Origin of the sequence: Nakamurella sp., from assembly GCF_048594475.1 — a bacterium.
Lineage (GTDB): Bacteria > Actinomycetota > Actinomycetes > Mycobacteriales > Nakamurellaceae > Nakamurella.
In genome coordinates, this window is sequence record NZ_JBMDXT010000419.1 from 1 (window position 1) to 46,661 (window position 46,661).

The following is a 46,661-nucleotide window of genomic DNA, read 5'->3' on the forward strand; positions in this document are numbered from 1 at the left end:
CCCCCTGAAAGAAGGCGTCAGCGTCTACGGGGCCCTGCACCGCGCCGCGATGACCGCCAACAGCACCGCCGACGACCACCGCAGCAAGGGCCAGGTCATGGCCGACGAACTCATCCGCCGCACCCTCACCCCGGGCGACGGCGACCCCGAACGGCCCGCCATCGAACTGCACCTGATCATGACCGACCGGACCCTGACCGACGACGACCCCGAACCCGCCCACCTCCTCGGTTACGGGCCCGTCCCCGCCCCCATTGCCCGTGACCTGCTCACCACCGACCAGCACACCCGGATCTGGATCCGGCGGCTGTTCACCGACCCCGACACCGGGGACCTACTCACCACCGACGCCCGCCGCCGCGACTTCCCACCCGCCGCCCGCATCTTCCTCGCCGCCCGCGACCAAATCTGCCGAACCCCCGCCGGTCGGCCGAGCTTGCGAGGCCGCCATCCAACACTGAGGGAGGGCCAAGCGGATTCGGCGACGAAGGAGGCGAATCGCGCCGTGCCCTCCCGGTGGCGCTCAAATCCGCCAGGCCGACCACGCCGTCGCATTCAGCAAGGGCGGACCCACCACCCTGCCCAACGGCAACGGCCGGTGCACCGCCTGCAACCTGGTCAAGGACCTCGACGGCTGGACCACCCACCTCACCGACCACACCACCGACACCGGAGCCGGTATCACCACCACCACCCCGACCGGCCACACCCACCACAGCCGTCCACCCCGCCCACCGACATCCCCACCCTGGCCGCCACCCCGAGAACAACCCCGACCCCGGATCGAGATCCATTGGGTCGACGAGAAACTCGCGGCGACAGGAAGCCGACGACGGTGAGCGCGTTACTCCAGCGTGCGTTGCGCGGCGAACTGCACGACGTCCATGAACAGGCCGCGGCGGGCGAACTCGGCCCGCTGCAGGTCGGCCCCGGTGCCGGTGTCCCGCAGCCGGGCCAGCGATTCCTGCACCAGCTCGAGGTCGCCGTTGGTCCGCAGGGCGGCCAGCACGTGCTGCACCAGTGCGTCGATCATCGCCCAGGCCGGCACCGCGGTCCGGGTGCGGTGGTCGAGCAGGTCCCCGCACAGGCCGAACCGCGCCGCCCGCCAGGCGGCGCCGCGCAGCACCTCGATTCGGATCGGATCGACGGGGTGACCGTGCCGCCACTCCGTGGACGCGGTGTCCACCAGCGCCCGGGCCAGGGCGGCGATCAGGGCGGAGTCGCGGACGTCCATGCAGACGTCGGGTACCCGGATCTCCAGCGTCGGGTAGGACGCCGACAGCCGGGCGTCGAAGTAGATCATCCCGTCGTCCATTGCGGCCCCGGTGGCAAGCAGGTCGTTGATCGCCCGGTGGTATCCCTCCACCGATCCGAACGTCTCGGTCGGCCCGGCGGTGGGCCACTGGCCCCAGGCGATCGACCGGTAGCTGGCGTACCCGGTGTCCTGCCCCTGCCAGTACGGCGAGTTCGCCGAGAGGGCGATCAGCAGCGGCAGCCAGCCGCGGATCCGGTCCAGGACGGCGACGCCCTCCTCGGGCGAGGAGATCGCGACGTGGATGTGCTGCCCGCAGGTGAGCTGCTGGGCGGCGATGATCCCGAACATCTTGGCCATCCGGGCGTACCGCTCGTTCTCGGTCAGCGTGGGGTTGACCTCGAACGGGTTCGTCGCCACCGCCACCACGTGCACGCCGGTGCTGCCGGCGGCGGCGGCCACCGTGCGGCGGACGACCCGGAGCTCGTCCCGCAGGGCGGCCACGTCGGTCGTCGGGGTTGATCCGATCTCCGTCTGCTCCATCTTGAACTCACGCTCGACCAGGTGGTCGGCCCCCGCCCCCAGCCGCGCCACCGCCGCCTCGTGCACGGTGTCGCCCGCCGAGGCCGGCGTGCCGGACACCGGATCGACCAGCATCAGCTCTTCCTCGACCCCGACGGTACGCAGCCCGCTGTTCATCCCCACCGGGCCAGTCTCCCCCACCGCCCACCCGGGGTTCGTTGCCGCGCTGTTTCGGGTACAGCGCAGACTGGACCAGTTTTCGATGCCAGCGCATGGGGAGGGGACGGCATGGCCGACGAGAATCGCTCGAAACCATTCGAACGGGACACCCGGTACATCACGACCAGGATCACCCGGGACGGCCGGGACGGCTACCCGGTCGAGCCCGGCCGCTACCGGCTCGTCGTCGCACGCGCCTGCCCGTGGGCCACCCGCACGACGATCGTGCGCCGGCTGCTCGGCCTGGAGGACGTCATCTCGATCGGCGTCTGCGGTCCCACCCACGACGAGCGCAGCTGGACCTTCGACCTGGATCCCGGCGGCGTCGACCCGGTGCTGGGCATCGAGCGGATCCAGCAGGCCTACTTCGCCCGCGACCCGCAGTACCCCAGGGGCATCACCGTCCCGGCGATCGTCGACGTGCCCACCGGCGCCGTCGTCACCAACGACTTCCCGCAGATCACGCTGGACTTCGCCACCGAGTGGACCGAGTTCCACCGGCCCGGTGCCCCCGACCTCTACCCGGCCGCGCACCGGGACGAGATCGACGAGGTCAACCGCCGCGTCTACAGCGAGGTCAACAACGGCGTGTACCGGTGCGGGTTCGCCGGCTCGCAGGACGCCTACGACGCCGCCTACGCCCGCCTGTTCACCGCCCTGGACTGGCTGAGCGACCGCCTGGCCGACCGGCGGTACCTGGTCGGCGACACCATCACCGAGGCCGACGTGCGGCTGTTCACCACGCTCGCCCGGTTCGACCCGGTGTACCACGGCCACTTCAAGTGCAACCGGACCAAGCTGACCGAGATGCCGGTGCTCTGGGCCTACGCGCGAGATCTGTTCCAGACGCCCGGATTCGGTGACACCACCGACTTCGTACAGATCAAGCATCACTACTACAAGGTGCACACGACCATCAATCCGACGCAGATCGTGCCCGACGGGCCCGATCTCGCCGGCTGGTTCAGCCCGCACGGCCGGGAGACGCTGGGCGGCCGGCCGTTCGGGGACGGCACCCCGCCGCCGACCCCACCCGTCGACGAGATGCTCACCGCCGACTGGACGACGGAGCGCGACGGCCCGGCCTGACCCGGCTCAGCGCATCTCGGCCGGCTGGGCGGTCGATTCCAGGACCGACAGCCACAGGTCGCCGTCCGGCGCCACGGTGTTGCCGTGCGAGACGACGGTGTCGATCGGGACGTGCACGAACCGGTTGTGCCGGCGGCCGACGACCATGTCGGTCCGGCCGGCCATCCCGGCGTGCGCGGCGGCCTGGGCCAGCCGCACGCAGTACACCGAGTCGAACGCCTTCGCCGGGACCGCCCGGATCGAGTAGCTGGGCTTGATGTACTTGAGCGTCAGCTCGCGGCCCAGCGACCGGTAGTGGCCCTGCATCCGGGCCTCGAGGTACCGGCCGATGTCGCCGAGCCGCTTGTTGCCCGAGGCGTCGGTGGCCCGCACGTCGGTGAGCAGGTCCTGGCCCGCGCCCTCGGCGACGACCACCACGGCGCTGCCCCGCTCAGCCACCCGCCGCTCCAGCGCGGCCAGGAACCCGGAGTCGCCGTCCAGCCCGAACGGCACCTCGGGGATCAGGACGAAGTCGGCGTGATGGTTGGCCAGGGCGGCGTAGCAGGCGATGAACCCGGCGTGCCGGCCCATCAGCTGCACCAGGCCGATGCCGTTGATCGCCGACTGCGCCTCGACCTGGGCCGCGGCGATCGATTGGGCGGCCACCGTGAACGCCGTCTGGAAGCCGAAGCTCTGGCCGATGAAGGGGATGTCGTTGTCGATGGTCTTCGGGATCCCGATCACCGAGATGGCCAGGCCCCGGTGCCGGGCGACCGCCGCGATCCGGCTGGCGCCGCGCATCGACCCGTCCCCGCCGATCACGAACAGGATGTCGATGCCCAACTCGACCAGGCGGTCGACCATCACCTCGGGATCCTGGGCGCCGCGCGAGGTGCCGAGCACGGTCCCGCCCTGCATGTTGATCTTGGCGACCCGCTCGGGGGTCAACGCGATCGGTTCCAGGCCGCTCTCCGGCACCAGACCGGCGTAGCCGTTGCGGAAACCGACGACGTCGCTGACCTCGTAGTGGATGTTCAGCTCCATCACCAGGCCACGGATCACGTCGTTCAGGCCCGGGCACAGGCCACCGCAGGTCACGATGCCGGCCCGGGTGGCGCCCGGCGGGAAGAAGATCTTCTGCCGCGGGCCGCCGGGCTCCAGCGTCGGCAGCTCGGCCAGCGGCACCCCGTGCGCGGCGACCAGCCGCAGGGTGTCGTCGAAGAGCACCCGGTCGTTCTCGTCGACGTAGTGGTCGTTGGTCTCCCGGGCGGCGACGTACTTCCCCAGCGGCGAGATGTGCCGGCACTCGCCCAGCTGCCGCACCTGCAGATCCGCGAGCGTCACCATGCGGCCGATCGTGCCCCGGCGCTGTGTCCGGTATGTATCCCTGGCGCAAACTCCTGGGCGCCGTCAGGCCGCCGCCACCGCCGGGCCGGGCACCCGGCCGCCAGCGGGATCAGTCGGTCAGCTGGGTGAGCACCCGCACCAGGCTCGGCCGGGGCGGGACCGAGGAGAACCCGAACGCGACCGGCGGGTCGACCGGGCGCAGCTCGCCCAGGTCGACGCCGTCGAAGCGCGCGTCGGCCGAGACGATGTGCCGCAGGTCCTGGGCGCAGTACCACTCGCGCCGGCCGTCGGCCGTCCGGCCACGCGTGCGGATGCCGTGCATCGCCAGCCGGGCGATCGGGCTCACCGCGCCCGCCCACCACCGGGACCGGGCCACCGACCGCGGCACGGCCAGCAGGGCCAGGCCGACCGGCGGACGGCCACCCACCTCGAAGGTCAGGGCCAGGTCGTCGGTCGCGATCATCCAGGTGCGCCCGTCCCGCATCCGCAGCACCGGCTCGACCCGCACCTCGTCGAACGTGTACATCGACCGGATGAAGTCCGCGAACTCCTCGCTGGGGGCGAGCAGGATGCGGTGCCCGTCGGCCCGCTGGATCATCACGTCGGTGACCGCCCCGAACGGCGACGACGGCCACATGCCGACCACGATGCGGGTCCCGGAGGCGGTGCCCAGGCCGGCGATGGCGCCGTCGAATCTCAGCATGCCTCCACGGTAGGCGAGCCCGGGGACCGCCTCCGCGGTCAGCCGCCCGCGGGTTCGGTGAGGTGCGCGACGATGTGCCGGACCGGCACCGCCGGGAACGCCTTGCGCGCCCGTTCCACCACGTCCTGCCGCAGCCAGGCGGAGTGCACCTCCGGATGGGTGCAGATGACGATCCGGTCGGGCTCGAACTCGGCGGCGGCCGCGGTCAGCGCGGCCATCGGCCGGTGGTCCCCCAGCTCGCCATCGGCCTGCAGCCCGTGCTCGCGCATGGTCCGCAGCGTGCCGTCGAGCCGGGCCTGGGCGGCGCGGACCGTCTCCTCCCAGACCCAGACGGCGCCGGTGTGCTCGGCCTGGCCGGTGTCCACCGGGTTGGCCGGCACGCAGACGAAGTACCGGGCGGCGCCCTCGGCGTCGATGGCCTTGAGCTCGTCGAGCAATTCGCCCGCGCCGACGGTCTCGTTGGCCAGGACCAGCACCCGGGTACCACCCGGGGACGGGGCGGCGTCGACGTCCCGGTCGACCGAGCCACCCCGGGCCTTGGTCACCGCGTACAGCAGCAGGACGACGCCGAACGCGAGCAGGCTGAGCCACAACTGCGATTGCGTCGACTCCTCCAGACCCATCATCACCAGCACGGCCACCATCGCCGCGATCGTCAGCACGGTCAGCGCCGGGTACAGCCACATCTTGACCTGCAGCCGCTCCGGCGGCGTCCGCCGGCGCAGGATCAGCTGGGAGATCGCGATCAGCAGGTAGACGAACAGGATGATCGCGCCGGAGGAGTTCAGCAGGAACAGGAACACCGTGTCGGGCGCGATGGCCGCCGCGATGACGCACAGGAAGCCGACGACGGTGGAGAACAGGATCGCCCACACCGGCACCCCGCGGCCGTTCACGGTGATCAGGGCGACCGGCGCCTCCCGCCGCGCGGCCAGCACGAACAGCATCCGGGAGGCCGTGTACAGGCCCGAGTTCAGGCAGGACAGCACCGCGGTCAGTACCACCGCGTTCATCAGGTGGTCGACGAACGGCAGACCCATCACCTTGAACGCGCTGACGTACGGCGATTCACCCAGCTCGGTGGAGTTCCACGGCAGGATGACCGCCAGCAGGAACACCGAACCGACGAAGAAGATCGCGATCCGGACGATGACCGAGTTGGTCGCCCGGGCGATGGCCTTGGCCGGGTCCTTGGACTCGGCCGCGGCGATCGTCGCGATCTCGGCGCCGACCATCGAGAAGATCACCACGACGATCCCGGAGAACACGGCCCCCCACCCGTTGGGCAGGAAGCCGCCCTGCGCCCACAGGTTCGAGAAGTCCATGCTCTTGTTCGGCCACAGGCCGAATACATACAGGGTGCCCAGCGCGATGAACACGATGATCGCCGCGACCTTGATGCCGGCGAACCAGAACTCGAACTCGCCGAACGAGCGCACCGAGAACAGGTTCGTCGCCGTCATCAGCACCATCAGGATCAGCGACATCAGCCACAGCGGGGCGTCGATCCAGTACTGGAGGATCTTGGCGCCGGCGACCGCCTCGAAGCCGACGACGATGACCCAGAAGTACCAGTAGAGCCAGCCGACCGCGAAGCCCGCCCAACCGCCCAGCGCCCGGCGGGCGTAGTCGGCGAACGATCCGGTCGACGGGTTGGCCACCGCCATCTCGCCGAGCATCCGCATCACCATGACGATGAGCACGCCGCACAGCGCGTAACTGAGGAACGCGGCCGGCCCGGCGTCGTTGATGACCGCGCCGGAGCCGACGAACAGGCCCGCGCCGATCACCCCGCCCATCGCGATCATCGTCAGATGCCGCTGGCTCAGTCCCTTGTGCAGCTCCGGAGATCCTGACATCGCCTACCTCACAATCGGTGACCATGTGGCGCCTGGGAGTGAAGAGCGGTCTCACTGTGCGCCCCCGGCCGCGTCGCGGCAAGACGAATCGGGTCACCGTTGTGTTACCGATCGGTCAGGTGGTTCCGGTCGCCAGCGATGAGTCCGGCCCTCGCCCCCGGTCACTGCTCGGTGACCGCCGACGACGACGCGCCGACGCTGCCCGGAGCCGACCGGCCCGGGTTCCGCCGGACGACCGTCCGGATCGAACCGGGTCACTGCCGCCCCTACCGGTCCGCCGACTGGGCCGACTGCCTGGTGCTGATCGAGTCCGGCGAGATCGATCTCGAGGCGATCGGCGGCGCCCGGCAGACCTGCCGCGGCGGCGACGTGCTCTTCCTGGTCGGGCTGCCGCTGCGCGGCCTGGTCAACCGGGGGCCGGCCCCCGTCGTCATCACGACCGTCCGGCGGGCGTGAGCCGGCTGGCACCATGGCGGGCAGCCGACCGCTGGGAGACGACCCGATGACGACACCGCCGACGACACCGCTGGCCAAGGGCGGGAACGTGCCTTGGCGCCATCCGCAGGCCGACGTGCGGATCGACGGGCTGCCGCCGCAGGCCAGCGTGCTCGCCTTCCTCGTGGGACCGGACGGCCGGGTGCGCAACGACGCCGACTTCGTGTTCTTCAACAACCCGTCGGTCCCCGGGGTCGCCGTCGACGGGCACCGGGCCGCGATCGACCTGGCCGCCGTGCCGGACGGGGTGGACAAGGTCGTCGTCGCCGCGGTGCAGGACGACGCCGACCCGGCTCCGCTGGCGGCCAGCCCGCTGGCCGTGACCGTCGGCCCGGACGGCACGTCCCTGCCGGTGACCGGCCTGACCACCGAGCGGGCGGTCGTGGTCGCCGAGATCTACCGCCGGGCCGGCCAGTGGAAGCTGCGCAACGTCTGCGCCGGGTGGACCGAGGGCTTCGCCGCCCTGGTCCGGGCGCACGGAGTGGACGTCGAGGACGAGGGCCCGGGCGAGACGCCCGCCGCCTCCGGCCCGGGCGCGCCGCCCGCCCCGGTTCCTGCCCCGGGGCCCGCTCCGGCCATCAACCTGCGCAAGCCGGGCATCGACGCCGTCGACCTGGGCACCCGTACCGGGACGATCAACCTGCGCAAGGGCGAGCAGGTCACGATCACCCGGACCCCGCTCATCGTCGCCACCTGCACCTGGCCCCGGGCCACCGACTACGACATCTTCGCCCTCGTCCGGTACCGGGACGGGCGCACCGAGACGGTGTCCACCTTCGGCACCGCCGACGCGCCGCACGACGTCCGCCCCGCCACGGCCGACGGGGCGGTCCGGCACGGCGGTGACGTGGGCCGCACGCAGGGCACCAAGCCGCGCGGGTGGCGCCGCAAGGCCACCCCGACCATCGGGTCCGACCTGGGCCGGGAGAGTGTCGAGATCACCCTGAATCCGCAGATCGCGGCGGTCGTGCCGGTCGTCTACTCGGCCCAGTCGAACGGCACCGGGTCCTTCCGCCGGTACCAGGTGTCGATGGCGATCGACAACGGTTCCACCGAGCAGGGCGGCGGTGACACCGTGACCATCGACGCGACCAGCGCATCGGCCGACGACGCCGTCTACACCTGCGTGCCGGGCATCATCATCAACGATCCGGACGGGGTGCGCATCCAGTTCCTGGAGCTGTACTCCGCGCCCGGCAGCGAGCACCGCCCGGTCGTCGGGGACGACTTGATCGTGCGGATGGACGCCGGCCCGCTGAACGCGTTCAAATAGGGCGCCGCCGGCGGGCGCCGGGGATCGACCCGGCCGCTCGGCAAGCCCACAGGAACCCGTCGCACACTGGACGGGTGACACATCAAGTAATGCCGCGGCGGGGACCCCGCCGCCTGATCTGGCCGGCTGCCGCGCTGGCTGCCCTGTCCATGTCCGCCCTGACCCGGACGGTCGGCCGGGCCGCTCGCGGGCTGCCGACCGCCATCGGCGCCGGGGCCGCGCAGATCCGCCCCGTCGCGAGCGGGTCACCCCGCTACGACGGCCGCACGTTCAGCAATCCGGAGCCGTCCGCCGTGCTCACCCTGCGCGACGGGCTGTCCCTGCTGCCGGCCCTGCTGCGGCGTCGGGACGGCGGGCGGCCGTCGACGGCCGTCCCGCTGGTCACCGCGCCGCCGCCGGCGCAGGCCGGGGACCTCGCCGTCACCTGGCTGGGCCACGCCACCACGTTGATCGAGATCGACGGCCGGTTCGTGCTGACCGATCCGGTCTGGTCGCGGCGCGTCTCGCCGTCGCCGACCGTCGGGCCGGCCCGGCTGCATCCGGTGCCGATCGCCGTCGGCCAGCTGCCGGCGCTGACCGCCGTCGTCATCTCGCACGACCACTACGACCACCTCGACCTGGCCACGGTGCGCCAGCTGGTGGCCACGCAGTCGGCGCCGTTCCTGGTGCCACTGGGTATCGGCGCGCACCTGCGCCGGTGGGGTGTCCCCGATGACCGGATCGTCGAGCTGGACTGGGACGACTCCCACACCGTCGACGGTCTCGAACTGGTCTGCGCCCGCAACCGCCACTTCTCGGGTCGGGGCCTGCGCCGCAACACCACCCTGTGGTGCTCCTGGGCCCTGATCGGCCCGCGCCACCGCGTGTACTTCGGCGGCGACACCGGGTACACCGAGGCGTTCGCGCAGACCGGGCGGGACCGGGGTCCGTTCGACGTCACGATCCTGCCGATCGGTGCCTACGACGAGCACTGGCCCGACATCCACCTCAACCCCGAGGAGGCCCTGGACGCGCACCGCGATCTCGGCGGCGGGTTGCTGGTGCCGATCCACTGGGCCACGTTCGACCTGGCCCTGCACTCGTGGGCCGAACCGGTCCGCCGGCTCACCGCGGGCGGTGGCGACGCCCGCATCGCAACCCCCCGGCCCGGTGAGCGGGTGGACGCCACCCGGCCCGGGCCGGCCGACCCATGGTGGGAGGGTCCCGACCCCACCACCTGACGAGCTGTGTCCGGATCGTCACGCCGGGTGGAACAATGGGTCGATCACGTCCCGTCACCGGGGCGTGGCCCGGTCCGGCCGGGCCCGGGGAGCGGCAGGGGCGGGTGGCGAGAAGCGGTGGTCGGGTGACGGCGGTGCGTGAATTCGCCGCCGCGCCGCTCCGGGCGCGGCTCTGGGTCGGCGTGGCCGTCCTGCTGGCCCTGGCCCTGCCGGCGCTGACGACCACCTGGCCGTCCCCGCCGGTCCCGGTCCGCGACCTGCTGACCGCCGCCGCCCTGGTCGCCGGAAGCGTGGTGAGCGTCGAGATCGGCCGGCTGTTCGAGGGCGGCACCGTCGCCCAGCAGCGGCCGCACAAGGCGCTGTCCGCCTGGCCCATGGCGGCCGCCGTGCTGTTGCCCGCGGTCTACCTGATTCCCGTGGTCGCGCTGATCTACGCCCACGCCCGGTGGCGCGGGATGCGGGTCACGCTGTGGAAGTGGTGCGCGTCGGCCTGCTTCCTGATGTGCGCCGGAGCCGTCGCGGGGCTGATCGTGACGGCCCCGACCGGCGCCCCGCCCACGCTCGAGTCGGGCGCCCCCGGCCTGCTGATCATGGTCGCCGGCATCCTGAGCTTCCTGGCCGTCGAGGCGGCGATGCTGGCCGTCGCCGCCTGGCTCAACACCGCCGCGGACGAGGTCTGGCTGCGCCGCACGCTGGCCGACCCGGCGTTCTACCTCACCGAGTCCGGGGTCCTGACCATCGGCGCCCTCACCGGCCTGCTCGGCGCGGACGCCCCGTGGTTCGTGCTGCTGATGGTCCCGGCGTACGGCTTCCTGCAGCAGTCCGTGCTGCACCGGCCACTGCAGGAGCGGGCGACCCGCGATCCCAAGACCGGCCTGCTGGTCTTCACCGCCTGGCAGCAGCTGGCCGCCGAGGAGATCCGCCGGATGAGCGCCCACCGCCGGTCCTGGGCGGTGATCTTCGCCGACATCGACCACTTCCGCCGCTACAACGAGCGGCACGGCCATCTGGGCGGCGACCGGGCGCTGGAGCAGGTCGCCCGCATCATCACCGGCCACGTGCGCCCCCGCGACCTGATCGCCCGGTTCGGCGGCGAGGAGTTCTGCGTGCTGCTGCCCGACACCCTGGCCGCCGACGCCGGCGAGGTCGCGGAGCGTCTCCGGCGGGCGGTCGCCGACGAGTCGACGAGCCTGCCCGAACCGGTGACGGTGAGCATCGGCGTGGCCGTGGTGGCGAGCGGCCAGACGCCGATGGAGCTGGCCGTCGTGCTGGCCCGGGCCGATCAGGCGCTCTACCGGGCCAAGCTGGCCGGCCGCAACACCGTCCGGATCGCCGGGCCGGCGACGGACGCCGACCTGGGTGCCCACCACCCGTAGGGGTCGACTACCAGATGCGCACCCGGTCGGCCGGGTCCAGCCAGAGCGCGTCGGTGGGCTGCACCGCGAACGCCTCGTGGAACCCGTCCAGGTTGCGCACGACCTGGTTGCAGCGGAACTCGGCGGGCGAGTGCGGGTCGATCGCCAGCATCCGGATCTGTTCGGCCTCGCGCATCTTGAGCCGCCAGACCGTCGCCCACGACCGGAAGAACCGCTGCGCACCGGTCAGCCCGTCGATCTCCGGGGCGGGCGCCCCGCCCAGCGACATCCGCCAGGCCTGGAAGGCGATGCCCACACCGCCGACGTCCCCGATGTTCTCGCCGATCGTGAGGGCGCCGTTGACGTGGTGGCCGGGGGTGTTCCGCGGCTCGAGCGCCGAGTACTGCTCGATCAGCCGACCGGTCAGCGCCTCGAACGCCGCCCGGTCCTGCGGGGTCCACCAGTCGTGCAGGGCGCCGCGGCCGTCGTACTTGGACCCCTGGTCGTCGAAACCGTGCCCGATCTCGTGCCCGATCACCGCGCCGATCGCCCCGTAGTTCACCGCGTCGTCGGCGGCTGGATCGAAGAACGGCGGCTGCAGGATCGCGGCCGGGAAGACGATCTCGTTCATCCCGGGGTTGTAGTAGGCGTTGACCGTCTGCGGCGACATGAACCACTCGTCGCGGTCGACCGGGCCGCCGAGCTTGGCCAGCTCCCGCTCGAGCTCGAACGCCGCCGCCCGCTCGGCATTGCCGATCAGGTCATCGGCCGACACGGTCAGCGTCGAGTAGTCGCGCCAGCGGGCCGGGTACCCGATCTTCGGGGTGAAGGAGTCGAGCTTGTCCAGCGCCCGGGACCGGGTGTCCTCGCCCATCCACGACAGCGTGCGGATCTCGGCCCGGTAGGCGGCCAGCAGGTTGTCGACCAGCGCGTCCATCCGGCGCTTGGACTCGGGCGGGAAGTGCCGCTCGACGTAGAGCCGGCCCACCGCCTCGTTCGCCGCGGACTCGACGAAGGCGACGCCCCGCTTCCAGCGCTCGCGCAGCTCGGGCGTGCCGGACAGGGTGCGGCCGTAGAAGTCGAAGTTCTTCTCGACCAGCTCGGCCGGCCCGTACGGGGCCAGCGACCGGACGATCCGCGCGGTCAGCCACGAGCGCCAGGCGGGCAGCCGGTCCGCGGTGAGCAACCCCGCCAGCGCACGGAAGAAGTCCGGCTGCCGGACGACGACCCGGTCCAGGACGGACGGCGCCGCGCCCAGGCCCGCCAGCCAGGCGTCCCAGAACGGCGCCGGCATCAGCTCGTCCAGGCCCGCCCGGTCCATCGGGTTGTAGGTCTTGGTGCTGTCCCGGGAGGCGACGCGGTCCCAGTGCCCGGCGGCCAGCTCGGTCTCCAGGGCCACGACCGCCGCGCCCTGCCCGGCAGCGTCCGGCACGCCGGCCAGATCCAGGAACCCGGGGAGGTGCCCGGTGTAGGCGACCAGCGTGTCGGCGTGCGCCGCGTCGGAGTAGTAGGACTCGTCCGGCAGCCCGAGGCCGCCCTGGGTCAGGTTGACGGTGTACCGCTCCGGGTCGCCCGGATCGGTGTCGACGTAGCTGCCGAAGACGCCGCCGATGCCCCCGCGTTCCAGGCGCCCCAGCGTCTGCAGCAGCGCGACCGGGGAATCGACCCCGGCCACCGCGGCCAGCCGCTCGGCGATGGGCGCCAGGCCCCGCCGTTCCACCGTCTCGACGTCCATGAAGCTGCGGTACAGGTCGCCGATCAGCTGGACCGGGGTGCCGGGCTCGGCGTCCGCCGCGCCGGCCGCGGCGTCCTCGATGATGGCCCGGCTGTCGGCCTCGGCGTCGTCCCGCAACTGATAGAAGGCGCCGTCGGCGGACCGGTCGGCGGGAATCTCGGCGGTGTCCAGCCAGTAGCCGTTCACGTGCCGGAACAGGTCGTCCTGGGGCCGCGGGGCCTGGTACTCCGGCTCGGCGACTGCGGTCATCTGCGTGCTCCTCGTGCGTCCCGGCCCGGCCCACCGGGCCCGATGTCCGGGCCCACGGTACGCGCCGTGGAATCCGGGGCCGGAATGTGCGGCGTCGTTGCGTCGTTCGAACAGATCAGGAGTACCGGAGCACTGGAAGGAGCCCGATGGGCGAGCGCACCGCGAAGTACCGAGTGACCGGAATGACCTGTGACGCCTGCGTGATCGCGGTGACCGAGGAGGTCGGGCGGCTGGCCGGCGTCCGGTCGGTCGACGTGGAGCTGCGCCCCGGCGACGAGTCGGTGGTGACGGTGGTCAGCGAAGTGCCGCTGCTGGAAGGAGCCGTCCGGGACGCGATCGACGAGGCCGGCTACGCGCTGGCGTCCTGATCCGGGCGTTCGGACGGTCTAGAGTTGGCCGAGCCTGCGAGGCCACCATCGAGCACGGGAGGGGTGGCCTGGGTGAATGCGGCGACGGAGGAGCCGGATTCTTCAGGACACCCCTAGATCTGGTCCATGAGCCGCTGCTTGCGCTGCGCGAACTCCTCGTCGCCGATGACCCCGGCGGCGCGGAGCGCGCGCAGCTCGGCCAGCTCCTCCAGCGGATCCTTATACGGCGCCGGCCCGTCGGCAGCGGGATTCATCGCCCGGCGGGCGTTCTCGACGAACGCATCGGCCTGCGTGCCCAGGATCTGGTCGACGAACAACCGGCCGTCGGCGGTGACGACCTCGACGGTGCCCATCCCCCGGTGCTTGCCGGCCTCGACCGAATCGACCTCGTCGAGACCGATGTCGGCGCCGTAGGGCGCGTCACCGGACGGCACGAACAGCAGCCGGCGGGTGGTGAGGGCGAACAGCCCCATCTTCTTGGTCCACCGGCCCTCGACCAGCTGCACCACCATCTCCTGGTCGGTGAGCAGTTCGGCGAGCCGGGGCAGTTCCCGGTCGGTCTGCCGGCCGAACGCCGTCCGTTCGGCCGCCCGGACCAGATCGTCCCGGACCCCCGCCGAGCGCAACCGCTCGCCCAGGGTGGGCATCTTCATCCACTTGGCGATGAATCCGGTCATGCCCCACTATCCCACTGCTTCATCGCGCCGTGCGGCGCTGCTGGTCCCTGGCCTCGAGCAGCTTGAGCCAGATCTCGCTCATCGTCGGGTAGGACGGGACCACGTGCCAGAGCCGGTCGAGGGTGACCCCGCCGACCACCGCGACCGTGGCGGCATGCACCAGCTCGGCGACCTCCGGACCGACGAACGTCGCCCCGACCAGGGTGTCCGTCGAGGCGTCGAGCACCAGCTTGGCCCGGCCGACGTAGCCGTCCCGCAGCAATGAGACGCCGGCGACCCCGGCCAGGTCGTACTCGACGGTCTCCACCGCGATCCCGTCCGCGCGCGCCTGCGCCTCCGTGCGCCCGACCGAGGCGACCTGCGGGTCGGTGAACGTCACCTGCGGCACCCGGCCGTCGTCGGCCACGTCGGTGAACCGGTCGCCGGACAGCTCCCGGCCCTGCGCGCGGGCGGCGATGACGGCCCCGGCGATCCGCCCCTGGTACTTGCCCATGTGGGTGAGCAGCGCCCGGCCGGTGACGTCGCCGACGGCGTAGAGCCAGTCGCCGGGCACCCCGCGGACGGCCAGCCGGTCGTCGGTGACCACGAACCCGTGGTCGCCGCTCACGTTCAGACCGACGGTGTCCAGACCGATGTCGGACGTGGCCGGGGTGCGTCCGGCGGCGACCACGAGCTCGTCGACGGTGATCGTCTCGGCGCCCTCCGGGGTGGTCAGGTGCAGGCTGACCTCGCCCCCGTGGATCCGGCCCTCGCCGGTGTCGGCCGGATCGACCCGCTCCACCCGGTCGACCCCGGTGGTCAGCAGCACCCGGACGCCGGCGTCCCGGAACGTCCGGGCGACCAGCTCGCCGGCGAAGGGCTCGTTGCGTTCGAGCAGGGCGCCGCCGCGGACGACGATCGTCAGCTCGGCCACCCCCAGGCCGCGCAGCCAGGTCGCGGCCTCGCAGGCGACCACGCCGCCACCGATCACCGCGACCCGGCGCGGGATCTCGTGCACGTTGGTGACATCCCGGGAGATCCAGGGCCGGGCGGCCCGCAGCCCCGGCAGGTCCGGCACCGCGGCGGTGGTGCCGGTGGCCAGGACGACGGCGTGCCGGGCGGTGATGGTCCGGGTGCGGCCGTCCGCGGTGGTCACCGCGACCCGCTTCTCGCCGGCCAGCCGGGCGTGCCCGCGGACGACCGCGATCCCGGTGTCGTTGGCCCACTTGACCTGCCACCGATCCTCGTGGTGGCTGGTGAACCCGTCCCGCCGGTCGAGCACCGCGGGCACGTCGATGGTGCGATCGGCGACCAGGGACTGCACGCCGGGCATGTGCCGCGCGGCGTCCAGCAGTTCCACCGGCCGCAGCAGCGCCTTGCTGGGCATGCACGCCCAGTACGAGCACTCCCCGCCGAGCAGCTCGTGCTCGACGATGGCCGCCGTGCGGTCGCTGCCCTGGATCGCGTACTGCGCCACGATCTCGCCGGGCGGTCCCCCGCCGATCACGACCACGTCGTAGGTGTCGGATTCCCCGGTCAGGTCGGCCGGTGGGTGGCCGGAGGCGGCGGCGGGACGGTCGGGCGAGGTGGCGGCCATCCCCCTACGGTATCCGCGGGCGCTGCCGGTCGAGCTGCTCCTGGGCATCGGCCAGCACGCGGACGATCCCAGCCCCCAGCTGCACGTCCGCCCGGGTCGGTGACCCGGTGGCGGCCGCGGTCACCAGCTCGGTCGCCGCGGCCGCGTAGATCTGCACGATGCGACCGTCGGGCCGCTTGGGCATGGGCACCAGCCCGCTCTCGCCCCACAGCAGGCACTCGAACGAGGCCGCCGCGGGCGGCGCGTACTGGCTCAGGGTGGCCGTGCTCGTCGCGCCCGAGTCGTGCCGGAGCACCAGGGTGACCAGGTCGCCGTCGCCGGGCGTCGCGGTGACCGCGGCGACCGGACCGAGCGCCGCGGTCAGGGTGGACAGGGCGTGCGGCCCGGTGTCCCACAGCGCGCCCCTCTCGTGCCGCCAGGGCGAGGCGCCGTAGGGGTTGCCCGGAGCCTGCAGCGTGCTGAGCCAGCGGAACCAGGCACCGCGCCAGCCGGGCGTGCCCTGCACCTGGTCGAACCAGGCGCGGGAGGAGTCGACGAAGCGGTCGGTGAAGAAGACGACGGACGCCACCCCGGCCGCGTCGACCGCCTCGGCGAGCGCATCGGCGGCGGCGACGTCCAGCGCGACCGGCTTGTCCAGCAGCAGGTGCCGGCCCGCTCGGGCGGCGCGGAGGGCGAGCCCGGCCTGCACCGACGGCGGCACCGCGAAGGCGACGGCGTCCACGTCGGCGATGAGCTCGTCGAGGCCGTCGTAGGGCCGGGCACCGACCCGGCCGGCCAGGTCGGCGGCCTTGGCCGGGTCCCGGCCCCAGATGCCGACCAGCTCGGCGTCGGGACACTCCACCAGACCGGGGGCGTGCGCGATCCCCGCCCACGGACCCGTCCCGACCAGGCCGAACCTCATCGTCATGACTGTCCCTCCATCGCCGGCGCGATTGTAGGCGGGCGGAGTTCCCCGGGACTGGCACCATCTGTCTCTGCTCGCCAACCTGGAACGGCGGTACGGCCATGCACTCACCGCACGCCCCGGGGGGACGTGCGCTGGACCTGGCCGTACAGGGGATCCTGGCCAAGATCGTCGGCTCGGCACCTCGGGAGCGTGAGGGCCTCCGGCTCCAGGCATCGAACACGCGGGTGGCCGGCGGGCCGGTCACCATGCTGACCCTCGACGTCGCGGCCGGACCCTGCGTCACCCTGCCGGACGGACCACTGCCCCTCCGCTCCGAAGTCACCAACTCGGCCGGCAGACCGGTCGGCGAGATCGTCGTCTGGGTCTCAGACGGATATCTCTCGGCCCTCGAATTCGCCTGGTGGACCGATCAGCCGCCGTCCCGGCTCCCGCCCGCCACGCAAGTGCACGTTCGGTGACAGTGTTCAGCCCGCGCGCGGCCCCGTGGTCGGGTAGGGCAGCAGCGCCATCTCCCGCGCGTTGCGGATGGCCCTGGCCACCTCGCGCTGCTGCTGGACGGTCAGGCCGGTCACCCGGCGCGAGCGGATCTTGCCCCGGTCGGAGATGAATCGGCGCAGCAGCGCGGCGTCCTTGTAGTCCACGTGCTCGATGCCGGCGTCGATCAGCGGGTTCCGCTTGGGCCGGCCGGCGGCGCGCGGCCGCGGCGCCCTCACCGCTCCTCCCGGAAGTCGACGTGCCGGCGGGCGACCGGGTCGAACTTGCGCAGCACCAGCCGATCCGGATCGTTGCGCCGGTTCTTTCTGGTCACGTAGGTGTAGCCGGTCCCGGCGGTCGACTTCAGTCGCACCACCGGCCGGACGTCGTTGCGAGCCACCAGGCCCTCCCCTTCTTGATAATGCTTATCATTATGCACAAGACGGGGCGCCGCGATGGACCCGGCTCGGCTTATTAGTGAGACCGGTTATCATTTTGGCTCACACTTCCCCCCGTCGAGGAGCCCGTCGTGACCGTCCGTCCCCCTGCCCACCGTCTCGCGCTGGCCGCGGCAACCGCCGCTCTCGGCGTGCTGGCCCTGGCCGGCTGCGGCGCCGATGCCACCGCCGGCGCGGCGGATTCGTCCTCGGCCGGCGGCCCGCCGCCGACCACCGCGTCCAGCCCGGCGTCCGGCACCGGGCCGGCGAGCCCGGTGACCCCGGCGCTGACCGTGACCGGACCCGGCGGCGAGACCGTCACGCTGACCAAGCGACCCGAGCGGATCGTCTGCCTGACCGGCATCTGCGACGACGTGCTGGTCGAGCTCGGCCTGCAGCCGGTCGGCACCACCACCCCGGCCCTGCTGGCCCTGCCGGAGTTCCTGGGCGACCGGTCCGCCGAGGTGGCCACCGTCGGCGGGTCGTTCGGCAACGAGGACGTGGCCTCCATCGCCGCGCTCAAGCCCGACCTGGTGGTCGGGTTGGCCGGGGCGCACGATCAGCTGCGATCGGCCATCGAGCAGTTCGCGCCGCTGTGGCTGATGGACGTCGGCAGCTGGCCGGACTCCGTCGGGTACCTGCGGGCGATGGCGACGCTGACGGACCGGCCGGACCAGCAGGTGGCCGCCGAGGAGGCGTTCACCGCATCGCTCGACCGGGCCCGCGCCGCCTCGACCCGGCAGGGTCTGGCCACGACCAAGGCCATGGCCATGTACTCCAGCGGCGCCGGGATGGGCGTCAACACCCAGGACGACCTGCTCGGCGGGCTGCTCGGCCAGGTCTTCGCCTACCCCTGGCCGAACAAGGGCGGCGGCTGGGACACCGCCCAGGCCTACTCGGTCGAGGAGATCCTCGCGGTCGACCCGCAGATCATCTTCGTCCAGTCGTTCACCAGCTCGCCGGACGCCCCGAAGGCATCCGCCGAGCTGGCCGCCAACCCGGTGTGGCAACAGATCGACGCGGTCCGCAACGGCAAGGTGGTCGAGGTCGACACCGCGTTGTGGACGGCCGGCCGTGGGCCGCGCGCCCTCGGCCTGGTCCTGGACGAGGCCGTCGCGGCCGCGCAGTCCTGACCGGGCGGTGCGGGCGCACGCGCCGGTGGTGGCGGCGCCACCCCGGGGCCGCCGGGTGGCACCGGTCGCCGCGGTCGGGCTTGTCCTGCTGGCCGCCGGGTCGCTGGCCGCCCTCTGCTGGGGGACGCCGGCCCTGGGCGTCGGGCCGATGGTGCGGGCGCTCGGCGGGGACGGCGACCGGCTGGTGGTGACCGTGGTGAACCAGCTGCGGGCCCCCCGGGTGGTGGCCGCGATCACTGCCGGCGCCGCGCTGGCCGTGGCCGGCACACTGCTCCAGGCCGTCCTGCACAACCGCCTGGCCACCCCCGATCTGCTGGGGGTGGGTCCGGGCGCGGCGGTGGCGGTCGCGGCGGTCGTGGTGTTCGGGCTGCCCGTGCCCGGTGCGGCGTTCCCGGTGGTCGCCACGGCCGGCGCGGCCGCCGGGGGCGCGATCACCCTGGCCGCGGCCCGGGGCCTACGGGAACCGTCGTCGGTGCTGCTGGCCGGGGCGGCCGTCGGGGCCGCGCTCGGCGCCCTGGTGGTGTCGGTGACGTCGATGGCCGAGCAGCTGCAGGTGCAGCTGCTGTTCCGGTACCTGTCGGGCTCGCTCGCCGCGGTCACCTGGGCCCAGGTCACGCCGATGCTGGCCTGGACCGCGGTCTCCCTGCTCGCCGCCCTGGCGCTCGCGCCGTGGCTGTCGGTGCTGGTGGTCGGCGACCGGACGGCCGGCACCCTGGGCCTGCCGGTCTATCGGGTCCGCCGGCTGGCGGTGGCCGTCGCCGTGCTCCTGGTCGCTGGCGCGGTCAGCGTGGCCGGGCCCATCGCCTGGATCGGTTTCCTCGGCCCCCTGCTGGTCCACCTGGTACTCCCGGGTGTCGGCGTGGTCGGCCGGGTGCCGCTGTCCGCGCTGGCCGGGGCCCTGGTCACGGTCGCCGCCGACCTGGCCGCCCGGCTGGCCTTCGCCCCGGTGGAGTCACCGGTCGGCGCGTGGACCGCGGTGGTCGGGATCGCGCTCGCGGTGACGGTCGTCTCCGGGCGGCTGGGCGCAGCCCGCGACCGCGCCGCCGCCGGCGAGCCGGCCCGGGCGGATCGGTGACGACCGTCCGGGCGGCCAGGCCCGCGCTCGTCGCGCTCGCGGCGGTCCTGCTGGCCGTCACCGCCGATCTGATGGCCGGACGCGGCGTGCCGGTCGACCGCTTCGCCGCCGCGGTGGTCGATCCCGGCTCGCTGGACGGGCAGATCGTCTGGTTGCTGCGGGTGCCGCGGGCGCTGACCGCCGTGCTCGCCGGCGCGGCCCTCGGGGTCGCCGGGGTCGCCCTGCAGTCCGTGCTGGCCAACCCGCTCGCCTCACCGGACACGACCGGGGTCACCGGGGCGGCCGTGTTCGGGGTGGTGGTGGTGACGGCCACCGCCCTGGTCCCGCGGGACTCGACCACCGGAATGCTGTGGGCGGCCCTGCTCGGCGGCCTGCTCGGCAGCGGGCTGGTCTACCTGCTGGCCGCCCGCCTCGGCCCGGACCGGCAGCTGCTGTGCGGCGTCCTGGCGGCCGGCGCCATGGGCGGGGCGATCACGTTGTTCCTGTCCGTGCGGACGTCGCAGTTCGGCACCGTCCTGCGCTGGCTGGTGGGGTCGGTCGACGCCCGGGTCTGGGCCGACCTGGCCCGGGCCGCCCCCTGGATCCTGGTCTGGCTGCTGGTGGCGGTCCTGGCCTCACCGCTGCTGCCGATCCTGGCCGGCGGTGACGCCCACGCGGCCGCGGTCGGCCTCGCGCCGCGCCGCACTCGGTTGCTGGTGCTGGTCACGGCGGTCGCGCTGGCCGCGGGCGCGGCGGCACTGGCCGGGGCGATCACGTTCCTGGGACTGGTCGTGCCGCACCTGACGGGGTTGTTGGTCGACCGGTCGAGCCGGTGGATGGTGCCGGTGGCCGCGGCCGTGGGCGCCACCCTGCTGGTCGGCTGCGACGCGGTCGCCCAGACCGTGACCGGTCTCCTGGCCGGCGCCCAGCTGTCCCAGCGGGCCGGCGTCCCGGCCGGTGCCGTGGCCGCGGTGGCCGGGGCTGTGGCCCTGGTGGTGCTGATCCGACGAACGGAGCGACCATGACCGAACCCCGATCCGCCGACCCCGCGGGGACAGCGCTGCTGCGGGCCGACCGGGTGGTCTACCGCTACCCGCGCCGGCGGGGGGCGACGGTGGCGCCGCCGGCGGTCCTGGACAGCGTCGATCTGGCCGTCCGGCCCGGCGAGTTCGTCGCCGTGCTCGGGATGAACGGGTGTGGCAAGAGCACCCTGCTGCGGTTGCTGGCCGGCGAGCTGACCCCGGACACCGGCCGCATCCGGGTGCGCCTCGACGACGGCGCGGCGCCGGCCGAGCTGTCCGGGCTGAGCCGCCGCGCGATCGCCCGGCGGATCGCGGTGGTGCACCAGAGCCTGCCCCCGCTACCCGGACTGTCGGTCGCGGCGTTCGTCCGGCAGGGGCGGTACCCGCACGAGGGGGCGCTGGGCGCCCTGCGCCGGCCGGCCGGCGCGCCCGGAGCGGAGGTCGAGCGGGCGCTGAACGCCGTCGGGCTCACCGGGGCCGCGCACCGGCTCCTGGACGAGCTGTCGGGCGGCGAGCGGCAGCGGGCCCGGCTTGCCCTGGCGCTGGCCCAGGCCGCCCCCGTCCTGCTGCTCGACGAGCCGATCGCGCATCTGGACGTCCGCCACCAGTTGCAGATGCTGGCGCTGGTCGACGAGCTGCGCCGGACGCTGGGGCTGACCGTGGTGGCAGTCCTGCACGAGCTCGACGTGGCGGCCCGCGCGGCGACCCGCCTGGTCGCGCTGGCCCGTGGCCGGGTCGTCGCCGACGGCGCCCCGGCGGACGTGCTCGATGCCGAGCTGCTCCGGACCGTCTACCAGGTGCGGGGGCGGGTGGTCCCGGACGCGCTCACCGGTCGGCCGCGCTGCCTCGTCGACGAACCGGTCGCCGAGGACGGTGCCCGGGACGGACACCCCACCCGTTTTGGTCACGCAGGGTCACCGAATGTCGTTCTGCGTCGTCCGTCACACACCCCGCCCTCGCCCGGTTCCCGGGTCGCCCACAGCGAACCCCCATCCGGGTGACTCAGCGTCCCCTCCGTGTCGGACACCCTGCCGAAGACCCCTGGCCACGCCGCGCCGCAGCCCGCGGCCCTGGCCCGCTGGTGGCGCGAACCCCGGTGGGCGCGCGTTTCCCTGGTCGTCATCCTGGTCGGGACCGCCGTCGGCCTGTCCTGGAACCTCGCTCGGGGCGGCGACTTCTCGTTCTACGAGGCGTCCGCGCGCTCGATGTCCGGCTCGTGGCACGCGCTGCTGTTCGGGGCGTTCGACCCGGACGCGACCGTCACGCTGGACAAGCTCAGCTGGTTCGCCATCCCGCAGGCCCTCAGCATCGACCTGTTCGGCATGTCGACCTCCTCGGTCGCCCTGCCGCAGGTGATCGAGGGCCTGATCACGGTCTGGGCGTGTGCGGTGATCGGGCTGCGATGGGCGGGTCGCTCAGCCGGACTGGTCGCCGCGGCCGCGGCGGCGACCACGCCGATCTTCCTGTCGATGTTCGCCCACCCGATGGAGGACGGGCTGGTCACGATGGCCCTGGCCGTCGCCCTGCTCTGGTGGCAGCGGGCGATCCTGACCGGCCGGTGGTGGCCGCTGCTGCTCGCCGGGCTCTTCGTCGGCATCGGCTTCCAGGCCAAGATGATGCAGGCCTGGTTCATCCTGCCGGCCCTGGTGATCGGCACCCTGGTGGCCTCACCCGAACCCGCCCGGCGGGTCGTCGCCCGCACCGGCGCGCTCGTGGGCGTCGCGGTGGCCGCGTCGCTCGCCTGGATCACCGCCATCCAGCTGACTCCGGCGGCCGACCGGCCGTACATCGACGGATCGACCGACAACAACGTCTTCGCCATGGTGTTCGGCTACAACGGGATCGGCCGGTTCATCCCGAGCGCGGTGCCCGGCGCCGTCGGCTACCACGCGTCGGGCGGCGGGGAGCACGTCACGACCACGGCGGCGTCCTCCACCGCACACCTGGCGTCCACCCTGCCGGCCGCCGCGGCACCGGAGGGGCCGGCGCCGCAGACCGTCTTCAAGCTGCTCGAGCCGCTGTACGGCAGCCAGGTCGGCTGGCTCTATCCGGTCGCGATCGCCGGCGTCGTGCTGGGGGTCCGGCGCTGGTGGCCGGCGGCCGTCCGCCGGCGGGCCGCCCCGGCCGCCGCGGCCGACCCGGGCGCCGCTGCCGGGACCGGCGACGGTCCGCGCCCGAACCGGGCGATCCGGGCCGACCGGACCGGCTGGGCCATGCTGCTGGTCCTGGTGATCTGGCTGCTGACCGCGGCCGCGGTGCTGACCGCCGCCCGGGTGCCGCACACCGCCTACGTCGCGGCGATCGGCGTCCAGCTCGTGCTGCTCGCCGCGGTCGGGCTGGCCGAGGCGGTCCGCCTGCTCCGCTCCCCCCGCCTGGCCGCCCGACTCGTGTTGACCGGCCTGCTCGTGGTGCAGACCGCCTGGAGCGGCTGGCTCGCGGTCGGCAGCGGGACGCCCTGGGTGCTCATCGGAGCGATGGCGGCGCTGGCCGTCACCGGCATCGTGGTCGCCGCCCTCGCCGCCGTCCGGAGCTGGTTCGTCCCCACCGCTGCGGAGTCCGCACCGGAATCCGCGCCCGGTTCGGCGCCGGATCCGGCGCCGGATTCAGCGCCGGCGGCGCGCCGCGGCTGGGCCCGGGCGGTGCCCGTGGTGGCGGCGGTCGCCCTGCTGGCGGGTCCGGCCTGCTTCAGCGTGCAGGTGCTGGACGCCTACCGGGACGGCAGCGGCAGCGACGCCTCCGTCGGCACCCGTGGCACGACCGGGTCGAACGTCGGCTTCGCCGTGTCGGCGCCGGACATCTGGGGTGGTCGGGAAACGATGCTGCCGGCCGTGGCCCAACTGCGGGACCGGGCGCGGGCCGCCGGCGGCGGTCAGGACGGCGCGCCGCTGTTCGTCAGCGACTGGTGGGCGATCTCGGCGTCGATCATCGACGCCACCGGGGACAGCGTGCTCACCGACGGCGGGTACTCCGGGCAGGTGCCGGTCTTCACCACCGCCGATCTGGACGCGATGGTCGCATCCGGGCGGAACCGGCTCTTCGTCGTCAAGGACGGCGCCCCGGCGGGCGACCCGGTCCAGCAGACCGTGCACCACGACGGCTGCATCGCGCTGCAGTCCTGGACGGCGTCGGCCGACGCCAAGCACACCGACCTGGACACCGGGTTCACCCTCTACCGGTGCAGTCCCACGACGGCCTGAGGTCCGACGGGACGTCTGGATACCGGGAAACGGGGTACAGGCCCTCGGATGAGGACCGAACACCGCCCAGGACCGTCCGTGACGGCGCGCCCCGCGGTCACACCCGGACGGCGCCCTCTCACCCTGCGGCTGGTCTCGCTGGCCGTCGGCGGCCTGCTCGTCACCCCGTCCCTGGCCGCCTGCGGGTCCGACCACGACGGCACCGAGCAGACCGAGCAGACCGTCTACTGCGTGGACGGCAACGACCAGGTCGTCGACGAGGCACTGTGCGACGAATCGAACCCCGGCGCCGGCTCGCACTTCCTGATGTTCGCCGCCGCCGGCTACCTGATCGGGTCGCGGCTGCCGGCCGGGGGCAGCCGGATCGCGCCGACCGACCAGGCCGCCCGGTCGGCCGCCGGCCTGGCCGCCACCGGCCGGGCGGCCGGCACGGTCGTCAAGTCCGGGGGCATCGGTCGCGGGTCGTCGGGGTCCGACGGATCGAGCGGCGGCTGATGGAGCGCCACGAGAACGGTGCCCTGCGGCCCGGCTGGGAGGCCCAGATCGTGGCGCAGGGGCTGGTCTTCAACGAGGACCACGTCCCGCGGCCCGACGGCGGGTTCGATGTCCGCTCGTACTGGCGCGAGGCCCAGTACTACTCCTTCACCGGCGCCGAGATCGACGAACTGGCCGCCGCCGGCAACACCATCCTGGACCGGATGCTGGTGCCCGCCGCCGAGCAGGTGATCGAGCAGCGGCGGTACGCCGAGCTGGCCATCCCGTCGTGGGCGGTCCCGGCGATCGAGCGGTCCTGGGAGGAGGACTCGCCCAGCGTCATCGGCCGGTTCGACCTGCGCTACGGCAACCGGCCCGACCTGGTCGCCGCCGACCCCCGCCTGGCCGTGCCCACGCTGCTGGAGTACAACGCCGACACCCCGACCAGCCTGCTGGAGTCGACGGCGATCCAGTGGAACTGGCTCCTGACCAACGACGCCGTGGCCGGCCGCGACCAGTGGAACAACGTCTACGAGGCGCTGGTGCTGGCCTGGCAGCGGAACCTGTCGCGGTTCTCCGCGCAGACCGGACGGGCGGTGCACACCGTGCACCTGGCCTGGTCGTCGGCCGACACCAGCGGCGAGGACCAGATGACGGTGCTGGCCATGGCCGACGCCGTCCAGGAGGCGGGCTACCGCGTCGAGCTGCTGCACACCGAGGACATCCGGCTGGCCGAAGAACCGGGGGCGATCGACTTCGCCGGCACCCGGGTCCATCCCGGCCGGTTCCTGGATGCGGCCGGCCGGTCGCTCGACGTCGTGTTCAAGCTGTACCCCTGGGAGATGCTGGCCGAGGATCCGTTCGGCCGGACCGCCCTGTGGGACGCCGCCCGGGCCGGCGGCACGGTCTGGGTCGAGCCGCCGTACAAGATGCTCTGGAGCAACAAGGGCATCCTGGCCGTCCTGTGGGAGATGTTCGGCGACGATCCGGAGCTGTCCCGATTCCTGCTGCCGACGTACTTCGCCGGGCGCGAGCCGGCCGGATTCACCTCCTACGCCGAGAAGCCGCTGCTGGGCCGGGAGGGCGCCAACGTCCGCCTCGTCCGGGACGGGGAGACGGTGCACGCCGAACCCGGACCGTACGGCGCCGAGGGCAGTGTCCGGCAGTTGCTCGCCCCACTGCCCGACTTCGCCGGCGTCGACGGCCCGCACCATCCGGTGCTGGGGGTGTGGATGGTCGACGGCGAGGCGGCCGGGCTGGGCCTGCGCGAGAGCGGCGGCCTGATCACCGACAACCTGTCCTCGTTCGTCCCGCACTGCCTGATCGACTGATCGAGTCGGCCCGCCCGTGGCGGCCCGCCGGTCCGGCGGTCAGCACGGCCTTGTCGCCCGGTCGCCGGAGGTCTGCACCGGCGGGCCGACCTGCACCACCCGACCCCGATCGAGCACCACCACCCGGTCGGCCCGGGCGATGGTCGAGGCCCGATGGGCGACGACCAGGGTGGCGCGGCCGGCCCGGGTCCGGTCCAGGGCCCGGTGCAGGTCCAGCTCGGTCGCCGCGTCCAGGTTGGCCACCGCCTCGTCGAGCAGCAGGACCGGGGCCCGCACCAGCAACGCCCGGGCGATCGCGACCCGGGCCCGCTCGCCGCCGGACAGCGTCGCCCCGTGCTCGCCAATGGGCGTGTCCAGGCCGCGCGGCAGCCGGCGCACCGTCGGACCGAGCTGGGCGTCCTCGACCGCCCGCCAGAGCTGCTCGTCGGTGGCGTCCGGCCGGCCCAGCCGCAGGTTCTCGGCCAGCGTCCCGGCGAACAGGTGCACGTCCTGCGGGACGACGGTGATCAGGCCGCGCAGTTCGTCGTCGGGGATGGACGGCAACGGGCGGCCCTGCACCCGGATCTGCCCGGCGTCGGGGTCCCAGAACCGTTGGACGAGGGCGAGCACCGTCGACTTGCCGGCCCCGGACGCCCCGGCCAGCGCGACGATCTCACCGCGCTCGACCCGCAGATCGACCTCGTGCAGCACCGGATCGGCCGGCCGGTAGCCGAAGCGCACGCCGGCCAGCTCCAGCGCCGGGGCCGCAGTCCGGTCACCGGCGGCCGGCCCGGCCGGCAAATCCACCGGCGGCACGGCGGGCGGGGCCGACAGCACCTGCTCGATCCGGTGCACGCTGGCCCGCAGGGCACCGGCCCGGTGCAGCGTGCGGGCCAGCTGGGCGGCCGGCAGCAGGACCGCCCCGACCAGGGTGAGCACGATCGGGGCGACGGCGACCGGCAGCTGCCCGTCGACCACCCGGCCGGTGACCAGCAGCAGGGCCAGGACCGCGGCGAGGGCGGTGATCGCGTCGACGGCGGCCGCCTCGCCACCGGCCCGCACCGCTGTCCGGCGGTGCACCCCGAGCAGCTCGCGGGTACGCCGGGCGATCAGCTCCTGGCGCCGCGGCAGCGCCCCGGCCGCGGTGAGATCGGCCAGTCCGTCGAGGGTTTCGACCACGTCCGCCTGCAGGGTGGCCGAAGCCAGCCGCTCGTCGGCGCCCTGCCGGTCGGCCAGCGCCCGCCGCCACCAGGGCACGGTCAACAGCAGCACCGCAGCGGGCCCGAGTACGAGCAGCACTGGCGGGGCGAGCCACCCGGCCAGCACCGCGCCGGCCCCGATCAACACGCCCGTGACGACGACCTGGCCCAGCACGTGGGCCAGCAGCCATTCCAGGCTCTCCACGTCGGACAGCGCGGTGGCGGTGAACTCCCCGCTGCGCCAGGCCGGCCGGCGGCTCGGCACCAGCAGGCGCAGCCGGTCGAACACCGTCACCCGCAGTCCGGCCAGCACCCGGTACGCCAGGTCGTGCGAAAGCACCATCTCCCACCAGGTCGCCGCCCCGGTGACGAGCACCGCGGCGCCGGTCGACCCGACCAGCCACCAGGGGAACGGGCCGGACGCGCCGCCGAGCACGGCACCGGCCAGCGCCGAGCCGCCGACGGCGGCCGCGACCGCGCCGAACTGGGCCAGCAGACCGGCCAGCACGCTGCGCCGCAGCAGTCCGTGCTCGGCCCGCAGCCAGGGCCAGCACCGGCGGGCGGCCTGCAGGTCCGCCCGGACCGCGGCGACGACGCCCGGACGGGCGACCGCCGAGTCGGGAGCGCCGCCCGCGCCGGAGGTCCGGATGGCCGTCATACCAGCACCTCCCGAGCGGCCAGCAGCTCGGCCAGCGGTCCCGGCCGGCCGGCGAGATCGTCGAACCGGCCGAGCTGGACGAGCCGGCCACCGGCCAGGACGGCGACCTGGTCGGCGTCCCGCACGGTGGACAGCCGGTGGGCGATGACGACCAGGGTGTGCCGCCCGCGCAGCGCGGCCAGCGTGTCGGTGACGGCCCCCTCGGCGCGGTGGTCCAGGTGGGCGGTCACCTCGTCGAGGATCAACAGCGGCGCACCGCGGACGAGGGCCCGGGCCAGCGCCAACCGCTGGCGCTGCCCGCCGGACAGCGACCGGCCGCCCTCGGCGATCAGGCCGTCCAGGCCGCCCGGCACGGCGTCGAGCACGTCCTGCGCCCCGGCCGCCCGGATCGCGGCCGCGACCGCCGCCCGGCCGGCCGCCGGGGCGCCCAGCCGCAGGTTCTCCAGGACGGTGCCGGAGAACAGGAAGGGGTCCTGCTCCACGGTGGCCACGGTCGCCCGGAGCCGGCTCAGCGACAGCGCCGTCAGGTCGATCCCGTCGAACCGGACGGCGCCGTCCGTCGGGTCGAGCGCCCGCGCGAGCAGCCGCGCCAGGGTGCTCTTGCCGGCCCCCGACGCACCGACCACGGCGAGCATCGAGCCGGCCGGTATGCGCAGGTCGATCCCGCGCAGGGCCCACCGGTCGGTCGCCGGGTAGCGCAGACCGGCCCCGACCAGCTCGATCGTCGGCGGCCGGTCCGGCTCCGGCCGCGTCGCGGTCCCGGCGTCGGGCACCGCGGGGGTGGCCGAGAGCACGGCGTCCAGGCCGTCGACCGCGGTCAGTCCCAGGTAACCGGCATGCCAGGCCGCGGTCAGGTCGCGGACCGGCCGGAAGCACTCGGTCGCCACCAGCAGCACCAGCACCATCACGGCGATCCCCCCGGGCCCGGTGGCCAGGCCGGTCCCGCCCCACAGGCCCCACGCGGTGACGGCGATCGCGGCCGCGGTCCCGCCGACCACCAGCGCCGCGCTGATCCCGTTCTCCACCAACGACACCCGCAGCTCGCGCATGGTGTCCCGGTAGAGCGCGTCGGACCGCGCCTGCAGCCCGTCCCGCCGCCGGCCTGCCGCCCCGAACGCCCGCAGGGTCGGCAGGCCCTGCACGGCCTCCAGGTAGTCCGCCGCGATCGCCAGGTACGACTCCCAGCGGTGCCGTCCGGTGCGCAGCAGCGACGCGTCCTTGAGCCGGGGCACGACGAGCACGAGCAGCACCGCGCCGGTGAGCACGGCCGCGGCCGGCGCCCACACCGTGTACATCCAGCCGACCAGCGAGGCCGGAACGATCGCGGTGATCACCAGTTGGGGCAGGTACCGGCTGAAGTACGGATCGAGCCCGTCGACGCCCTCCAGCAGGACACCGCGGACGGCCCCGGACCGCATCCGCCGGGCGGCGTCCGGCCCGAGCCGCCCGACCCGGTCGAGCAGGGTGGCGCGCAGCCGGATCCGGACCGCGGCCCCGCACCGGACGACGACCAGTTCCCGCAGCCAGATCAGCCCTGCCCGCAGGGCCACGACGACCCCCACGACCGCCAGCCACCGGCTGACCGCCGCGCCGTCCCCAGCCGCCAGCGCCGTGAGCGCGGCAGCCAGCACGACGGCCTGGGCCAGGTAGCTCAGGGTGACGGCCAGCCCGGCCAGCACGCAGAGCGACACCGGGCCCCGAACCTCGGGCAGGAGTTGCAGCAGCCGGCGATGGAACACGGTCGGGTCCGTTCGGTCGATGACGGGCCGGTCGGGCGACCGGACGTGCGGGCGAGATCAGTTGTGCGGCGGCGGCACCGGGGTCACGTCGGGCTGCCCGCCGACCGTCCGGCCGTGGGCCGTGGCCAGCCGGCCGAGCCGCGGGGTGCCCAGGTAGGGGTAGGCGGCCGGGCTGTTGACCAGCAACCCGGAGACGAGCACCCGGACCACCCCCAGCCCGGTCGACCGCACGTCGTCGGTGGTCAGGTCGACCGTCACCACCCGGTGCCCGGCCGCCCGCAACGCCGCGCGGGCCGCCGCGAGACCCCCCGGGTCCCGGGGCAGGTCGTCGACGGACCGCGGCCGGCCGGGCGGCGCGAACCGGCGGAGCATCGGGTGCAGTCGCCGGTCCAGCCACCGCTGGGTCTGCGCGGCCAGGTCCCGGACGTGCTCGAACTGCGCGCCGGCACTGTCGAGGTACCGGCGGTCGGCCCGGAACGGCAGGTAGGCGCCGCGGGCGAAGATCCCCTGGCGGACGGCCCGCAGGCTGGCCCCGTCGGGGTCGAGCAGACCCCGGCTGGCCACCCACACCTGCAGGGCCTCCTGCACCGCCTTGGCCGCGGCCCGGGCCGGCTCGGGTCCGGCCGAGAAACCGGCGGCGGGGATGTGCCGGCGCCCGTCCCAGATCAGCGCGCCGAGCACCGGCAGGCCGAACCCGCCGGGCAGCGCGATCAGCCGCACCTGCAGCGGGCAACCGCGCCAGGCCCGCCGCAGCGCGGGCACCGACCAGGGGTCGACCGGGACCGCCGGCAGCCGCAGGGTCCACCAGGCCACCATCGCGTCGCGTTCCAGGCACTCGGTGAGCGCCCGGTCGGCGGCGTCGGCCGGACCCTGACCGCAGGCGATGCCGGCGTAGTGCAGGTGGTTGATCCGCGGATCGTCCGCGCGCCGGCCCTGGTGCCAGTTGAGGTAGACCCAGGAACCGGGCACCCAGCACGCCCGGCCGTCCTCGTCCCGGCCGCGCACCCAGCGGATCGGCAGGTCCGGCGTCCACGGCCGGTACGGGAACCCGGGCCGCTCGACCTGCTCAGGCGCGAACACCGGCAGCTCGGCCGGGGTCAGCACGGCATCGCCGGCGGGCAGGTCGGCGACCCGGGCCAGCGGCAGATCGGCCGGGATGTTGTTGCCGCAGTAGCGTTCCACCGCCTCGCCGATCGCGGCCAGCCGGGCGGCCCGGTCGTCGCCGAACGATGTGCCGGCGGCGATCCGGTCGGCCAGCCAGACCGCGAACTGGCGCGTGTCGGCCACCTCGGCGACCCGGCACCGGTAGGACCGGGGCAGCTCCGGATGCCCGGTCACCGCGACCACCCGGCGCACCACCCCGACGACCGGGTCGACCAGCCGCTCGGGCCGCACCGGGACCGGACCGGCGGGGGCGGTCACAGCCACGCCCCGGGCAGCCGGTCGGCGCGGACCGGATGACCGATCGGCCCGTCGGCGGTCACCACGGGCAGCCGCAGCTCGACGCCGCCGACCCGTCGGGTGACCACGTGCAGCCGCGTCGCATCCACTGGGTCGGTGCCGTCCTGCGGGTCCCGCGGGAACAGTGGGAACAGGTGCCCGGTGACCTGCACCGCGAGCCGGTGACCGGCGGGCACCACGCCGGCCAGGGGCGGCAGGACCAGCTCCGCGTGGGTATCCGCGGTCCGGATCGCGGCATGGGCGAGCTGCACGGCCCGGCCGTCCGGGGTGAGCCGGAGCAGCCGCACCACCCAGTCCAGGGGGACGGGGCCGTCCGCGGGACCGGTGCTCCCGAGCCCGTTCAGGGTCACCTCGGGCCGGCCGACCAGGATGCGGTCGGCGGTGCCGGGCGGGCATTCGAACCGGGCCTGGTCAGGGCGGTCCAGGGTGTCCGTGACATCGTCCGACGTGATCTGCGCCGGGAACGGGTCGTCCGGATCGGCGGTGAACTGCCGCGGCCCGCCGGGCGGGCGGCCGGCCGGGTCGGTGCCGGGGCCGCCGTCCAGGCCGGTTCCGGTTCCGATGCCGATGCCCGGGTCGATGGCGGTGCCCGGGTCGATGGCGGTGCCCGGGTCGATGGCGGTGTCCGAGTCGATGGCGGTGTCCGAGTCGATGGCGGCGCCCGGGTCGGTGGCCGACGGCCACCCGGTGCCGACCCACCAGCCGCCGGCCGTGTCGACCGGCCCGCCGTCCGGGGCGGCCAGCCAGCGTCGGCGCACACCGGCCGCGCCACCACCCAGCAGGTCGCCCACCCACCCGCGGACGAGCATGCCGGGGCGCACCTCCGGACGCGGCGACCGCAGCGCAGGTCCCGGCCGGCCCGGCCGGCCCAGGTCCAGGTCGTGGCCCCACGGCCCGAGCACCAGGTGCGCGCGCGGACCCCGCCAGCCGGTGAAGAGCTCGACCGCGGTGTCCGCGTAGGCGTCGTACCGGCCGCCCAGCACCAGCAGCGGCGGTGATCCGGGCGATCCCATCGGCACAGGCGGCCGCGGGGCGTCCCACGCCCGCCGCCACCCGGTGGGGTCGCCGCCCCAGCAGCGCGGAAGCTCGGCCACCGGCAGGGCCCGCAGGACGCCCGGTTCGAGCAGGTGCAGCGCGTCGATGACGGGCCCGTGCGGCACCCGCCGTTGCCCGTGGCTGGGCCACCACCAGGCGTGCGCCAGCAGCCGCGGTACCCCGCCCGGTTCCCGGATGGTCTGCGCGTGCGAGAGCGCGGGCACCGCGACGATCAGCCCGGTCAGCCGCGATCCGGGCGCCAGGGCAATCTCCAGCGCGCAATGGGCCCCGTACGAGCTCCCGTAGGCGATGACCCGGCCGTCGCTCCAGGGCTGCCGGCGCAGCCAGCGCAAGGTCGCGGTGCCGTCGGCCCGCTCGCCGGCCCAGGGGCGCCAGCGGCCGCCGGACTCGTACCGGCCGCGCACGTCCTGAACGACCGCGACCAGTCCCTGCGCCGCCCAGCCGATGGCTTCCTTCATCACCGCCCCGGTTCCGTAGGGCGTGCGGATCAGCACCGCCGGGAACGGACCGGGTCCGTCTGGGAGCACCACGTCGGTGTTCAGCTCGACCCCGTCGCCGACGCCGACGCGCAGGCCCAGCCGGACCCGGTGACGGGGGCCGGCCGGGCGCGCCGCGCGCTCGCCGCCGGCCGGGACGGTGACCGTCATGCCGGTTCTCCCCGCAGGTCGGCGGGCGGCACCGGCAGGATCCAGTGGTCGCTGCCGGCCCCCGTCAGCAGGTCGATCCGGCGCAACCGGAACCGCGGCTCGACGTGGATCGGCGCCGGCCGGACGATGCGCCGCGACCGGCCGCTCATCGGGCGCCACCCCGGGCCGACGCGCGATCCACTGGTCCGTCCGAGGTCGGCGACCACCAGCCCGGCCAGCAGCCGGCCGACCGCCGGGGTGATCGGCACCGGCCCCCGGACCGCCGCGCCGGACCAGCGGGCCTGGGCGACCGCCGGACGGCGCTCGGCGGCCAGCCGGCGCTGCCGCACCATCGCGTGGGTGACGTCACCCGCGCCCCGGGCCACCGGTTCCAGATCGACCCGGCGACCGTCCACGGTCAGCCGGACCCAGCAGAGCTCCCCGCGGCCGGCGGCGGCGTCGAGGACGGCGGCGGCCGGCCCGAAGGGTTCCGGTCCGGCCCAGACGACCAGTGAGCCGGGCGGCGCTCCGGCCGGCAGGGCGGCGACGTGCCGCACTCGCACCCCTCGCCGCCCGAGCAGGGTCGACAGCGGACGGGTGAACTCCGGGGGGCCGCCGATCAGGGCGCCGACCGGCCAGCCCGGCCCGGGTCGACTGCCGTGACCCCGGGCGGAACGCCGGTTGCGGGCGGCCGCCCGGCGCGGCGCCCGGCCGCCCCGGACCGCCCGCCGATCCACACCCCGACCGCGTCCGGGAACGGCCGCGATCCCGGCCGCGGCCAGGCCGGCCAGGAAATCCCGGTGGACGACCGGGTCGATCGATCGTGGGTCGCCGAGGCCGGCCGGCCGGGCCTCCCCGCGCAGGGCCCGGCTCCGGCCGAGCGGGTCGCAGACGTACCAGTGGTCCTGCGCGGCGACGAGGGCGAACCCGGGACGCAGCCAGGGACGCACCACGGGGGCCGCGGACATGATCCTCCAGACAGACAGACAGACAGACAGGAACGGGACGGGACAACACCAGGGGTCGCCCGAGGTTCGGGTGGGGCCGGCAGCCGGCCCCACCCGACCGCGGGCTACTGCTCCGCCGGCTGGTCGGAGTCCTGCTCGAACAGGTCCTCCACCAGCGCGTTGGAACACGTCGGATGCGCCACCGAGTCAGCGGCGTAATCCAGCCGATCCAGGGCCTCCAGCATCTTCGAATGCGTGACCATCATGTCGTTCTCACCCCCTTCCCGCGTCCGGAACCGTCAGGCCGCCGCCGCCCGGCCACCCGGGTCGGTCCTATTGAGAATCATTATCACACAACCGAGAGGCCCCGGAGCGGTCGGCCCCGTGCTTGACGGACCGCGTGACGGCTCGCCCCCTCCCGATCCCGCAGATCGCGGGCCTCGCCGTCGGGCTGTGGCTGACGGCCGCGTGTCGTGGCCCATCCGACCCGCCAGAGCTCTCGCTGCTCCGCGCCGCGGATTCCGGACCGCTTCCCCTCTACACCGAAAGCGGCACCCTGACAAAGAATTCCGGGTGCGTCCGGCTGCGTCGCTCCGACCGCTTCGAACGGTCCCTGATCTTTCTGGACGACGTGCCGATCGAGGTGGCCGGCGACCGGCTGCGCCTGGGTGGGACGGCCCTGGACACCGACGGCCCGGACCCAACTCCGGTGACCCTGGAGCTGCGCGACGGCCCGGTGCTCTTCGACGACCGGACGATCCGCGGCGCGCTGGACCGGCAGTGCAATCAGACCGCGCCGTCCTTCGTGGTCCGGATCGAGATCGGGCCCTGAGCGATCGTTCACGACCGGTTGCCGCCACGGTCGCCGAACCCCATCATCGGGCGGTGAGCACCCGACTGGCCGCCTACGTCGAGCAGCGAGGACCGGCGGACTCGATCCGGGTCGGCCGGTTGCCCGTCCCCGAGCTCGGACCCGACGACGTCCTGGTGGCGGTCAGCGCGGTCAGCGTCAACCCGGTCGACACCTACGTCCGCAGCGGCCGGTACGACACCCCGATCCCGCTGCCGTTCATCGTGGGCCGCGACCTGGTCGGCACGGTCGCCGGGACCGGTGACGCCGTGCGCGGCCTGGCCGTCGGCGACCCGGTCTGGGCCAACAGCCTCGGTCACGCCGGCCGCCAGGGGGCGGCCACCGAACTCGCGGTCGTCGCCCGCGACCGGCTCTACCGGCTGCCCCCGGGCGTCGACCCGGAGGTGGCGGTTGCCGTTGCCCACCCCGCCGTCACCGCCTACCTGGGCTGGTTCCTCCGGGCCCGGATCCGGCCCGGCTGGACGGTCTTCGTCGGCGGTGGGGCCGGCAACGTCGGGATCGCGGCCATCGAGATGGCGGTCCGGGCCGGTGTCCGGGTGATTGCTTCGGCCCGCGACACCCACGCCGACCGCTGCCGGGCCGCCGGCGCCGCTGCCGTCGTGGACTACCGCTCCCCGGACCTGGCCGATCGGATCGCCGCCCACGCCCCGGAGGGCGTCGACGTCTACTGGGACACGTCGGGCACCAACGACACGGACGTCGCCGCCGCGGTCCTGCGGCCCGGCGGCCGGATGCTCGTCACCGCCGCCCGGGCCCCGGTCACCGTCGCGCTCGCGCCGCTGTACACCCACGACATCGCCATCGACGGTTTCGTCATCAGCCGGGCCGCGGCCGGCGAACTCGCGCAGGCCGCCGACCTGATCAACGCCATGCTCGCCGCCGGGGAGCTGACCACCCGGATCACCGACCGCCTCCCCCTGGAGCAGGCGGCGCAGGCCCACCGCCGGATCGAGTCCGGCGAGGTCGACGGGCGGCTGCTGCTGACGATCTGAGCGACCCCCGGCCGGCCGGAGTAGGATTTCCTGTCCGGCTCGCGCGTGCGCGAGCGCCGGTGTAGTGGAAGGGCCCGCGTGTCAGATCCCGACAGTGTTTCCGACGGACCGTCGACCGACGCTCCGGCCGGTGACGAGGTCGACCCCGTCGTCGAAGAGCAGGCCGCGGTCGACGAGCTGTACCGCCGGCTCGACGCCCTGCGCACCGAGCGCGTCGAGCTGAGGGACCGGTACATCAGCCGCAGCGACAACACCCCGGGCGGCCGGGTGGAACGGGACCTGGCCTACACCAATCACGCCGCGGCGGTGGTCGCGCTCAACGCGGCCGAGGACCGCCTGTGCTTCGGCCGCATCGACCGCACCGACGGCGAGTCCATGCACATCGGCCGGATGGGCATCTTCGCCGACTCGGGGGACCACCGTCAGCTGCTGATGGACTGGCGGGCCCCGTCGGCCCGGCCGTTCTACGTCGCCACCGCCGCCAATCCGCTGGGACTGCGCAAGCGGCGGTACATCACGACCCGGCGGCGCCGCGTGCTGACCGCGAACGACGAGTACCTGGACCTGTCCGACGCCGAGGCGCTGGCCCGGGCCCGGACGGCCGGCGGCGGACCGGCCGGCGAGGCGGCGCTGCTGGCCGCGCTCCGGGCCCCCCGGACCGGCCGGATGTCCGACATCGTGGCCACCATCCAGGCCGAGCAGGACCGGATCATCCGGGCCGACCTCAACGGCATCCTGGTCGTGCAGGGCGGCCCGGGCACCGGCAAGACCGCCGTCGCCCTGCACCGCGCCGCCTACCTGCTCTACAACCACCGGGATCAGCTGCAGCAGCGCGGCGTGCTGATCATCGGGCCCAACCCGACGTTCCTGCAGTACATCGGCCAGGTGCTGCCGTCGCTCGGCGAGAACGCGGTGGTGCTCTCGACCGTCGGCGACCTGTTCCCCGGGGTCTCGGCGCGGGCGGTCGAGCGCCCCGAGGTCGCCCGGGTCAAGGGCCGCACCTCGATGACGGCCGTGATCGCCAACGCGGTGCTGCACCGCCAGGCGCTGCCCCGCACCCCCATCTCGGTGCCGTTCCCGGGTGCCCCGGGCGGCGTGCTGACCCTCGACCGGGCCGTGCTCGGGCCGGCCCGGGACCGGGCCTGGGCCTCGCGGCGACCGCACAACCGGGCCCGGCCGGTCTTCGTGCGGCGGGTCGTCGACGGCCTGGTTCGCCAGGTGGCCGCCCGGCTGGGCACCGGCCCGGACGGCGAGAGCCTGGCCACCGCCGACGATCTCGCGGCAATCCGGCAGGACTTGATCGAGCACGACGGGCTGCGCGACGCCCTGCGCGGCGTCTGGCCGGCGCTGACCCCGCAGCGCCTGCTGGCCGACCTGCTCGGCTCGGCGGAGCGGATCGAGTTTGCCGCCGAGTCGCTGCGCCCGCGGGACCGGGAGCTGCTGCTGCGAACCGAGAACCCGGCCGGCTGGACGGCCGCCGACGTGCCGCTGCTGGACGAGGCGGCCGAACTGCTGGGTGTGCTCGACGCGGCCGGGGCGGCCGCCGCGGTGGGCGGCAGCGCCGACGACGGCGGGTACGCCGCCGAGGTACTGGACCTGCTGGGCGCCAACGAGGACCTGGATCCCGAGGACGTCGGCCTGCACAGCATGGTCGGCATGGTCAGCGCGGCCACCCTGGCCGGCCTGCACGACGAGGTGGTCGACTGGACCTCGACCGCGGAACGGGCTGCCGCGGACCGGGAGTGGACCTACGGGCACGTCATCGTGGACGAGGCGCAGGAACTCTCGGCGATGGCCTGGCGGATGGTGATGCGGCGCTGCCCGATGCGCTCGATGACGCTGGTCGGCGACCTGGCCCAGACCTCGGACCCGGCCGGCGCGCTGTCCTGGTCGCGGATGCTCCGGCCGTACGTGCGCGGCCGGTTCGGCGTCGAGGAGCTGACCGTCAACTACCGGACGCCGGCCGAGATCATGACGATCGCCGAGCCGGTGCTGTCCGCGATCGATCCCGGGCTGCGGGCCCCCCGGTCGGTGCGCGACGCGGGCGTGTGGCCGCAGCATCGCCGGGTCGCGCCGGGCGACCTGGCCGCGGAGGTGGTCGACGTCGTGCGGGACGAGGACGAGGAGCCGGGCACGGTCGCGGTGATCGTCCCCCGGGCGCGGCGCGCGGCGGTCGCCGAGGCGGTCGAACGGGCCCGCACCGGCGGGCCGGCAGGTCCCGAGCCGGTCCAGCCGTCACTGTTCGACGAGCCCGGGACGGTCACCGACCTGCGCCGGCACGTGGTCGTGCTGACCGTGGCCGAGGTCAAGGGCCTGGAGTTCGACAGCGTCGTCGTGGCCGACCCGGCCGGCATCATCGCCGAGTCCGACCGCGGGCTGTCCGATCTCTACGTGGCGCTCACCCGCACGACCCAGCGGTTGACCGTCCTGCATACCGGCGACCTGCCCGCCGTGCTGGGCCGGCTCCGCGAACCCGCCGCCTGACCCGTCCGGGTTCGCTGATCAAAGCCGCGTCGCCGCACCCGGAATGCCCGACTCGACCCGGGTTTGATCAGCGAACGCTCGGTCCCGCCGGGAGTTCGCTGATCAAAGCCGCGTCGCCGCAGCCGGAATGCCCGACTCGACCCGGGTTGGATCAGCGAAACCCGCCGCCGGAGCCGGCCGGCGGCGGGTTCGCGACGGCGGTCCTACAGGATGTGCAGCATCTCCTGGTAGGTCGGCAGCGGCCAGGTGTCGTCGGCCACCAGGCCCTCGAGCTCGTCGGCGGCGGCGCGCACCGCGGCCATGGCCGGGATGAGCTTCTCCAACGCGTAGACCGCTTCCTCCATCGAGGACTCGCCGGCGTGGATGCCCAGGGCGGTCTCCAGGCCGGTGATGCCGCTGGTCAGCGCCGCGACCGACGCGGTGATGGCGTCCAGGGTCGGCGAGTCGAACGACATGCCGATGGCCTTGAGGTTCATCGCCGCCCCGGCCAGCTCACCCTGGTACCGGATGGCTGCCGGCAGGATCTTGGTCTTGGCGATCTCCAGTGTCTCCGACGCCTCGAGCATCACCGAGAGCGCGTACTGCTCCAGGTAGACCTCGAGCCGGCTGGCCAGCTCCCGGTTGGACAGCACCGCGTACTTCTCGAACAGGTCCTTGACCTCGGGCCGGTCGTACTCGGGCAGCGCGTCCACGGTGGTCTTCAGGTTCTTCAGGCCGCGTTCCGCCGCCTCCACCTGCCAGGCGTCGGCGTAGCCGTCGCCGTTGAACACCGCGGCGCCGTGCTCGGTGATGATGTCCTTGAGCACCTTTTGCACGGCCGCGTCGAACTCGGTGCCGCCGGCGATCAGGGTTTCCAGCTCGGTGGCGATGAAGTCCAGCGAGTCGGCCAGGATGGTGTTGATCGCGACCATCGGCCCGGAGATCGACTGCGACGAGCCCGGGGCGCGGAACTCGAACCGGTTGCCGGTGAAGGCGAACGGGCTGGTCCGGTTGCGGTCGCCCGGGTCGGCCTTGAACGGCGGCAGGGTGTCGACCCCGACGGTCAACGTGCCCGGCGCCTTGGAGCCGGTCAGCGCGCCCGCGGCGATCTGGTCGAACACGTCGGCCAGCTGGGCCCCCAGGAACACCGAGATGATCGCCGGCGGGGCCTCGTTGGCGCCCAGCCGGTGGTCGTTGCGGGCCGAGGCGACGACGGCGCGCAGCAGGCCACCGAACTTGTGCACGCCGCGGATGACGGCCGCGCAAAACACCAGGAACTGTGCGTTCTCGTGCGGGGTGTCGCCCGGGTTGAGCAGGTTGCCCTGGTTGTTGTTGCCGATGGAGAAGTTGACGTGCTTGCCCGAGCCGTTGACCCCGGCGAACGGCTTCTCGTGCAGCAGGCACTCCATGCCGTACCGCTGCGCCACCCGCTGCAGCGTGGTCATCATCAGCTGCTGGTGGTCGTGCGCCAGGTTGGCCTTCTCGAACAGCGGGGCGATCTCGAACTGGCCGGGGGCGACCTCGTTGTGCCGGGTCTTGGCCAGGATGCCCTGCTTGAACAGCTCCCGGTCCACCTCGATCATGAACGCCAGCACCCGCTCGGGGATGGCGCCGAAGTAGTGGTCGTCGAACTGCTGACCCTTGGCCGGCTTGGCGCCGAACAGGGTCCGGCCGCTGGACATCAGGTCCGGGCGGGAGAAGAAGAAGTGCCGGTCGATCAGGAAGTACTCCTGCTCGGCGCCGGCGTAGGACACGACGGTGTCGATGTCGGTGTGGCCGAAGAGCGCCAGCACGCGAGCGGCCTGCTTGCTCATCGCCTGCTGGCTGCGCAGCAGCGGGGTCTTCTTGTCCAGCGCCTCACCGGTCCAGGAGATGAACACGGTGGGGATGCACAGGGTGTTGCCGTTCGGGTTCTCCAGGATGTACGCCGGGCTGGTGACGTCCCAGCCGGTGTAACCGCGGGCCTCGAACGTGTTGCGGATGCCGCCGTTGGGGAAGCTGGAGGCGTCCGGCTCGCCCTGGATCAGGGTCTTGCCGGCGAATTCGGCCATGGAAGTGCCGCTGTCCTCCGGGGACAGGAACGAGTCATGCTTTTCCGCGGTGAGCCCGGTGAGCGGGTAGAACACGTGCGCATAGTGCGACGCACCGTTCTCCAGCGCCCAGTCCTTCATGGCGGACGCGACGACGTCGGCCACCGCCGGGTCCAGCGGCGCGCCCTTGTCGATCGTCGACATGACCGACTTGTAGATCGACTTGGGCAACCGCGACTTCATCACGGCCGGGCTGAAGGTGTTGCGCCCGAACAGCTCTCCCAGCGGCTCGGTGAAGTCCTTGTCGGGCACCTGGTACCCGGTGACCGCATTGATCGCCTGGCGACGTGACTGGCTACCGCTCATACTCGTGATCTCCCGGAATCCGGCCGACGTGCCGTGCGCAGTCGGTGTTCGCGCCGGCTGGAGCCGGGCACGCGGAGACCGACGGTGTCAGCCGACCGTCACGGGCGTGTTTCGACAGCCTTATCGGGGGGAAAACCCTCGGCCGGTCACCCGGACGGGATGAGCCGGGGCACACGGACCGTAACAGCCGATGGTCGGGCGGCGACGGGCGGGCTCAACCCCGGGGCCGCGGCCGCGGCTTGAGTCGGGTGGCCGGCATGACGGGAGCCGGCAGCGGGCCGCCCGGGTAGCCCATGACGCGCCCGAAGCGGGTCGCCGGCGGCTCACCGGCGGCGACGGCGGCGATCTCTTCCTGCCATTCCCGCCGGAACTCCACCACCTCGTCGTGGCTGCGCCCGATGAAGTTCCACCACATGACGATCTCCTCGTCCAGCGGCTCCCCGCCGAGCACGACGACCCGGGCCGCGGCCGCCCCGGCGGTCAGCCGGACGGTCGCCGTCCCGGGCGGCAGGTAGGCCAGCGCGGCCCGGCCGAGCGGCCGACCGTGGACGGTGACGTCACCGGAGTCGACCAGCACGCCGTGCTCGAATCCGGCGTCCAACGGCAGCTCGACCGCCGCGCCCGGCGCCAGCACCAGTTCGGCGCCCAGCAGGGGCGAGTGCACGGTGGCCGGCGAGGTCAGGCCCAGCCACGATCCGATGAACACCCGGCCGCGCAGGTCGCCGTCGGCCAGTGTCTCCGGCACGACGTGCTCGAAGGCCGGCGGCAGCGCCCGCGCCGGCTCGGGCAACGCGACCCAGAGCTGGACGCCGTGCAGCACGTCGGTGTCCGGGGTGGAGACCTCGGAGTGCGAGATGCCCCGGCCGGCCGTCATCAGGTTCAGTTCGCCCGGCCGCACCCGCGCGTGCGAGCCGACCGAGTCGCGATGCTCGATCTCGCCCTCGAACAGCCAGCTCACCGTCTGCAGCCCGGTGTGCGGGTGCGGCGCGACGTCCATCCCGCCGCTGCGGGCCACCCGGTCCGGGCCGTAGTGGTCGGCGAAGCACCACGCGCCGATCAGCGATCGCTGCCGCAGGGGCAGGGTCCGCCGCACCGTCATGGCGCGGATGCCGCCCAACGGGACGTCGCGCGGTTCGAGCACCTCGACCGCGTCCGGAGCGGGCCGCCGGCCGCCCCGGCAGACGAGTTCGGCGGGTTCGGCGTCGACGTTCGTCATCTGCGCAGGCTAGCCCGGCCCCGGGCCGCCCACGATCGGGAACCCGGCAAAAGTCCATCCTTCCGGGCGTTGAGCCGGCCGACGAAGTGTGTGCATAGTGTAATCGTCGACTACGCTGTGTGCTGGCGGGGAGGGGGTCCGCCATGAGCACGGCACGGCCACGGGACGGAGGGACACCGCTGGTCACCGCAGACGACGCCGACCTGCGCGGAACCGACGCCGTGGACGCGGTGCTCGGCTCCGCGTTCGAGCGCTCCGTGCTCGCCATGTTCGTGGTCGATCTCGACCTGGTCATCGTGCGGGCCAATCCGGCCGCCGGCCGGCTCCTCGGCGTGCCGGACCTGACCGGTCGCCGGTACACCGACTTCCACACCCCGGACTCGGCGCGCTCGGCGCGCGGGTTCGTCGCCCGGCTGCACGCCGGTGAGCTGGCCCACGTGCACCGGGACGGGATGATGCTCTCCGCGGCCGGCGACCGGCTGGGCGTGGAGATCCGGTCCGAGCCGTTGGGCGAGATCCCCGGGCCACCGCTCTACCTGGTGCAGGTCCGGGACGTCACCGCGCTCCGCCAGCACGAGAACGCGCTGACCGCGAGCGAGCGCATGTACCGGGACGTGGTCGAGCACCTGCCCAGCAGCACCGTCCTGAGCTTCGACCGGGACACCCGCATCCTGCTGGCTGCCGGGGCGCTGCTCGAGCGCATGGGCTACGACTCGGCGGCCATGCGCGGGCAGCGGATGGAGCGGGTGCTGCCGCCCTCGGTGCTGGCCGAGATCGACGAACCGGTCCGGGCGGCGCTGCGCGGCGAATCCTCGGACCTGGACTACAGCAGCCCGGTCAACGGCAGCCAGTTCCGCATGCGGGTCCACCCCATCACGGCCGACGACGAGCAGGTGGTGGGCGGCCTGATCCTGTCCGAGGACGTCTCCACCGAGCGGGCCCGGCAGATGCAGCTCGAGCAGATGCAGGAGTTGAGCCGGGTCGGCAGCTGCCGCTTCGACGCGATCACCGGCTGGGACTTCGACCCCGTCCTGCTCGACCTGCTCGGGGTCACCACGGTCGAGGAGGGCCTGCTCGCCGTCGACGAACTCGTCCTGCCCGAGGATCGCGACGAGATCCGGCGGACTTACCGCAAGGTGCTGGCCGACGGCGGCCGGGCCACGCTGGAGTACCGGCTGCGGCACGGCCGGACCGGCGAGCTGCGGTACGTGCGCGGCTGCTGCGACGCCGTGGTCGATGCCGACGGCAAGCTGCTGCGCGCGGTGATCACGCACGCCGACATCACCGAGTCGGTGTACTCCCGCCGCACGGCCGAGGCCGCGCTGGCCGCGTCGGCCCAGGCGCGCACGGTGCTGCTGCGCCGGATCAGCGACCTGCTGGCCACCGAATCGGGGTCGCTGCTGGCCAAGGCCGAGCAGATCGCCGAGGTCGCCGCGGCCGGCCTCGGCAACGGCGCCCTGCTGCGGATCATGACGCCGGACGGGCTGGCCGTCGAGAGCGACACCGTCGCGCATCCCGACCCGGTCGTCCGGGCCGGCCTCAAGGCGCTGGCCGGCGCGTCGGTCCACGAGACCACCGGGCCGGTGGCCGCCGGCCCGGCCACCGGCGCCGCCGCGGCCATCGCCCAGGGCCGGCTGGTGGCCGGCAGCGATCCCGCGATGTGGGCGGAGATCCACCGGCTGCCGGACACGGCGCGCCCGGAGGGGATCGTCGCGCACTTCATCGCCGCGCCGGTCCGCCACGCGGGTGAGGTGCTGGGCGTGCTCAGCGTGTTCCGCGCCGACCCGCAGGCGCCGTTCGCGGCCGGGGACGAGGACCTGGTCCAGGTGCTGGCCGACCGGATCGGGTCGGCGGTGGACGAGAACCGGCTGCAGCAGTGGCTCGAGCAGCAACGCCAGGAGCGCAAGGTGATCTCCAGCCGGCTGGTACAACTGACCACCGAGCAGCGTGAGCTGCTCGACCAGCTCAGCCAGGTCGAGGAGCGCGAGCGCGTGCTGCTCGCCGAGGCGATCCACGACGACCCGATGCAGCTGGTCATCGCGGTGGCGATGCGGCTGGAGATCCTCGGCATGAAGTCGGACGCGTTCGGCGGGGAGATCGCCGAGCTGGTCGGCCTGCTGGAGTCCTCGGTCGACCGGTTGCGGACCTTGATCACCGCGCTGAGCCCGCCGGATCTGGCCGGCGGCCTCGGGCCGGCCCTGCGGCGGCTGGCCGAGGGCATCTTCATCGGCACCTCCACCCGGATCCGGACCAGCTCGACGGATCTGCCGGCGCTCGGCGCGGCCGCCACCGACGCCGCCTTCCGGATCTTCCGCGAGGCGTTGGTCAACGCCCGCAAGCACGCTCAGGCGCAGACCATCGAGCTGACCCTCCGCCAGGACGGCTCCCGGGTGGTGATCAGCCTGCGCGACGACGGTGTCGGCACCGACAGCTTCGACGCCGGTCCCGGCCACCTCGGCATGATGACCATGCGGGCGCGGGCCGCCACCGAAGGGGGACTGCTGACGGTGCGGAGCCGCCCGGGGCAGGGCACGACCGTCACCTTGACGATGTCCAGCGGCGCACCCGCGCCTCCCGCGAGCGATGGCGGTACGCGATGAGCAGTGACGCATACAACAACCTGCACAACATGCACGAGGACCTGCACGAGCATCCGTTCGACCGGGGTCCCGCCGCGAACCACAACGGCCGCCGTCACCGCACCGTCCGGGTGGTCATCGTCGACGACCACCTGCTGGTCGCGGACAGCATCGCCGCGGCCCTGGACGCCCAGGAGGATCTGACGGTCGTCGAGGTGGCCAACACCTGCGCCCAGGGCCTGGCCGCCGTGGGGCGGCACAACCCGGACGTGCTGCTGCTGGATCAGCGTTTGCCGGACGGGCTGGGCACGGATCTGCTGCCGACCCTGCTGGACCGATGTCCATCGATGAAGGTGCTGCTGGTCACCGCCTCCGACAGCGACGACGTGCTGACCCGGGCCATCGAGGCCGGCGCGGCCGGCTTCATCCCCAAGGGGGAACGGGCGGCCAACCTGGTTCGCGCCGTGCGGGCGGCGGCCGACGACGAGGCCGTCATCACGGTCGAGACGATGCGCCGGGTGATGGGCCGGATGGGCCGCCGCGGCCACAAGGCCGGCGACGACCTGACCGCCCGCGAGCGCGAGGTGCTGCAACTGCTGGTCGACGGCAAGAGCACCGCCGGCCTGGCCGCCGCGCTGGTCGTCTCCCAGGCCACCGCCCGCAACCACGTGCAATCGATCATGCGCAAGCTGGGGGCGCACAGCCGGCTGGAGGCCGTCGCGATCGCGACCCGGCAGAACATCCTGGCCGACGCGCCGTGACCGGGCACGTGTTGACCAGATCGGACACCCGGACGGTGCTGATCTGTGACGATCGCAAGGAGCTCCGGGACGCCATCGGCGACCTGCTCGCCCAGCTGCCCGCGTTCACCGTGGTCGGCTTCGCCGTCGACGGGGCCAGCTGCCTGGAAGGCATCCGGACCCGGCGCCCGGACATCCTGATCCTGGACGTCAACATGCCCGGTGGCGGCCCCGCGGTCGCCGTCGAGGCCAAGCACATCTGCCCGAGCCTGCACATCGTGGTCTTCTCCGGCCAGAGCGACGAGATCGTCCGGCACGGCATGCTGGCGGCGGGCGCCGACCAGTTCGTGCTCAAGACGGGCCGGCTGTCGCCGCTGATCCAGGCGCTGCGCCGGGCCGCGGGCCTGGGTCCCCGCAGTTGATCGCCGCCCTCAGCCGATCCGCACACCCGTGTCGAGCATGGTGATGCGCAGCAGCAGGGCCGCCTCCGGGCCGACCACGCCGTCGACCAGGTCGAGCAACCGGCCGACGAACGGCCCGCCGTGCGGCACCTCGTCGTCGGGGGCCAGGTGGTGGGCGAGTTCGTGCAGCACCACCAGCTCGCGCAGCGCCCAGCCACCACCGGTCCGGTGGGTCGGCACCGCGATCGTCGCCCCCGCGCGCTCGTAGTGCGCCCGGGCGCCGCCGGCCCGTTCCCGGACCCGCACCGGATCGGCCGCCCGCGGCCAGCTCCGTCGGATCCAGTCCAGGCCCAGCACCCGGTCGAGATAGGTCTGTACGGAGGCGATGTCGGCGAAGCGGCGTTCGGGCGGCAACGTCAGCCGGGAGCCGGCGATCTCCACCACCGGGTGGTCGACCGACCGGTCGAGCAGACGGTGCACCAGGTTCTCCGCCTCGTAGACCCGGCTCCGTTGCCGGTCAGCCACCGTCCAGCGCCGTCCGCCGACCGCCGATCGCCTGTTCCGGCGCCAGCCGGGCACGGCGGCCGGCCCGGTCGCCCGCCTGCCGGGACCGTTCGGACCGGCCCGCCGTGGCCCGATTGCCCGCCCAGGTGCCGCGGGCGGTGGAATGCGCGCGGTAGTGGTCGGCCAGCTCGACCTCGCGTTGCCGCAGCACCAGCGCCACGCCGGCCCCGCCCGCCTCCGCACCCTCGGGTCCCGGCCGCTCGGCGACCAGGCGTTGTTCGGTCTCCTGCTTGGCCTGGGCCAGGCGGGCTCCGATGCGCTGGGCGAAGGCCTGCTGGAAATTGATCCGCGCGGTCGTGGCGTGCACCGGCTTCTCCACGTACCGGTCCTCCCGCCGCCAGCCGCCGGCGCGGCCGGGCGTGGTCACGGTGACCCGCCGGATCACCGTCTCCAGCGCGTAGTCCCCGGACTTGATGTAGGCGTCCGACGCCCGCACCATCTGCACGACCAGCGAGGCGTACAGCGTCTCGGTCATGTCGATGTCGGTGTCGAACCCGAACGCGTGCACCCGCGTGGAATCGCGGGCGATGTCGCACGTGAGGTTGTTGGCCCGGCCGATCGCCAGGAACAGCTCGACGTAGGTACGAAGGCCGCGCTTGCCCGATTCACCGATCACCACCGCCCGTTGGGTCGGCACGGGCCGCCGCTCCCGGCGCTCGGTGTGCGCGCGGGCCACGGCCAGGTCGACCGAGGCCAGGGTGGCCAGGCGCTGCGCGGCCTGCAGGAACGCGTCCGCCTCGTGCTCGTTGTCGGTGCCCTCCGCCTTGCGCAGCAGCGCGGCGATCCTGGTCAGATCCTTGTCGCTCATCGATCCGGTCCCCGCTCGA

40 protein-coding genes are annotated in these 46,661 nt (G+C 73.9%); 19 read left to right on the forward strand and 21 right to left on the reverse strand.

The window, feature by feature from the left end; all coding sequences use genetic code 11:
• The coding region (locus ACOJUF_RS19015) for a hypothetical protein (RefSeq protein ID WP_420123387.1) at positions 1-286 on the reverse strand (286 nt) is incomplete at its 3' end.
• Between the two features lie 558 nt (positions 287-844).
• Entirely contained in the window at positions 845-1,951 is a 1,107-nt protein-coding gene (locus ACOJUF_RS19020; protein ID WP_420123424.1) for a carboxylate-amine ligase, read from the reverse strand.
• A 111-nt stretch (positions 1,952-2,062) separates the two neighbouring features.
• Between ACOJUF_RS19020 and ACOJUF_RS19025 the strand changes: the two genes are divergently transcribed.
• Positions 2,063-3,082: a glutathione S-transferase family protein gene (locus ACOJUF_RS19025; protein WP_420123388.1), complete on the forward strand. Its 1,020-nt coding sequence runs from the start codon at positions 2,063-2,065 to the stop codon at positions 3,080-3,082.
• Positions 3,083-3,088: 6 nt separating this feature from the next.
• Here ACOJUF_RS19025 and ACOJUF_RS19030 read toward each other — a convergent pair whose 3' ends face one another.
• From ACOJUF_RS19030 to ACOJUF_RS19040, 3 genes are all read right to left on the reverse strand, one after another.
• Positions 3,089-4,408 carry an ATP-dependent 6-phosphofructokinase gene (locus tag ACOJUF_RS19030; protein WP_420123389.1) on the reverse strand — a complete coding sequence of 440 codons (1,320 nt, stop codon included), beginning with the start codon at positions 4,406-4,408 and terminating at the stop codon, positions 3,089-3,091.
• 109 nt (positions 4,409-4,517) lie between these two features.
• The gene (locus ACOJUF_RS19035) at positions 4,518-5,111 is read right to left on the reverse strand and encodes a hypothetical protein (RefSeq protein WP_420123390.1); all 594 of its coding nucleotides are present in this window, start codon (positions 5,109-5,111) and stop codon (positions 4,518-4,520) included.
• Positions 5,112-5,149: 38 nt separating this feature from the next.
• Positions 5,150-6,970 carry an amino acid permease gene (locus tag ACOJUF_RS19040; protein ID WP_420123391.1) on the reverse strand — a complete coding sequence of 607 codons (1,821 nt, stop codon included), beginning with the start codon at positions 6,968-6,970 and terminating at the stop codon, positions 5,150-5,152.
• A 138-nt stretch (positions 6,971-7,108) separates the two neighbouring features.
• On the opposite strand from ACOJUF_RS19040, the gene ACOJUF_RS19045 reads away from it, so the two are divergent.
• The 4 genes from ACOJUF_RS19045 (at position 7,109) to ACOJUF_RS19060 (ending at position 11,334) form a co-directional block, all read left to right on the forward strand.
• Positions 7,109-7,426, forward strand: coding sequence for a hypothetical protein (locus ACOJUF_RS19045; protein ID WP_420123392.1), 318 nt, complete (start codon positions 7,109-7,111; stop codon positions 7,424-7,426).
• A 46-nt stretch (positions 7,427-7,472) separates the two neighbouring features.
• A complete protein-coding gene (locus tag ACOJUF_RS19050; RefSeq protein ID WP_420123393.1) occupies positions 7,473-8,738 on the forward strand; it encodes a TerD family protein in 1,266 nt (421 codons plus the stop codon).
• Positions 8,739-8,887: 149 nt separating this feature from the next.
• Positions 8,888-9,958 carry an MBL fold metallo-hydrolase gene (locus ACOJUF_RS19055; protein WP_420123425.1) on the forward strand — a complete coding sequence of 357 codons (1,071 nt, stop codon included), beginning with the start codon at positions 8,888-8,890 and terminating at the stop codon, positions 9,956-9,958.
• A gap of 134 nt (positions 9,959-10,092) precedes the next feature.
• Positions 10,093-11,334, forward strand: coding sequence for a GGDEF domain-containing protein (locus ACOJUF_RS19060; protein ID WP_420123394.1), 1,242 nt, complete (start codon positions 10,093-10,095; stop codon positions 11,332-11,334).
• A gap of 7 nt (positions 11,335-11,341) precedes the next feature.
• Here ACOJUF_RS19060 and ACOJUF_RS19065 read toward each other — a convergent pair whose 3' ends face one another.
• A complete protein-coding gene (locus ACOJUF_RS19065) occupies positions 11,342-13,297 on the reverse strand; it encodes a M13 family metallopeptidase (RefSeq protein ID WP_420123395.1) in 1,956 nt (651 codons plus the stop codon).
• Between the two features lie 146 nt (positions 13,298-13,443).
• On the opposite strand from ACOJUF_RS19065, the gene ACOJUF_RS19070 reads away from it, so the two are divergent.
• Positions 13,444-13,665 carry a heavy-metal-associated domain-containing protein gene (locus tag ACOJUF_RS19070; protein WP_420123396.1) on the forward strand — a complete coding sequence of 74 codons (222 nt, stop codon included), beginning with the start codon at positions 13,444-13,446 and terminating at the stop codon, positions 13,663-13,665.
• Positions 13,666-13,778: 113 nt separating this feature from the next.
• Here the strand turns inward: ACOJUF_RS19070 and ACOJUF_RS19075 are convergent, their stop codons facing one another.
• The 5 genes from ACOJUF_RS19075 to rpmG form a co-directional block, all read right to left on the reverse strand.
• Complete coding sequence (locus ACOJUF_RS19075; RefSeq protein ID WP_420123397.1) at positions 13,779-14,342, reverse strand: SHOCT domain-containing protein; 564 nt, start codon at positions 14,340-14,342, stop codon at positions 13,779-13,781.
• Between the two features lie 19 nt (positions 14,343-14,361).
• Positions 14,362-15,918 carry a dihydrolipoyl dehydrogenase family protein gene (locus ACOJUF_RS19080; protein ID WP_420123398.1) on the reverse strand — a complete coding sequence of 519 codons (1,557 nt, stop codon included), beginning with the start codon at positions 15,916-15,918 and terminating at the stop codon, positions 14,362-14,364.
• A gap of 4 nt (positions 15,919-15,922) precedes the next feature.
• A complete protein-coding gene (locus ACOJUF_RS19085) occupies positions 15,923-16,825 on the reverse strand; it encodes a Gfo/Idh/MocA family protein (protein ID WP_420123399.1) in 903 nt (300 codons plus the stop codon).
• Positions 16,826-17,289: 464 nt separating this feature from the next.
• Entirely contained in the window at positions 17,290-17,538 is a 249-nt protein-coding gene (gene rpsR, locus ACOJUF_RS19090) for a 30S ribosomal protein S18 (RefSeq protein WP_420123400.1), read from the reverse strand.
• A complete protein-coding gene (rpmG, locus tag ACOJUF_RS19095) occupies positions 17,535-17,699 on the reverse strand; it encodes a 50S ribosomal protein L33 (protein ID WP_420123401.1) in 165 nt (54 codons plus the stop codon). The genes rpsR and rpmG overlap by 4 nt, the downstream gene beginning before the upstream one ends.
• A 129-nt stretch (positions 17,700-17,828) precedes the next feature.
• Here rpmG and ACOJUF_RS19100 point away from each other — a divergent pair, with 129 nt between their 5' ends.
• The 7 genes from ACOJUF_RS19100 (at position 17,829) to ACOJUF_RS19130 (ending at position 25,947) form a co-directional block, all read left to right on the forward strand.
• On the forward strand, positions 17,829-18,869 hold the full coding sequence (locus ACOJUF_RS19100; RefSeq protein WP_420123402.1) for an ABC transporter substrate-binding protein: 1,041 nt from the start codon (positions 17,829-17,831) through the stop codon (positions 18,867-18,869).
• Between the two features lie 7 nt (positions 18,870-18,876).
• Positions 18,877-19,944, forward strand: a complete 1,068-nt coding sequence (locus ACOJUF_RS19105; RefSeq protein WP_420123403.1) for an iron chelate uptake ABC transporter family permease subunit — start codon at positions 18,877-18,879, stop codon at positions 19,942-19,944.
• The gene (locus ACOJUF_RS19110; RefSeq protein ID WP_420123404.1) at positions 19,941-20,948 is read left to right on the forward strand and encodes a FecCD family ABC transporter permease; all 1,008 of its coding nucleotides are present in this window, start codon (positions 19,941-19,943) and stop codon (positions 20,946-20,948) included. Before ACOJUF_RS19105 ends, ACOJUF_RS19110 begins: the two co-directional genes overlap by 4 nt.
• On the forward strand, positions 20,945-21,946 hold the full coding sequence (locus ACOJUF_RS19115; RefSeq protein ID WP_420123405.1) for an ABC transporter ATP-binding protein: 1,002 nt from the start codon (positions 20,945-20,947) through the stop codon (positions 21,944-21,946). Before ACOJUF_RS19110 ends, ACOJUF_RS19115 begins: the two co-directional genes overlap by 4 nt.
• Positions 21,947-21,961: 15 nt before the next feature.
• Positions 21,962-24,142 (forward strand): ArnT family glycosyltransferase, encoded by a 2,181-nt coding sequence (locus ACOJUF_RS19120; RefSeq protein WP_420123406.1) that lies wholly within the window; start codon positions 21,962-21,964, stop codon positions 24,140-24,142.
• Between the two features lie 78 nt (positions 24,143-24,220).
• On the forward strand, positions 24,221-24,637 hold the full coding sequence (locus ACOJUF_RS19125) for a hypothetical protein (protein ID WP_420123407.1): 417 nt from the start codon (positions 24,221-24,223) through the stop codon (positions 24,635-24,637).
• Positions 24,637-25,947, forward strand: a complete 1,311-nt coding sequence (locus tag ACOJUF_RS19130; RefSeq protein ID WP_420123408.1) for a glutathionylspermidine synthase family protein — start codon at positions 24,637-24,639, stop codon at positions 25,945-25,947. The genes ACOJUF_RS19125 and ACOJUF_RS19130 overlap by 1 nt, the downstream gene beginning before the upstream one ends.
• 39 nt (positions 25,948-25,986) lie before the next feature.
• On the opposite strand, the gene ACOJUF_RS19135 is transcribed toward ACOJUF_RS19130, so the two are convergent.
• From ACOJUF_RS19135 to ACOJUF_RS19160, 6 genes are all read right to left on the reverse strand, one after another.
• Positions 25,987-27,783: an ABC transporter ATP-binding protein gene (locus ACOJUF_RS19135; RefSeq protein ID WP_420123409.1), complete on the reverse strand. Its 1,797-nt coding sequence runs from the start codon at positions 27,781-27,783 to the stop codon at positions 25,987-25,989.
• On the reverse strand, positions 27,780-29,522 hold the full coding sequence (locus ACOJUF_RS19140) for an ABC transporter ATP-binding protein/permease (RefSeq protein WP_420123410.1): 1,743 nt from the start codon (positions 29,520-29,522) through the stop codon (positions 27,780-27,782). The genes ACOJUF_RS19135 and ACOJUF_RS19140 overlap by 4 nt, the downstream gene beginning before the upstream one ends.
• 57 nt (positions 29,523-29,579) lie before the next feature.
• Complete coding sequence (locus tag ACOJUF_RS19145; RefSeq protein WP_420123411.1) at positions 29,580-30,944, reverse strand: YcaO-like family protein; 1,365 nt, start codon at positions 30,942-30,944, stop codon at positions 29,580-29,582.
• The gene (locus tag ACOJUF_RS19150; RefSeq protein WP_420123412.1) at positions 30,941-32,686 is read right to left on the reverse strand and encodes a CocE/NonD family hydrolase; all 1,746 of its coding nucleotides are present in this window, start codon (positions 32,684-32,686) and stop codon (positions 30,941-30,943) included. The genes ACOJUF_RS19145 and ACOJUF_RS19150 overlap by 4 nt, the downstream gene beginning before the upstream one ends.
• A complete protein-coding gene (locus tag ACOJUF_RS19155) occupies positions 32,683-33,633 on the reverse strand; it encodes a hypothetical protein (protein ID WP_420123413.1) in 951 nt (316 codons plus the stop codon). Before ACOJUF_RS19155 ends, ACOJUF_RS19150 begins: the two co-directional genes overlap by 4 nt.
• Before the next feature lie 104 nt (positions 33,634-33,737).
• Entirely contained in the window at positions 33,738-33,875 is a 138-nt protein-coding gene (locus ACOJUF_RS19160) for a hypothetical protein (protein ID WP_420123414.1), read from the reverse strand.
• A 137-nt stretch (positions 33,876-34,012) separates the two neighbouring features.
• On the opposite strand from ACOJUF_RS19160, the gene ACOJUF_RS19165 reads away from it, so the two are divergent.
• From ACOJUF_RS19165 to ACOJUF_RS19175, 3 genes are all read left to right on the forward strand, one after another.
• The gene (locus ACOJUF_RS19165) at positions 34,013-34,444 is read left to right on the forward strand and encodes a hypothetical protein (RefSeq protein ID WP_420123415.1); all 432 of its coding nucleotides are present in this window, start codon (positions 34,013-34,015) and stop codon (positions 34,442-34,444) included.
• A gap of 53 nt (positions 34,445-34,497) precedes the next feature.
• On the forward strand, positions 34,498-35,475 hold the full coding sequence (locus tag ACOJUF_RS19170) for an NADPH:quinone reductase (RefSeq protein ID WP_420123416.1): 978 nt from the start codon (positions 34,498-34,500) through the stop codon (positions 35,473-35,475).
• A 78-nt stretch (positions 35,476-35,553) separates the two neighbouring features.
• Positions 35,554-37,959, forward strand: coding sequence for a HelD family protein (locus tag ACOJUF_RS19175; protein WP_420123417.1), 2,406 nt, complete (start codon positions 35,554-35,556; stop codon positions 37,957-37,959).
• Positions 37,960-38,162: 203 nt separating this feature from the next.
• On the opposite strand, the gene ACOJUF_RS19180 is transcribed toward ACOJUF_RS19175, so the two are convergent.
• Positions 38,163-40,334, reverse strand: a complete 2,172-nt coding sequence (locus tag ACOJUF_RS19180) for a glutamine synthetase III (RefSeq protein ID WP_420123418.1) — start codon at positions 40,332-40,334, stop codon at positions 38,163-38,165.
• Positions 40,335-40,548: 214 nt separating this feature from the next.
• The gene (locus ACOJUF_RS19185; protein ID WP_420123419.1) at positions 40,549-41,550 is read right to left on the reverse strand and encodes a pirin family protein; all 1,002 of its coding nucleotides are present in this window, start codon (positions 41,548-41,550) and stop codon (positions 40,549-40,551) included.
• Between the two features lie 143 nt (positions 41,551-41,693).
• Here ACOJUF_RS19185 and ACOJUF_RS19190 point away from each other — a divergent pair, with 143 nt between their 5' ends.
• Genes ACOJUF_RS19190 through ACOJUF_RS19200 form a run of 3 tightly spaced genes read left to right on the forward strand, consistent with a single transcriptional unit; the run spans position 41,694 to position 45,291 of the window.
• The gene (locus tag ACOJUF_RS19190; protein WP_420123420.1) at positions 41,694-44,150 is read left to right on the forward strand and encodes a PAS domain S-box protein; all 2,457 of its coding nucleotides are present in this window, start codon (positions 41,694-41,696) and stop codon (positions 44,148-44,150) included.
• Entirely contained in the window at positions 44,147-44,890 is a 744-nt protein-coding gene (locus ACOJUF_RS19195) for a response regulator transcription factor (RefSeq protein ID WP_420123421.1), read from the forward strand. Before ACOJUF_RS19190 ends, ACOJUF_RS19195 begins: the two co-directional genes overlap by 4 nt.
• Before the next feature lie 8 nt (positions 44,891-44,898).
• Complete coding sequence (locus ACOJUF_RS19200; RefSeq protein WP_420123422.1) at positions 44,899-45,291, forward strand: response regulator; 393 nt, start codon at positions 44,899-44,901, stop codon at positions 45,289-45,291.
• Between the two features lie 9 nt (positions 45,292-45,300).
• Here ACOJUF_RS19200 and ACOJUF_RS19205 read toward each other — a convergent pair whose 3' ends face one another.
• Both ACOJUF_RS19205 and ACOJUF_RS19210 read right to left on the reverse strand, forming a co-directional pair.
• Positions 45,301-45,795, reverse strand: coding sequence for a TIGR04338 family metallohydrolase (locus ACOJUF_RS19205; RefSeq protein WP_420123423.1), 495 nt, complete (start codon positions 45,793-45,795; stop codon positions 45,301-45,303).
• Positions 45,788-46,642 (reverse strand): DUF2786 domain-containing protein, encoded by an 855-nt coding sequence (locus ACOJUF_RS19210; RefSeq protein WP_420123426.1) that lies wholly within the window; start codon positions 46,640-46,642, stop codon positions 45,788-45,790. Before ACOJUF_RS19210 ends, ACOJUF_RS19205 begins: the two co-directional genes overlap by 8 nt.
• Positions 46,643-46,661 lie beyond the last annotated feature (19 nt).

Coding starts and splice junctions, on each gene's coding strand:
- ACOJUF_RS19050 (WP_420123393.1), top strand. CDS start 7,473: ATGACGACACCGCCGACGACACCGCTGGCCAAGGGCGGGAACGTGCCT.
- ACOJUF_RS19210 (WP_420123426.1), bottom strand. CDS start 46,642: ATGAGCGACAAGGATCTGACCAGGATCGCCGCGCTGCTGCGCAAGGCG.
- ACOJUF_RS19025 (WP_420123388.1), top strand. CDS start 2,063: ATGGCCGACGAGAATCGCTCGAAACCATTCGAACGGGACACCCGGTAC.
- ACOJUF_RS19190 (WP_420123420.1), top strand. CDS start 41,694: ATGAGCACGGCACGGCCACGGGACGGAGGGACACCGCTGGTCACCGCA.
- ACOJUF_RS19115 (WP_420123405.1), top strand. CDS start 20,945: ATGACCGAACCCCGATCCGCCGACCCCGCGGGGACAGCGCTGCTGCGG.
- ACOJUF_RS19045 (WP_420123392.1), top strand. CDS start 7,109: ATGAGTCCGGCCCTCGCCCCCGGTCACTGCTCGGTGACCGCCGACGAC.
- ACOJUF_RS19065 (WP_420123395.1), bottom strand. CDS start 13,297: ATGACCGCAGTCGCCGAGCCGGAGTACCAGGCCCCGCGGCCCCAGGAC.
- ACOJUF_RS19085 (WP_420123399.1), bottom strand. CDS start 16,825: ATGACGATGAGGTTCGGCCTGGTCGGGACGGGTCCGTGGGCGGGGATC.
- ACOJUF_RS19080 (WP_420123398.1), bottom strand. CDS start 15,918: ATGGCCGCCACCTCGCCCGACCGTCCCGCCGCCGCCTCCGGCCACCCA.
- ACOJUF_RS19130 (WP_420123408.1), top strand. CDS start 24,637: ATGGAGCGCCACGAGAACGGTGCCCTGCGGCCCGGCTGGGAGGCCCAG.
- ACOJUF_RS19055 (WP_420123425.1), top strand. CDS start 8,888: ATGTCCGCCCTGACCCGGACGGTCGGCCGGGCCGCTCGCGGGCTGCCG.
- ACOJUF_RS19155 (WP_420123413.1), bottom strand. CDS start 33,633: ATGTCCGCGGCCCCCGTGGTGCGTCCCTGGCTGCGTCCCGGGTTCGCC.
- ACOJUF_RS19185 (WP_420123419.1), bottom strand. CDS start 41,550: ATGACGAACGTCGACGCCGAACCCGCCGAACTCGTCTGCCGGGGCGGC.
- ACOJUF_RS19040 (WP_420123391.1), bottom strand. CDS start 6,970: ATGTCAGGATCTCCGGAGCTGCACAAGGGACTGAGCCAGCGGCATCTG.
- ACOJUF_RS19030 (WP_420123389.1), bottom strand. CDS start 4,408: ATGGTGACGCTCGCGGATCTGCAGGTGCGGCAGCTGGGCGAGTGCCGG.
- ACOJUF_RS19135 (WP_420123409.1), bottom strand. CDS start 27,783: ATGACGGCCATCCGGACCTCCGGCGCGGGCGGCGCTCCCGACTCGGCG.
- ACOJUF_RS19160 (WP_420123414.1), bottom strand. CDS start 33,875: ATGGTCACGCATTCGAAGATGCTGGAGGCCCTGGATCGGCTGGATTAC.
- ACOJUF_RS19075 (WP_420123397.1), bottom strand. CDS start 14,342: ATGACCGGATTCATCGCCAAGTGGATGAAGATGCCCACCCTGGGCGAG.
- ACOJUF_RS19070 (WP_420123396.1), top strand. CDS start 13,444: ATGGGCGAGCGCACCGCGAAGTACCGAGTGACCGGAATGACCTGTGAC.
- ACOJUF_RS19180 (WP_420123418.1), bottom strand. CDS start 40,334: ATGAGCGGTAGCCAGTCACGTCGCCAGGCGATCAATGCGGTCACCGGG.
- ACOJUF_RS19020 (WP_420123424.1), bottom strand. CDS start 1,951: ATGAACAGCGGGCTGCGTACCGTCGGGGTCGAGGAAGAGCTGATGCTG.
- ACOJUF_RS19150 (WP_420123412.1), bottom strand. CDS start 32,686: ATGACGGTCACCGTCCCGGCCGGCGGCGAGCGCGCGGCGCGCCCGGCC.
- ACOJUF_RS19195 (WP_420123421.1), top strand. CDS start 44,147: ATGAGCAGTGACGCATACAACAACCTGCACAACATGCACGAGGACCTG.
- ACOJUF_RS19035 (WP_420123390.1), bottom strand. CDS start 5,111: ATGCTGAGATTCGACGGCGCCATCGCCGGCCTGGGCACCGCCTCCGGG.